Annotated in this window: 45 protein-coding genes and 2 pseudogenes; 20 read left to right on the top strand and 27 right to left on the bottom strand. The window is 45.3% G+C overall.

Annotated elements, in window-relative coordinates; translation table 11 throughout:
* Window positions 1-105: 105 nt before the first annotated feature.
* Window positions 106-213: pseudogene (locus tag RMO79_RS24530) on the top strand (hypothetical protein); the annotation flags it as partial.
* Here RMO79_RS24530 and ftsH read toward each other — a convergent pair.
* Together ftsH and RMO79_RS10525 are read right to left on the bottom strand one after the other, a co-directional pair.
* The gene (ftsH, locus tag RMO79_RS10530) at window positions 207-2117 is read right to left on the bottom strand and encodes an ATP-dependent zinc metalloprotease FtsH (RefSeq protein ID WP_310483103.1); all 1911 of its coding nucleotides are present in this window, start codon (window positions 2115-2117) and stop codon (window positions 207-209) included. The pseudogene RMO79_RS24530 and the gene ftsH sit on opposite strands and share 7 nt — an antisense overlap.
* 240 nt (window positions 2118-2357) lie before the next feature.
* Window positions 2358-2960, bottom strand: a complete 603-nt coding sequence (locus RMO79_RS10525) for a carbonic anhydrase (protein ID WP_310483102.1) — start codon at window positions 2958-2960, stop codon at window positions 2358-2360.
* A 98-nt stretch (window positions 2961-3058) separates the two neighbouring features.
* Here RMO79_RS10525 and RMO79_RS10520 point away from each other — a divergent pair, with 98 nt between their 5' ends.
* The 3 genes from RMO79_RS10520 (at window position 3059) to RMO79_RS10510 (ending at window position 6161) form a co-directional block, all read left to right on the top strand.
* Entirely contained in the window at window positions 3059-3241 is a 183-nt protein-coding gene (locus tag RMO79_RS10520; RefSeq protein WP_310483101.1) for a hypothetical protein, read from the top strand.
* A gap of 118 nt (window positions 3242-3359) precedes the next feature.
* Entirely contained in the window at window positions 3360-3926 is a 567-nt protein-coding gene (locus RMO79_RS10515) for a DUF3038 domain-containing protein (RefSeq protein WP_310483100.1), read from the top strand.
* A gap of 60 nt (window positions 3927-3986) precedes the next feature.
* Window positions 3987-6161 carry a DUF4335 domain-containing protein gene (locus RMO79_RS10510; protein ID WP_310483099.1) on the top strand — a complete coding sequence of 725 codons (2175 nt, stop codon included), beginning with the start codon at window positions 3987-3989 and terminating at the stop codon, window positions 6159-6161.
* A 138-nt stretch (window positions 6162-6299) separates the two neighbouring features.
* Here RMO79_RS10510 and RMO79_RS10505 read toward each other — a convergent pair whose 3' ends face one another.
* A complete protein-coding gene (locus RMO79_RS10505) occupies window positions 6300-7262 on the bottom strand; it encodes a hypothetical protein (protein ID WP_310483098.1) in 963 nt (320 codons plus the stop codon).
* 556 nt (window positions 7263-7818) lie between these two features.
* On the opposite strand from RMO79_RS10505, the gene RMO79_RS10500 reads away from it, so the two are divergent.
* The 4 genes from RMO79_RS10500 to RMO79_RS10485 all read left to right on the top strand — a co-directional run bounded on the left by RMO79_RS10500 (window position 7819) and on the right by RMO79_RS10485 (window position 11365).
* The gene (locus RMO79_RS10500) at window positions 7819-8520 is read left to right on the top strand and encodes a DUF475 domain-containing protein (protein ID WP_310483097.1); all 702 of its coding nucleotides are present in this window, start codon (window positions 7819-7821) and stop codon (window positions 8518-8520) included.
* A gap of 48 nt (window positions 8521-8568) precedes the next feature.
* The gene (locus RMO79_RS10495; RefSeq protein ID WP_310483096.1) at window positions 8569-9396 is read left to right on the top strand and encodes a DUF3598 family protein; all 828 of its coding nucleotides are present in this window, start codon (window positions 8569-8571) and stop codon (window positions 9394-9396) included.
* Window positions 9397-9563: 167 nt separating this feature from the next.
* Window positions 9564-10796, top strand: a complete 1233-nt coding sequence (locus RMO79_RS10490; protein ID WP_310483095.1) for an MFS transporter — start codon at window positions 9564-9566, stop codon at window positions 10794-10796.
* 11 nt (window positions 10797-10807) lie between these two features.
* On the top strand, window positions 10808-11365 hold the full coding sequence (locus RMO79_RS10485; RefSeq protein ID WP_310483094.1) for an NUDIX domain-containing protein: 558 nt from the start codon (window positions 10808-10810) through the stop codon (window positions 11363-11365).
* Window positions 11366-11425: 60 nt separating this feature from the next.
* On the opposite strand, the gene RMO79_RS10480 is transcribed toward RMO79_RS10485, so the two are convergent.
* The 5 genes from RMO79_RS10480 to RMO79_RS10460 form a co-directional block, all read right to left on the bottom strand.
* On the bottom strand, window positions 11426-13600 hold the full coding sequence (locus RMO79_RS10480) for a tetratricopeptide repeat protein (protein WP_310483093.1): 2175 nt from the start codon (window positions 13598-13600) through the stop codon (window positions 11426-11428).
* A 158-nt stretch (window positions 13601-13758) separates the two neighbouring features.
* Complete coding sequence (locus tag RMO79_RS10475) at window positions 13759-15369, bottom strand: 2-isopropylmalate synthase (RefSeq protein ID WP_310483092.1); 1611 nt, start codon at window positions 15367-15369, stop codon at window positions 13759-13761.
* 218 nt (window positions 15370-15587) lie between these two features.
* A complete protein-coding gene (locus RMO79_RS10470) occupies window positions 15588-16109 on the bottom strand; it encodes an NYN domain-containing protein (protein WP_295614688.1) in 522 nt (173 codons plus the stop codon).
* Window positions 16110-16903: 794 nt separating this feature from the next.
* On the bottom strand, window positions 16904-17791 hold the full coding sequence (locus RMO79_RS10465) for a hypothetical protein (protein ID WP_310483091.1): 888 nt from the start codon (window positions 17789-17791) through the stop codon (window positions 16904-16906).
* A 38-nt stretch (window positions 17792-17829) separates the two neighbouring features.
* Entirely contained in the window at window positions 17830-18345 is a 516-nt protein-coding gene (locus RMO79_RS10460; RefSeq protein WP_310483090.1) for a hypothetical protein, read from the bottom strand.
* A gap of 233 nt (window positions 18346-18578) precedes the next feature.
* Between RMO79_RS10460 and hisA the strand changes: the two genes are divergently transcribed.
* A complete protein-coding gene (gene hisA, locus RMO79_RS10455; RefSeq protein ID WP_310483088.1) occupies window positions 18579-19370 on the top strand; it encodes a 1-(5-phosphoribosyl)-5-[(5-phosphoribosylamino)methylideneamino]imidazole-4-carboxamide isomerase in 792 nt (263 codons plus the stop codon).
* Here hisA and RMO79_RS10450 read toward each other — a convergent pair.
* Together RMO79_RS10450 and RMO79_RS10445 are read right to left on the bottom strand one after the other, a co-directional pair.
* Window positions 19357-20355, bottom strand: a complete 999-nt coding sequence (locus tag RMO79_RS10450; RefSeq protein ID WP_310483087.1) for an Hpt domain-containing protein — start codon at window positions 20353-20355, stop codon at window positions 19357-19359. The two genes, hisA and RMO79_RS10450, sit on opposite strands and share 14 nt — an antisense overlap.
* Window positions 20356-20714: 359 nt before the next feature.
* Window positions 20715-20960 carry a hypothetical protein gene (locus RMO79_RS10445; protein WP_310483086.1) on the bottom strand — a complete coding sequence of 82 codons (246 nt, stop codon included), beginning with the start codon at window positions 20958-20960 and terminating at the stop codon, window positions 20715-20717.
* 165 nt (window positions 20961-21125) lie between these two features.
* Between RMO79_RS10445 and RMO79_RS10440 the strand changes: the two genes are divergently transcribed.
* The 5 genes from RMO79_RS10440 (at window position 21126) to RMO79_RS10420 (ending at window position 24826) form a co-directional block, all read left to right on the top strand.
* A complete protein-coding gene (locus RMO79_RS10440) occupies window positions 21126-21662 on the top strand; it encodes a TIGR02652 family protein (RefSeq protein WP_310483085.1) in 537 nt (178 codons plus the stop codon).
* A gap of 144 nt (window positions 21663-21806) precedes the next feature.
* The gene (locus RMO79_RS10435) at window positions 21807-22244 is read left to right on the top strand and encodes a VOC family protein (protein ID WP_310483084.1); all 438 of its coding nucleotides are present in this window, start codon (window positions 21807-21809) and stop codon (window positions 22242-22244) included.
* A gap of 104 nt (window positions 22245-22348) precedes the next feature.
* A complete protein-coding gene (locus tag RMO79_RS10430) occupies window positions 22349-22693 on the top strand; it encodes a hypothetical protein (RefSeq protein ID WP_310483083.1) in 345 nt (114 codons plus the stop codon).
* A gap of 98 nt (window positions 22694-22791) precedes the next feature.
* Window positions 22792-24300, top strand: a complete 1509-nt coding sequence (locus tag RMO79_RS10425; protein WP_310483082.1) for an AAA family ATPase — start codon at window positions 22792-22794, stop codon at window positions 24298-24300.
* Window positions 24301-24472: 172 nt separating this feature from the next.
* A complete protein-coding gene (locus RMO79_RS10420) occupies window positions 24473-24826 on the top strand; it encodes a DUF1257 domain-containing protein (protein WP_310483081.1) in 354 nt (117 codons plus the stop codon).
* A gap of 144 nt (window positions 24827-24970) precedes the next feature.
* Here the strand turns inward: RMO79_RS10420 and RMO79_RS10415 are convergent, their stop codons facing one another.
* From RMO79_RS10415 to RMO79_RS10390, 6 genes are all read right to left on the bottom strand, one after another.
* Window positions 24971-25597, bottom strand: a complete 627-nt coding sequence (locus RMO79_RS10415; protein ID WP_310483080.1) for a pentapeptide repeat-containing protein — start codon at window positions 25595-25597, stop codon at window positions 24971-24973.
* A gap of 26 nt (window positions 25598-25623) precedes the next feature.
* The gene (locus RMO79_RS10410; RefSeq protein ID WP_310483079.1) at window positions 25624-26202 is read right to left on the bottom strand and encodes a hypothetical protein; all 579 of its coding nucleotides are present in this window, start codon (window positions 26200-26202) and stop codon (window positions 25624-25626) included.
* Between the two features lie 116 nt (window positions 26203-26318).
* Window positions 26319-27131, bottom strand: a complete 813-nt coding sequence (locus RMO79_RS10405) for a TPM domain-containing protein (protein ID WP_310483078.1) — start codon at window positions 27129-27131, stop codon at window positions 26319-26321.
* 305 nt (window positions 27132-27436) lie between these two features.
* The gene (locus tag RMO79_RS10400; protein ID WP_310483077.1) at window positions 27437-27736 is read right to left on the bottom strand and encodes a hypothetical protein; all 300 of its coding nucleotides are present in this window, start codon (window positions 27734-27736) and stop codon (window positions 27437-27439) included.
* A gap of 595 nt (window positions 27737-28331) precedes the next feature.
* Window positions 28332-29099 (bottom strand): leucine-rich repeat domain-containing protein, encoded by a 768-nt coding sequence (locus tag RMO79_RS10395; protein WP_310483076.1) that lies wholly within the window; start codon window positions 29097-29099, stop codon window positions 28332-28334.
* A 131-nt stretch (window positions 29100-29230) separates the two neighbouring features.
* Window positions 29231-30856, bottom strand: a complete 1626-nt coding sequence (locus RMO79_RS10390; protein ID WP_310483075.1) for a Ppx/GppA phosphatase family protein — start codon at window positions 30854-30856, stop codon at window positions 29231-29233.
* A 316-nt stretch (window positions 30857-31172) separates the two neighbouring features.
* On the opposite strand from RMO79_RS10390, the gene RMO79_RS10385 reads away from it, so the two are divergent.
* From RMO79_RS10385 to RMO79_RS10370, 4 genes are all read left to right on the top strand, one after another.
* Window positions 31173-33740, top strand: coding sequence for an endonuclease MutS2 (locus tag RMO79_RS10385; RefSeq protein WP_310483074.1), 2568 nt, complete (start codon window positions 31173-31175; stop codon window positions 33738-33740).
* 518 nt (window positions 33741-34258) lie between these two features.
* A complete protein-coding gene (locus RMO79_RS10380; RefSeq protein ID WP_310483073.1) occupies window positions 34259-34849 on the top strand; it encodes a DUF4360 domain-containing protein in 591 nt (196 codons plus the stop codon).
* Between the two features lie 190 nt (window positions 34850-35039).
* Window positions 35040-36038, top strand: coding sequence for a sodium-dependent bicarbonate transport family permease (locus RMO79_RS10375; RefSeq protein WP_310483072.1), 999 nt, complete (start codon window positions 35040-35042; stop codon window positions 36036-36038).
* Window positions 36039-36040: 2 nt separating this feature from the next.
* Window positions 36041-36328 carry a P-II family nitrogen regulator gene (locus RMO79_RS10370; RefSeq protein ID WP_310483071.1) on the top strand — a complete coding sequence of 96 codons (288 nt, stop codon included), beginning with the start codon at window positions 36041-36043 and terminating at the stop codon, window positions 36326-36328.
* A gap of 115 nt (window positions 36329-36443) precedes the next feature.
* Here the strand turns inward: RMO79_RS10370 and RMO79_RS10365 are convergent, their stop codons facing one another.
* Together RMO79_RS10365 and sipA are read right to left on the bottom strand one after the other, a co-directional pair.
* A complete protein-coding gene (locus tag RMO79_RS10365) occupies window positions 36444-36962 on the bottom strand; it encodes a hypothetical protein (protein ID WP_310483070.1) in 519 nt (172 codons plus the stop codon).
* An 88-nt stretch (window positions 36963-37050) separates the two neighbouring features.
* A complete protein-coding gene (sipA, locus tag RMO79_RS10360) occupies window positions 37051-37299 on the bottom strand; it encodes a regulatory protein SipA (protein WP_310483069.1) in 249 nt (82 codons plus the stop codon).
* A 308-nt stretch (window positions 37300-37607) separates the two neighbouring features.
* Between sipA and RMO79_RS10355 the strand changes: the two genes are divergently transcribed.
* Both RMO79_RS10355 and rpsU read left to right on the top strand, forming a co-directional pair.
* Window positions 37608-37904 (top strand): RNA-binding protein, encoded by a 297-nt coding sequence (locus RMO79_RS10355; RefSeq protein ID WP_295616036.1) that lies wholly within the window; start codon window positions 37608-37610, stop codon window positions 37902-37904.
* Window positions 37905-38036: 132 nt separating this feature from the next.
* On the top strand, window positions 38037-38225 hold the full coding sequence (gene rpsU / locus RMO79_RS10350; protein ID WP_015162498.1) for a 30S ribosomal protein S21: 189 nt from the start codon (window positions 38037-38039) through the stop codon (window positions 38223-38225).
* Window positions 38226-38329: 104 nt separating this feature from the next.
* On the opposite strand, the gene RMO79_RS10345 is transcribed toward rpsU, so the two are convergent.
* The 9 genes and pseudogenes from RMO79_RS10345 to RMO79_RS10305 all read right to left on the bottom strand — a co-directional run.
* Window positions 38330-39394: a D-alanine--D-alanine ligase gene (locus tag RMO79_RS10345; RefSeq protein WP_310483068.1), complete on the bottom strand. Its 1065-nt coding sequence runs from the start codon at window positions 39392-39394 to the stop codon at window positions 38330-38332.
* A 3-nt stretch (window positions 39395-39397) separates the two neighbouring features.
* On the bottom strand, window positions 39398-40744 hold the full coding sequence (locus RMO79_RS10340; protein WP_310483067.1) for an ATP-grasp enzyme: 1347 nt from the start codon (window positions 40742-40744) through the stop codon (window positions 39398-39400).
* 208 nt (window positions 40745-40952) lie between these two features.
* Window positions 40953-41780, bottom strand: coding sequence for a class I SAM-dependent methyltransferase (locus tag RMO79_RS10335; protein WP_310483066.1), 828 nt, complete (start codon window positions 41778-41780; stop codon window positions 40953-40955).
* On the bottom strand, window positions 41777-43018 hold the full coding sequence (locus tag RMO79_RS10330) for a sedoheptulose 7-phosphate cyclase (protein ID WP_310483065.1): 1242 nt from the start codon (window positions 43016-43018) through the stop codon (window positions 41777-41779). The genes RMO79_RS10335 and RMO79_RS10330 overlap by 4 nt, the downstream gene beginning before the upstream one ends.
* A gap of 152 nt (window positions 43019-43170) precedes the next feature.
* Window positions 43171-43986: a TauD/TfdA family dioxygenase gene (locus RMO79_RS10325; RefSeq protein ID WP_310483064.1), complete on the bottom strand. Its 816-nt coding sequence runs from the start codon at window positions 43984-43986 to the stop codon at window positions 43171-43173.
* Window positions 43983-44690, bottom strand: a complete 708-nt coding sequence (locus RMO79_RS10320) for an HAD-IA family hydrolase (RefSeq protein WP_310483063.1) — start codon at window positions 44688-44690, stop codon at window positions 43983-43985. Before RMO79_RS10320 ends, RMO79_RS10325 begins: the two co-directional genes overlap by 4 nt.
* 272 nt (window positions 44691-44962) lie before the next feature.
* Window positions 44963-45265: a hypothetical protein gene (locus RMO79_RS10315; RefSeq protein ID WP_310483062.1), complete on the bottom strand. Its 303-nt coding sequence runs from the start codon at window positions 45263-45265 to the stop codon at window positions 44963-44965.
* Between the two features lie 33 nt (window positions 45266-45298).
* A complete protein-coding gene (modA, locus tag RMO79_RS10310) occupies window positions 45299-46105 on the bottom strand; it encodes a molybdate ABC transporter substrate-binding protein (protein WP_310483061.1) in 807 nt (268 codons plus the stop codon).
* A gap of 48 nt (window positions 46106-46153) precedes the next feature.
* A pseudogene (locus RMO79_RS10305) lies at window positions 46154-46242 on the bottom strand (superoxide dismutase [Fe]); the annotation flags it as partial.

Below are 46242 nucleotides of genomic sequence, written 5' to 3'. Positions count from 1 at the left end.
TCAAAAGAGGGTTTGAAAGAAAGTGGTTTGAAAAAATATAAAGAATTTGATTTTGAAGGTGCTATCGAAGACTTCGGAAAAGCCTTGGCGGTTGACAATAATGATATGGCAGTCCACTGGAATTTGTCGTGTTTGTATTCGCTATGCGAACAAAAAGAATTGGCTTTTTACCATTTGCAAAGAACCGTGGAGGTAGGTTTCAAAGATTATGAAAAAATAAAAACCCACGATGCTTTGGCTTTCTTGCGCGTACAACCCGAGTTTGAAGAGTTTGCCAGAGCTGGTTTAGCCTGGTTTGACTCATTGCGACCAGTTTCACGATCGACAATTTTGCGAAACTCATCGCCCTCGATTGTTTCTTTATCGATTAAAATCTCTGCCAAAATATCCATCAAACCCCGATGAGATTGGAGGATATCGAGTGCCTGCTGATGACAGTCTTTGACAATTTTACGGACTTCGCGATCGATTTGAGCGGCAATTGTTTCGGAATATTCTTGACGCTCTGTGTCCATTGCCACTAATCCGAGTTCGGACATGCCCATTTGAGCGACCATCCACCGCGCGATTTGGGTTAAGCTTTGGATGTCGCTACTCGCGCCAGAGTCAACTTCATCTTTACCGAAGACAATTTCTTCAGCAGCACGACCGCCAAGTTTGACTGTAATCATTGCCATGAGTTTGGCACGGCTTTCCAATCCATGTTCTTCGTTGGGCGTAGACCAAGTTAGACCGATAGCTCGACCGCGAGGTAAGACTGTCACTTTTTGCAGCGGGTCATGTTCTTTGAGTAGCGTAATCAGCAAGGCATGACCGACTTCGTGATAGGCAGTCATCCGCTTGAATTTACCATCCATTACCACCTTACCCTCCATTCCGGCCATTACTCGATCGATCGCATCATCCACTTCAGCGATAGTAATTGCTTCTTTGTGCCGACGAGCTGTAAAGATTGCCGCTTCGTTTAATAAGTTTGCCAAGTCAGCACCTGTAAACCCAGTCGTGCGGCGCGCAATGGCTTCTAAAGAGAGTTCTGGATCGACTTTTTTATCGCGAATATGAACTTGTAAAATTGCTAACCGCCCTTTGTAGTCGGGAGGATCGACTTGAACTTGCCGATCGAATCGTCCAGGACGTAAGAGGGCGGTATCGAGTACATCGGGGCGGTTGGTCGCCGCGATGATAATTACGCCGTTATTGCCCTCAAATCCGTCCATCTCGGTCAGGAGTTGGTTGAGGGTCTGTTCGCGCTCGTCGTTGCCGCCACCGATGCCTACGCCCCGCTGACGACCCACTGCGTCGATTTCATCGATGAAGATCAGGCAGGGTGCATTTTCTTTGGCTTTTTTGAATAAATCGCGAACGCGGGAAGCACCTACCCCAACGAACATTTCGACGAATTCCGAACCAGAGATACTAAAAAATGGTACGCCAGCTTCGCCTGCGATCGCTTTTGCCATCAAGGTTTTACCCGTTCCTGGCGATCCGACTAGCAGCACGCCTTTAGGAATTTTGGCACCGACGGAGGTAAACCGTTCGGGTTCTTGCAAGAATGTGACAACTTCTTGGAGTTCTTCTTTGGCTTCTTCAATTCCCGCCACATCATCGAACATTACCCCCGTTTTGGCTTGCATTTGGAAGCGCGCGCGAGATTTACCAAAATTCATCGCCTGTCCGCCAGCATTACCCGATCGGCGGATGATTGCCGATAAAATTGTAATTACGAAGACTAATAATAAAACGTTGCCCAACAGTCCGACGATCGCATTTTTATCAGCCGATTTCTGGACGCTAAATTCGACGTTTTTGTTATTGAGTTTGTTATACAGTTCGGCGTTATCGTCTAGCAACACCGCTTCTTTAATCCGCATTTTGCCCGGTGCGGTGGCATCGGCGACGGTGACTTTGGCAATTTTAGTGACCGGATCGAGTTCCAGTTTCGAGACTACACCCCGATCGACTTCCTTAAATAGTTCTCCGTAGGTAAGCGTGTTGGGATCGTTTTTCGCCAAAACTGGCGTACTCCAGGCAACTCCCAAGACGATCGGCAAGCCAGCCGCTAATCGCCACAATGACTTATAAAATCGCTTCGATTTGACCGGGGAACTATTTTCCATATATTTTTTTGTGTCCTTTATACCTGCACCCGACTATGGGTGTTTGTATTTACTTAGTGAATGCGCGAGCGACTTGCCATTGAGACGTGGATATCTTTTAGTGTAGCTTCAGTTTTAGTATTGCCATATTTGCCGAGGGAATTAACATTTTGGAGATTACCTGTGGCGATCGTCAGAGTATGTTAACATGCGATCTCGTTCCCGACCGATCTCCTGGCACAATTTTGACAAATTACAGACTTAAACTTTGGCTAGGGGCGATATTTGTTTGACATCGGTGTTGAGGTTGACAAAGTAAAGTTCGATATTGAGATCTGGATAGCGATCGCGGATTGCCCAATACGCGCGGCTGAGGTATTCTGTATGGGTGGTGAGTTCTAAGGCGGGGTTGTCGGTGAGGCTGGGGTCAATTTTGTACCGATAGGCATCACAGTCTTGATGGTCGAGAATCAACACTTTTTTAATCTGATGGAGTCGGTAAGAGATATCTAACTGATCCCAAAATGCGTCGGCATCATATTGATGGGGCAATCCACTCAGAGCCAATGAAGCCCCCGCCAGAGCCGTAAAATCATACTGTCCGCTCAAATTTTGGAGTGAGAGAAAATATCGTTCTGCTTCCAAAATTCGATAATCGGTACAACTGAGGACTAGAGCTTTAGGGACTTTTTTTTCGGCTCTAGCCGCCGCCGGAGCGATCGTAATAGCTGTAGTCAGCACTCCCACCCCAACCAGATGGCGTAGAAATTGACGACGATCGACCATAGATGATGCTACCCGATCGTGCTGAAGACACCGACAACTATCCCGCATGTTGATTTGCTCTATTTTAGAAAAAGTCACCTCGATTGTCCACTGGTCGTTGAAACGATGAAGCGATCGCTTCGTGCGGGTCGCTGTTGCTAGTGTTGCAGCGATTTAGTTGGTGGTGGACAGTTTTTATGTATATATTCTACCAAAACCTAGCCGCTGCGTGTATTGTATCCAGCAGGGTTATCCGCACCAGTCCAGCACGAGCGGTGACGATTTCGATCGGGCTTGCGGGGATTTGGAGCGAAGACACTATGGTACAATTATTAACATCTCACCTGAAGTTCGAGCGGTTCCGCATCGAGATCGCCTAGTTCGAGATCTCGCAATATTTACTATCTTTAATTCTTCAGTGTCAGTATCGGGCAATATCTAACGCTGGTTCCCTCCGCTTTTGGCGATCGAACTAGACGATTGTGTGCCTTAAATCCTATGTTTTCTCGCGAAATGATGCCCGCATCAACCCCCAAGTTGGACGATCTATTACTTACCGCCAAACTCGACTCATCTCAACTAGAGCGGATTACCGCTGAGCTGAATGCAATTTCGATGGCGATCGCCGCATTGGCTCCGCTCGATCGAGTCGAGCTACGGAAAATCGCCCAAGATTTACAAGTAGCAGCAATTGTCTCAGACTGGATCGATGACTGGCCGTTAGAGCGAGCTGGGTTGCCAGAACAGTATAACATTCAGCAAATTCGCGCATTAGTATTAATCGTCCATCATTTAGCCCAGCAGCATCAACCGTTAGTGCGGCGCAATATCGATGATTGGCAACAGACCATTCAAGCCGATCGCTTACCGTTACAATCTCCTCAATTAGCCGATTATATTGGTAATTTTATTACAATGTATCAAGATCGCAGCGGGGGAGCGGGCAATCTATCCTTTGAAGAACTGGCAGAAACCGCTTTAAACTTGACGCTCGGATTATTATTTTATGGTAGCCCCAATGGACATCAACGACTTTGGGGGGCATTATTACAAAGATCTCAATAAACCGTCGTTGCTTTACTCCCAATTTGAATTAACCCAGATCGATTATTCTTCAGCATCAACATGGAATCCAACCACTTGACGACTCGTACTTATACGGCCCCTACTTGTACTCTGATTGTTTCTAGCAAAGAAGTACGATCGGTTCGCACCCAAGCACAACAACCCCAGCCTGTTGATTTTATTTTGGAGTTGGAGCGATCGGATCTGGGAGAAATCGATCGGGTGACATTGCAGGGGCAACCGAGTCAACTAGATAGTCTTCAACAAACTCTCGATCGATACATCACCGCGCTCGTCGCCAAATTTCCACATCCGATCGCGCAGACTCACACTGAGACACCAGTAGATGCGATCCAGCTCGACGCAGCCGAAGTACCGCCTCAACCATTGCGAGATCCCCGCGTCGATAATGAGTCATCTTCCAGAGCGGGCATTCTCAAGAATTTACCAGGCTTGCGCGATAGCTTCCCGCCATTGCCCCCGCCAATCGCCGCTGATTCCCCATCCGATGGTGATGAAAAACCGAGTATCTCCCGACTGCTGGGTCGCTGGAACAAGCCCCAACAGCGACCGCAATCGGGATCGATCGACTCAACCTCAGCTACTGGCAAGGGCGCACGGGATAATGAATCTACCCCAGCAGGCGAATCCAAAGCCACCAAACCATATCTGACTGGAGTGGGCGAACGATCGCTAGAACATCAACTACATTTAGGCGATCTAGAAACACCAGCGTCCGGCAGCGTGTTGACCCTTTCCGCCATTCAATTATTCGATCTGGCAGCAGTATTAGATGAATACGCCACCGAACACGCTACCACAATCGATCGCCCTAATGTCCTGAGCCGCAATAGTGTTTACAATCGCGGCGATCGTGCCGCAGATATCGCCAGTGTCGAGTCATCCTCGCGGTTGCCAAATCTACCTGGAGTAACCGCACAACCATTAGAACGTCCCGCCTATTATCCCATTCGTGCGCCTCGCAAATCTTCCTCATTTATGTCGGGAATTCCGTGGGCGATCGCGGCAGCAGTAGCGGTCGGTTTGCCATTGTTATTGCTCGATCCCAACTCTAATCCAGTCAAAGATCTCGCCACTAAGCTCAATATTCCCAATTTGGCAGGTACTAAAAAAGCCACTACCGCCAAGACACCTAAAAATCCCGCCACTACAACCGAAATCAGTGCGCCGATTGCTGGTGCGACACCCACCCCGTGGCAAACGCAACCAGTCGAACCGCCGAAAACAACTGTCAAAGCAACAGATTCCACCAAAGTTCCCACCACTTCAGATCCCACTAAAATCGGCATTGCGGGTATTCCCGATGCCATTTTAACTCCTAGTGGGGCGGTATCGCCGACGATCGGCAGCACCACTGGTACGACGACAGTCGCACCCAACCCCCTCACCACCAATAAGCCGACAGCAACCGAGCCGACGGCAACTAAACCTGTCGCCGCAGCAACTACCAAACCCGCGACGACTACCAAACCCGCCGCAACTACTAAACCTGCGACGACAACGATCGGTCAATTGCCGATCGATGCAGATACTTCGGGCAAAGTGTCGATCTCCAAACAACCGATTTCCGTCCCCCCGGCTTTGTCATCCCCAGTTACCACCCCTACGACCCCCATTCCCTTCGATCGAGCGGGGATCGATGCATCTGGTAAGATCGATCCGGCAACTCGATCGCTAGCTGGCAAAAAAGCCGATCCCAAAATCGCTACCTCCTCTGTCACGACAAAACCCAAACCCAAAACTACCAAACCTAGTGTAGCGACATCGCCCAACAGCTCCGAGCCATTTACGCCAGTCCTCAAAAATCCCAACCTGATCGACCCCAATCAAAATAGCCCAGAACCAACCGAAACCAAGCAACCTGCTGCGACAACTACTACGGCACCCAACCAACCGTTACAGTCCAATGCTGGGGGCTTTGGTGGCGATCCGGTAGAGAATGCCTCCCTTCAGGAAACTAAACGTTACTTCCAAAGCAAATGGAAAGCTAGCACCACTCAAGCCAATGCCCTGCAATATGTTCTGCAAGTCAATGGTAAAAATGGGGTCGTCCGCGCTGTCTCTCCTCAAGGTGAAGCTGCTACCACTTATCTCCAACAGACTAAATTTATTAAACCCGGACAAAAATTGCTTTCGCCAGCGGCTGGTGGCGAACAAAAAATTCGGGTACTACTCCAACCCGATGGTAGTGTCGATACTTTTATCGAACCATAGTTTATTCAGTTGACAGTTGACAGGTAAAATTAGCCAAAAAGCAGGGTATGGATAATCATCGATTACCGCTACCCTGCTTTTTAAAGCATAGTTTTGCTGTGTATAGTAGTCAATTCGATCTCAAAATCGATCGATCGATTAATCTTCTAATTTCTGTTTGCGCTTCATCATTTTGTGCGCTCCAAAGCAAACGCCCAAGAACACGAAACCTGCTGCCGAACTTGGCTCTGGCACTTCTGTTGCTGTCGAAGCCGCACCACCAATATTGAGAGCCTCACCGAATTGTGGACTGAGGACATTGCTTTGTAATGACGTAACAGCAGTGGTGTTCCCAGTTAGTAGATCGAGCTGAACCCGGTTGCGATCGGCAGTGTAACCGAATAAGTTACCGTTTTCAAACGTTAAACCAGCAACTTTGTCTTTGCCAGTATTACCGATAACGCGAGTCGAACCATCTAAACCGATCGAGAATAAAATGCTATCAGCATTTCTGGTGGTTGCAAAGAATCTGCCACCATCGGGATTGCTGGCACTTACAGGATTAGGGTTAAATACAATGTCACTAGCGTCACCACCAAGGGTGAAGGCACTAGGAGTTAAGCTACCCAGAGTACTAATTAGTGTAGCGCGACCAGTTGTAGTATTAAGACGGAAGAATCCATTCGTGGTTCCCACTGTACCAGCACTATTAACCCCACCGATTGCATAGAGGTTATTGTTGTTATCGAAGCCTAATCCGTTGAGCGATATCGACTGAGTGCCATCAGAAAAACTTCCAACGGCTACTTGATTTCCAACTGTTGGGGCAGCAGGGGTGCCGTAGGGAAGTCGATATAACTCAGTATAATTAATCCCAAATAGCTCATTTGTCGCACTCAGCGCAATATCAGTTAATTGCAATTCGCTAGTGTAGATGGTTGAATAATTTCCAGCAGCATCAACAGATCCAACTTCAGTAGTTAGCGGTCTGACTGGCCCTGTAGCTGTAGGTCGAAAAGTGCTAACAAAAGATATTGCTTGTGCGGGGGTAGCAGTCAGAGCCAGCATTGCTACTCCACCACTACATACTAAATACTTGACTTTCTGTGTTAGATTTATCATAGTCATTAACTCAGGGGTAGATTAACAGATCCAATTAGCTAGAAAATTAATTAAGTTCTTGCGACGTGTTTTCTGAAATACGTTTTCTTAAATATACGTTTTTAGACTGATTTATTCATGCGAACAAATACGTATTTGTAGAAGCAAATTTATGAAATAACAGTAAATTCACGTATTGCCATTTCAATTAAAGTACGCATTGATGTGATGTCATTGACAATTTATGGGGGATCGCGATCGCATTCTAATTGTGAATTTTCTGAGTATTTGAGCGCGATCGCGAAGAGATTGGCAGATTGCGGGCAGGAGAAGTCCGATCGAGCTAGTTGCCAAGTTACGAATCGGATACAATGGACTAACATCACCATGATTTTGGTAAGATTTAAGCGATCGATAGCAGTATAAATGTATTGACAAACATTTAGCTATCGATACTAATTAAAAATCATTGCTGTTGTATTGATGTTGTGAGGATATTGCCAAAACTATATAGTGCGAAATCCTTACCATCATCAGATCGCTGATATTTTTGCTCATCACAATATTTCCTTCATCGATGATAGACAAACCGATCGAGTTACCAGTAGATGTAGGAATGTCTACACCAGTTCTGCTATTAGTATTAGTCGCCCTAGAAGCAGTTTTATCCGCCGATAATGCGATCGCGCTGGCATCCATTTCGCAGGGCTTAGTTGACGAAAAACTGCGTCCCAAGGCTCTCAATTTGGGCTTGATTTTTGCTTATATTCTGCGGATGCTGCTGATTGTCGCCGCAACGTGGGTGGTGCGCTACTGGCAATTTCAGGTGCTAGGCGCGGCTTATTTACTGTGGCTGGTATTTAATTATTTTACGGCGGGAAAAGACGAGGATGGCGAACAGATCCGTCCGCAGTACGAGTCTTTATGGCAAGTGATTCCAATGATTGCTATTACCGATCTTGCCTTTTCGTTGGATAGCGTCGCTACAGCGATCGCGGTTTCAACAGATACTTGGTTAGTAATTAGCGGTGCGACGATCGGGATTATTTTACTGCGATTTATGGCAGACTTATTCATCCGCTGGTTGCAAGAATATACTCATCTCGAAGATGCTGGGTATGTAGCCGTAGCATTAGTAGGCATTAAGTTGTTAGTACGTGCGGCCTATCCAGATTTGGAAGTTCCCGAAGCACTTACAGTCGGACTAGTCACAATTATTTTCACTTGGGGATTTTCCGAGCGGAAGGCAGCGAAGAACGAGGAACAAGACGTAAGTTAATATAGGTGCTAGGTTTGCTCGACTACCAGAAATCGATCGTGGGTGTGTATGGATAGTAACTGGGAAAATTTCCTAAAAAATCTTGGCTCGTGGGAAGGAACATTTACTCAAGTTTCGACAGAGGGCAAAATCCTTGGTTCTACGCCGTCGATCTTGACGCTGGAAGGGTTGGAAGATAACCAGTTGGTTAGGTTTAGAATTCGCCGTTTTGCCAACAATCTCAGCGAACAACCGACTGTCGATAATGCTCAAGAATATCGTTCCTTAGGCAAACAAGCAGTATTTTTCGATACTGGAGCTTTTTCTAAAGGTTCGTTGCAAGTGGCTCCATTTGCCGAATTCGGTGCAGAGTATGGCTTTGTGTCGGGAGATCGACGATCGCGATTGGTACAATTATTTGACAAACAGGGTTGTTTTGAAAGCCAGACGTTGATTCGAGAAATTCGGAGCGGTACGGATGCGAAATTGCGCCCAGATTTACGGGTAAAGCAGTTAGTCGGTAAGTGGGAAGGTAACGCACAGACGGTATTTGCCGACTGGAAGGAGCCAGAGACTTACAGCACGAATTTAGAAATTAGTGAAGCTGGCGGTTCGTTGGTGCAACAATTATCTTTTGGTGGCAGAACGATCTCCTCAACTGCAAAAATCGATGGCAATCGGCTGTATTTTGACGAAAGCGCAACACCTCGGCAGGTGTTATTATTACCCGATGGGATATCGAGCAATATTCCCCTCCAAATTAGTCACCGCCAGCCATTTTTTGTAGAGGCGGGGTGGTTATTATCAGATAACGAACGTCAGCGATCGATCCGCAGCTACAATGACAAGGGTGAATGGATTAGTTCGACTCATGTTATCGAATATCGAGTAGGATAAAGCGGCGTTGCTGAATTGAGGTATGAAATCCTCGGTAGGGGCAATTCATGAATTGCCCCTACCGAGGATTTCATCAATATCACATTTAGTGAATCACACATAGATTTAGTAACGCCGATAAAGCTTTTTAAATCATCTGACGATCGAGCACGCCCCTAATTCCCTAAATGAATACTTTGAATCAGCTCGAACCGCAACAGCGGCGAAGTTTGCTCGTGTTATTTTTCACGGGCTTATTATTTTGGATAAGTATCGCAATCTTATTACCGACATTACCTGATTATTTAGATACGGTCGGGTTTAAGCAACAACAGGTTGGCTTAATTATCGGGGCATTTGCGATCGGGCTATTAGCAACGCGTCCAATTGTGGGTAAATTAGTCGATGTTAGAGGACGCAAGTTAGTATTACTCGTCGGTACGGTGGTAGCTGCGATCGCACCATTGGGCTATTTGGCATTTACTTCAATGCCATTACTAATGTTAGTCAGGGCATTTCATGGCATTAGTATCGCCGCGTTTACGACGGCTTACAGTGCCTTAGTTGTCGATTTGGCTCCCCCTAAGCAACGCGGCGAAATCATCGGCTTAATGAGCCTGACAAACCCCGTTGGCGTAGCATTAGGCCCCGCGATCGGCGGTTATTTGCAAGTAAAGAGCATGTATGATGCGATCTTCTGGATTGCGATCGGGTGTGGGACAATTTCATTTATCGCCGCTACTCAATTGCGTAATCCCCGGATCGAGCGCGATTTAGAACAAACTGAGCCAGAGCCAAGTATTTCAATCTGGAAAATTTTGACTAACCCAGCTCTGGGAATTCCCGCTTTAGTACTACTGCTCATTGGATTTCCGTTTGGAGCAATTCATACATTTTTACCTTTATATATCAAAACTCTGCACATCGATTTCAATCCTGGCTTATTTTATACGATCGCGGCAATGGCGAGTTTTAGTTCCAGATCGGTAATTGGTACCAGATCCGATCGTTATGGGCGGGGAATCTTTATTGCGGGGAGTCTGTGCTGTTACACGGCTGGGCTGGCTTGTCTGGCGACGGCAAACAGTCAGACGAGTTTTATCTTTGGGGCAATCTTAGAAGGATTGGGGAGCGGTACTTTAATGCCAATGACAGTCGCGCTAGTATCCGATCGATCTTTACCCCAACAGCGGGGACAGGTGTTATCGATTTGTATTACGGGGCTAGATCTGGGGATTGCCATTGCCGCTCCAGTATTCGGGCTAGTGGCGAAAGATTTGGGTTACCCAGGAATTTTTACGATCGGAACGGCGATGGCTGCGAGTGCGATTGTGGTGTTTATAATTTGGGGCAATCGTAGTTTACGCCATTCGATCGGGTTTAGTTTGGGTCGCGATCGCGATGTTTATCGGCGTAGTTAATACCCTCTATTATGAATATACAATCGATCGATGACGAACTGCTCGATTTAGTAGATCTTAACGATCGTGTCATCGGTAATATCTGGCGTTCTGAAGTATTAACTCGACAACTTACTAATGTTCGAGTAGTCAATCTTTTCCTCAAAAATTCAGCAGGAGAACTGTGGATACCCCGCCGTACAGCCCACAAGCGATTATTTCCCCTGTGTCTGGATTTGAGTATGGGTGGATATGTCGCAAGTGGTGAAACCTACGCACAAGCTCTATTCAGGGAAGCCAGTGAAGAACTAAATTTGGACTTAAATGCGATCGAATTTCAACTGCTAGGATCTTTAACACCTCACGCAGATCGAGTTTCATCGTTTATGGAAGTTTATGAGATCGAAACCGATCTCGAACCTGAATATAACCGCGATGATTTTATCGAGGCGATGTGGATAAATCCCCAAGCATTATTAGATTCGATCGAGCGGGGGGAAGCTGTAAAATCGGATCTAGAGCAACTGGTGAAAAGATTTTATGGCGTTGCGGGATTGAGGGATGAAACCCTCAGTAAGGGTAATTCATGAATTACCCCTATCGAGGGTTTTAGCGATCGCATATTCAAAGTGGTGCAAGCTGTGAGTTTATTAAATTCCGGCTAGCTGTACTGTCACTCCGAGAGCTTTTAACTCTGCTAAAGTTCGATCGAATCCTGCTAGATCTCGTTCTTTGTGATGAAATTTTAGTGCTGCACGATAATCGGCAATCGCTCCGGTTTTATCTTGTAAGCGCGTAGCTTTAAATTTTCCGCGCTGGGAGTAGAATTCAGAATAATCGGGACTGAGTTCAACAGCTCGATCGAAGTCTGCTAAAGCACCCCGATTGTCATTGAGTTTTTCGGCTTTAAATGCGGCACGTTCGGCATAAAAATCGGTACGATTTTGCTCGCTAGCAATTGCTAAATTGTAGTCAGCCGCAGCACCTTTAAAATCTTGTAAAAATTCAGATTTAAATTGAGCGCGGAGAATGTATAATGCTCCACGTTCGGTATCGATCGAGATCGCGCGGTTATAGTCTGCTAGGGCAGCTTTTAAATCCTTCACGTACTTGGCTGTGAATTTACCACGGTTAATGTATGGAAAAGCATTTTTTGGGTTAACGGCGATTGCCAAATTATAATCGGCTAAAGCACCCCGATTATCTTTAAGCTGCTCTGCTTTAAATGTCGCTCTTTTAAAATAGGATCCAGTCGATTCTGGATCTAAACTAATCGCCCGACCAAAATCTACTAGGGCACCTTTATTATCTTTAAGTTTAGCTGCTTTAAATTCTGCTCGTCGGGAGTAGAGATAGCTGTCCTTAGGTTGGAGTGCGATCGCCCGATCGTAATCTAATAAAGCGGCAGGGTAGTCCTTTAATTTTTCTGACTTAATATCGGCACGCGCGATATAGCTGGAGGCTTCTGGTTGAATGGCAATCGATCGATCGAGATCTACCAATGCGCCTGCATAGTCTTTTTTATAAGATTTAAACTCAGCGCGATTGTTATATGAAGTGATATTTTTAGGATCGAGGGCAATTGCCTTATCGATGGTTGCGAAGAATCCGGCTTCATCTGTCAGAGCTAATTCCCTTGCTAGCCTCAGATAATCGGCAATAGTAACTGAAGACTTTGCCGCAGACATAAACGACAGATGAGCCACGAAATACAGCTCTAATTCGCCCCGATTCCGATAGATTTTACTAGCGGTAAGTACATCTTTAACCGCACTTTTAGAATCGAGTTTAGAGACTCTGTTAAATAGCGATCTGAGTAAATAAATATCTACCATTTTCGGATTAGCGGCGATCGAGCGATCGAAGCTTGCCTGATTCTTCTGGCTGGCTAAAGCACGACCGCCGCCTTCTATTTCTGCCGATGCATATAATCTTACCATTGATAAGTTACTATCGTTCGGATCTAACTCGATCGCACGATCTAGATCTACTAAGACTTGAGTTTTATTTTCTGCTGCTATGTAAGCGATAAAACCGCGATAAAAATGTGCCTTGGGGTATTTAGCATCGAGCGCGATCGTTCGATCCAAATCTAGAATAGCTCCTTTAAAATTTAGACTATCGAATTTATCGATCGCGCGATCGAAGTAAGCTTTTGCCGTCGTTAATTGAGAATTATCACCGCCTTTATCTCTGAGACTATCGTTGGTTTGATACATTCCCAATGGGATAAATATTAAACCTAACAGACCTGGTTGCTGGCGAGAAATTGCCATCAGCTTTTTGATTTCTGGGGCTGATAAACTTTCCGCAGTCTCTTTTTTATCTAGATAGGCTATGAATTTAATGAAGTAGGGAATGGGAGAATTGGGTGCTAGGGCAATAGCTTTATTTAAATCTTTATTGCCCGATCGATCTCCCGCTATTAATTTAGCATAACCCCGATAGGCATGAGCGCGAACGTGTTTGGCATCTAAGGCAATAATCCGATCGAAATCTGCAATAGCCGCCTGCGGATTAGTCTTCCTGCTTCTAAAATTAGGTTGGCTTAAATCTTCTGGTTCTCCCAATCCCAGCAATGCACCTCGATAGAGATATGCATCGATATACTTATTATCTAAGGCGATCGCGCTATTTAATTCCTGAATCGCTCCTTTAAAATCTCCTGCTTCGTATTTAGTCAATGCTGAATTTAATGCACTTTGAGCCGGATTAGCAGTGGGAGTAACGGCAATCGGCGCGGTTTGGCTATAGCTGGGAGTTGGATTTAGCAAAGCTGTAGTTAAACTACAGGCAAGCACGATTGCAATTGGTAGTTTGAGCATATATCTTTAACTGAATAATATCTAGTTAATTTCAATATGCCCAAATACTCGATCGAAAACTAACTGTAAAAATACAATGACTTTTCGACATTACGACAAGATCCCCGACTTTTTGAAAAAGTCAGGGATCTAAACCCACCAGTATTCTAGTCCGGCTTTCAACTATTAACCGCCAACTGACTAGCGGCTTCTTCTAACTTTGTTTTGGCTGCATACAAACGGTTGAGAGCGTTAATATACGCTTGCGCCGAGGCGACAATAATATCGGTATTCGCTGCATAACCAGAATAAGTATAATCTTGATACTTGAGCCGAATTGTCACCTCTCCGATGGCATCAATACCCGCTGTGACCGATTGTACCGAAAATTCGATTAATTGGTTGGGAACGTCAATAACGCGGTTAATCGCCTTATAGATGGCATCTACGGGGCCAGTCCCGATCGCGGCATCGGTTAATTCTTCGCCGTTGGGCATTCTGATGGTAACAGTTGCGGTGGGTTGAGCGCGATCGCCGCAAGCAACCTGAACGCGATCGAGAATAAAGATTTCGGGAGATTGTTTGATCTCGTCATTAACGATCGCTTCTAAATCGCGATCGGTAATTTCTTTTTTCTTATCAGCGACATCTTTAAAGCGCAGGAAGGCTTTGTTAAGATCGTTTTCGGATAAATCGATCCCCAGTTCTGATAAGCGCGTTCGGAAGGCATTGCGACCGGATAATTTACCCAGTGTAATTAGATTATCAGTCAACCCGATCGATCGGGCATCCATAATCTCGTAGGTGAGTTTATTTTTCAAAACACCATCTTGATGGATTCCCGATTCGTGGGCAAAAGCATTAGCACCAACGATCGCTTTATTGGGTTGAACGATCATTCCAGTTAGACTCGATACTAAGCGGGAAGTTTTGTAAATCTGACGGGTATCGACGTTAGTTAATGACGCAGCCGAATCGACGGGACGACCTAAGAACGGGTTAAAGTACTGACGGCGCACATGCAAAGCCATCACCAGTTCTTCTAATGAGGCATTGCCAGCGCGTTCGCCGATGCCATTAATCGTACATTCTAATTGTCGCGCGCCATTTTTAACTGCTTCTAAAAAGTTAGCAACAGCTAAACCTAAATCGTCGTGTCCGTGGACAGAAATAATCGCCCGATCGATATTTGGAACATGCTCTTTAATCCCTTTAATTAGGGCACCAAATTCGGCTGGAGTTGTATAACCGACGGTATCAGGAATATTCACTGTCGTTGCACCATTGGCGATCGCCCGTTCTAATACTTCATACAAAAATTCTGGTTCGCTGCGTCCGGCATCTTCAGGCGAAAATTCAACATCATTAACGAAAGTTTTGGCATAAGCCACCATTTCACCTGCAATTTGCAAGACTTCTTTGCGAGTCTTTTTGAGTTTATATTCTAGGTGAATATCAGAGGTGGCGATAAATGTATGAATGCGAGGTTTAGCCGCAGGCTTGAGCGCGTCTGCTGCTGCTTTGATATCCTTCTCGCTGGCGCGTGCCAAGCCGCAAATAATCGGCCCCGATGGCGTACCGACGAGATCGGCAATCTGGTGGACTGCTTCAAAATCGCCCCGGCTAGAGTAGGGAAAACCAGCCTCAATTACATCGACACCCAAACGGGCTAATTGTCGAGCAATGGTCAGTTTTTCATCGGCGTTAAGGGTTGCGCCTGGTGATTGTTCGCCATCGCGCAAGGTGGTATCGAAAATAATTACGCGATCTGTTTCTGGCTGCTGAGTCATGATGCTAGATACCTAAAAATAATAATGTCAGGAATTACTAATCGAGCTACTAGATCCCCGACTTCTTTGAATAATTCGGGGATACTTAACGATATTTTTAAGGTGAAAGATTTACTAATGAGAATTTTCTGTCACCTAAATAAGCACTAATAGCTGTAATAAATTAGACTGCATTATTATTTTTGGTTGTTGTCTTGCTAACACTTTAATTGGTTCTCCTATAAAGAATCAACTTTTTCAATTCGATCGCGAATATCATTGAGATCGATATACCGATCGGTTACATTTCGCAGCTCTCTAGCAATCATCCCCTCTGTAGAAATGACGGTGATGTGAGTATTTTTCGATCGCAGTAATTCGATCGCTCGCTCGAAGTCGCCATCACCACTAAACAGTACGACTCGATTATACTGATCTACAGTATTAAACATATCGACCACAATTTCAATATCCAAATTCGCTTTTTGGGAATAGCGACCGGAAGTATCATCATAATACTCCTTGAGAATCTTGGTGCGAACGGTATAACCCAGGCTGATCAGTGCATCGCGAAACCCACGTTGATCTTGGGAGTCCTTGAGTCCAGTATACCAAAAAGCGTTAATAAGCATTAACTCTGGTTCTTTCGTGAAATACTCTAGCACGCGCCGAGGATCGAAAAACCACCCATTTTTTTGTTGGGCATAAAACATATTATTACCGTCCACAAAAATGGAAAGACGGTTGGCGGCAGAAAACATTATAAATAGTACCTATATTATTTTTTATAAAAAGTAAGTCGATTTTCGATTTTCTGGATCGAGCCAAATTTAGATTGACACAATTATCTAGGGTTAGGAATTACCCAACCATAGATCCACAGCTATCGAAAACACGACATTAGGAATAAGTTTAGCTAATTAATTAAAGATATAGATTTTAACTATCTGGCTGTAAATTAGATCGCACTAGGCTAACCACATCGCACAACCATCAATAAATAGAGCAGCGATTGACAAGATCGAAAGTATGAGTTTCAGCCAAATTCGATCGCGAAAGATTGGACAGTTAACATAATAATTTACGAGAATAATGTATATATGGGTTCTATCTTACCAAACTTCGAGTATTTCAGCTAATGTTATTTGAGAGTGCCCAAATTCTGCCATGAATTTACGCGTTTTTTGGTAGTTGCTGGCGATTGACACCACAGCACCAATAACTTTAGCGTACCCACTCTTGCGCCCGAACTCACGTTAAATAATCAAACTTGCTACCCATGACTTACCTGCGACTCAAGTCGCGGCTGATAATGCGAAGTCCGCCTACGCGGACTGAATTTATTAGTCCGCCTACGCGGACTATGCACTCCGAGCAGCGGTTTCTAACCGCTGAGGTTATAGGTAGCAACTCACGTTGAAAAATCGAATGCGCCCCGTTCGGCAGATTTTTACCGAGCGGAGCGCAAATCAAGTAGCTGGAGACAGCACTCAAAATTAAGATCTATAGACAGCCAGCCAACAGCCCAACTAGAACCGTCAGCAAGCGAATCCACTTACATTTCGGCAGCAGCACGCTCGATTAAGCGTCTGGCAAGCGTCTGGGTGCCAGTATGCTCGTAATAATTGGTACTTACATCGAGAAACGCGCCCAAGTAATCGAGCTTATCATCGCTGATTTCTACAAAGTTGCGGAGATTACCAACAACCGTCTCTGGGGTTAACCCGCGCGAGGTCACAAAATCGCTCATCCAACCGCTGACAGAGCCAAAACTCTCGGTAATGAAGCCGAGTTGTCCGCCTGTATCGCCACCAGGAATTTGGTCTTTGATGCCTTTGAAAGTTTGATTACCTTCTAGCTCACCAGTACTCATTCCGCCCATTTTATCCATCACCATGCCAATAAAATCTGGCCCTAATGGAATCAAACCATCGAAGCAAATCAAAGCAGCCATCCGCATCAGCGACTCGCCACCATAATCGCCCAAAGCCGCGAGGAAATCGCCAACGCTATCGCCAGGAATGCCGTTAATCTGACAGAAAGCCACGATTTCTGCTACTAACTTGACGCTGAGGTCGATTGTTTGGGCTGTTTCAGCTTTAGGGGTAATATTGCCCAAAAAGCCGAGCATTGAGAAACTTTCGCCGACTTTATTTGCCATCGCTGCTGCACCGAGCAACCGCGAACCAGAATCTACCGTATTGTAAAGCCACATGGCAGTTTGGTAGCCTTCGCCTTTGTCATTATATAAAGCTACCGCGCGTTCGCCGATCGCTTGTACATAATCTGGGTCGTCGGTACCAGTGACTATTTTAATGGTATTGTCGAAGCCAACGATATTTTGCCATTGCCCAGGAATGACGAAATCTAGGGCATTCAATGACATGACGGTCAATCCCCCGGTGGGCAACTCGTCTACTAATTCAAAAATTGCTTTGCTCACAGATGACTCCTGAAGATAATTACAATATTGCTAAACTACTACTTGAGTTTAGATAGTCCATCGAGATTAAACTTGGATAACCAAGCTTTACGATCGGTAGCGGTAAAGGAAGGATCTCGAGAAGCGACTTTGACTTGATAGCGATTGTTGACTAATACCCCGGTGCTTTTAAGTGGGGCTTCATCTAGCAGCGGATAACTAGCAATTTTGCTGGTACTTTTTTCATATTTTTTTGCTGCCGCAGGTAGACTAATCGTGTCGCTAATTGATAAGACTGCGACATTTTTGCCACCTTTATTTAGCTTGGCTTCAGCAAAACCTTTCTTCTCTTGGGAAAATACGCGGGCAAAACCAGCATCACCTTGCGGGAAAAATTTATTAAAATCGCCACCAGCATCGGCATTTTTAGCAACTGCGGCGGGTGCGCTTCTACCCGAAGTCTCTTTTTGAGTAGCAGCGTATTTAGATGGTTCTTTACTCGCACAAGCTGAGAATAGTAAAGCTACCGATAGGACGATCGGCACTAATGCCTTGCGCCAATTAGAAACAATCATATTTGCTCCAATAGTATAGAGTCGAACAATTATATTGTCACCGATCGGCATTCGGGTTTGTGGTAGGAAAACCGATCTCTATTGTTTAATATTTATAAATTATTATTAAATATATGCTCGGATCTATGACCCTTTTTCAGTCGTTCGGATATCTAAATAGTCACCGATCGTGCAGCGTTCCAGCTTTTTCCGTATAATTCGATCGAGCTACTTTCTAATTCCCGTGCAAAACTATGGATATTTTTCCAGCGATCGATCTGTTAGATGGTAAATGCGTGCGATTATATCAGGGCGATTACGATCGATCGCAGGTATTTAACGACAATCCCACAGATATGGCGCGCGATTGGCTGACACAAGGGGCAAATAAACTACATTTGGTAGATTTAGATGGTGCCAAAGCCGGACAGCCTGTAAATGTTGCCGCGATCGCGAGTATTGTCGAAATGGTCAAAACAACAGCCACCCAACCAGTACAAATTCAGGTTGGGGGCGGACTGCGAACTGAAGCGAGCGTTCGACAGCTATTGACATTGGGAGTCGATCGAATTATTTTAGGAACGGTCGCCGTCGAGCAGCCCGAACTAGTCCGAGAGTTATGTCAACAATACCCAAATCGGATCGCGATCGGGATCGATGCGCGAGCTGGTAAAGTTGCCACTAAAGGCTGGCTGGAAACTTCCGAGGTGTTAGCAATAGATTTGGCGAAACAAATGGCTCAAATGGGTGTCGCTGCAATTATCTACACAGATATCCACCGCGATGGCACGCTCGCGGGACCAAACTTGGCAGCATTAAGGGAACTAGCCAGCGGCATCGAAATCCCCGTCATTGCCTCTGGTGGGGTCAGTTCGCTGCGAGATTTACTCGATTTGTTATCGCTGGGTGGCGTGGGGGTAACTGGCGCGATTGTCGGTCGCGCCCTCTACACTGGAGAAGTCAATCTCACTGAGGCAATTCGCGCTGTCGGCGATGGCCGCTGGCAAGATGTTCCCCCCGATCTGGGCGCGACTAATTTTGCTTAGAATTAGAAATTACCCGATGAAGTAAGACTACCAATTCGGTAACTTGCTGACGGTTGAAGTTCTGGAGGATGCCTTGCGCCGCACCGCGAACATCGACTGGAATCGTAATTTGGGCAACTGCTGGTGCTGTTGGAGTTGGCACGGCAGGAGCAATTGGCGCGACAGGTGCAACAGTCGCAGTTGCCTGTTGAAGAGCCACTGAAACCACGATCTCTCGATCGCGCTCTGCGGCGAGTAAATCGCCCGCTTGCTTCAACTCACGAATGACCAGCGGCGCGACGGCATTGTAAGTATTATTGGGATTGGCGATTGCCTGTGCGGTAGTTCTAATTAAAGCTTGCCAGTTGCCAGCATCTGGGCGGATACTTGACAATGACTGCGCGATACCGACCAATTGTTGGCGATTGGCAGGGCTGTCGCCTTGCTTGAATAAGCCCAACATTTGCTGAAGTGTCGTCGTTACGGTCGCGACGATATTAATCGGCGGTGCCATTACTGCGGTACCACCACCAAGAGTCGCTGCAACAGCGGATTCTCTATTCGCAGTATCATGAGTATTGATATTGAGCATCTCTTCGAGATATTCTTCCAACGCTACAAAATTTGCAGCGGAGCCAGACAAGACACTAGCAACTACTTCTGGACGCATACTCAAAGTTGGCGAATTTGCCAATTCTTCTACTAATGCTTTGAGTGCGTCATAGCCTCCCAAAAAAAGCGTTTCCAATTTTTGGTCGATCGGGACGGGATGATCGCGTAAAATCTTGAAGCACTCTTCTAATTTGTGTGCGGTTGCTTGAATGCCTTCAAACCCTAGCATCGCTGCACCACCCTTAATCGAGTGGGCGGCGCGGAACATTTCATTTACGCGTTCTGCGTCGGAGATCACTTCCGCGAGATCTAGTAAACCTTGTTCTACGGTCACTAGATGTTCTTGCGCTTCTTCAATAAAGTAGTGAATAATCTGCTGCTTGTTATCGTCCATTTTCCTGTTCCTAAACAGATATTTTTATATCTAGATTTTAGCCAAAACTAACATCAACTATTTAAAATTTAATTGAGTGCTAATTTAGCCTAAGTTTGGTTGAGTTTCGATCGCGTTCGCGTAGCGTCTCTGGAAGAGAATCGTCACGGTGGCATCGTCCGCAGTGGCGGAGGCTCTCGATTCGAGAAACATTCGCAGCCAGCCGTGTGAGATGTTTTAATCGGACATTATAGTTTTAAAACTTATCTGAGGTAGACGCAATTATGAATAATGATTTACTACAGCTCAAATAGACGTAACTATCCCAGTCTTATCTTACCCACAATCTTCGACAGAGGTATCAATTTGTAAATTTATTGCTACCAATAACGATCTCCGATCGAGTCGGTTGTGAAGATCGTTGAGATATCTTCACTGCTGAAGATCGATCGATGCATATTTTTTAGAGCCATAAATATAGGGTTAGATGTCGTCACTGGTGGTGCGACGCTTCGATTGCTTTCGCTACAGACGAGGTTAATTTCAACGGCAAGTTGCGCGTTGACATCACTACTCCGATCGAGAAACACACTCAGGATAAAATTATCATTCCCACAAATCCTCAAAAACGATCGATTGTGTCATGAAGATCTCACCAGCACCGATCGAATCTCCACTACAAAGGCTCCACCAACGGGAAGGTCTAAAGTATAATGCAATAAACACAACTCAAAGCTCGACACCTTTGTTTACTCATCCCGCACGGGCTACTCACCTGCCGCGCTCCTGACATGAACTTTGCTCTTCAATACCCCATTTTCGGCCCAGAGATTCAGTGTCCCCATTGTCGGCAAACTATTTCGGCTCTGACGCTCACAGATACTTATTTATGCTCTCGACATGGGGCTTTTGAAGCCGATCCAAATACGGGCGAATTGGTTCATCTGCAATCGAGCCGACACTGGTGCCTGTGGGAGGGCGAATGGTACCGCCAGCATACTCATCCCGATGGGATTCGATTTGAGATTCACGATGCGCTCGATCGACTCTACACTCAAGGCTACCGCGCTACTAAAGTAATTATTGCCGAGCGTTACCGCGATTTAATCGGCGGCTATCTCGTCGGCGACAATGCCAGCAAGGAAAATCGTCATCATCCCTGGAATACTAATAATACCGAACAACCGACAATCCCCCGCCTATTCGGTCTACCTGTCGAGTTTAGCTCCGTATCTAACGATCGACCCTGTTGGAAGGTAATTAATTTCGATCTCGAAAAAGAACCTGGTATTCCCATTCAATATCCTTATTTTCGGATGTCTCCTTAATTAGGTGTTAGGTATTAGGCTTTAGGTTTTAGGGTAGATCTTAAAGTTAGGCTTTAGGCTTTAGAGTAGATCTTAATAGGTAGCCAACATGGGTAACACGATACCCAATACCTAATACCTAATACCTAAAGCCTAAAGCCTTCCATGCATCACGTTTCCATCCGCACGGCAGATATCCATCGATCGATTGCCTTTTATGAGTGTTTGGGATTTACAATTAGCGAACGATTTACGACTGGCTACACGCTGGCTTGTTGGATGGAAGGACTCAGCGGACGCATCGAACTGATCCAAATTCCCGAACCTAAGCCAGCTCCCGATGCTTTTAACGACGAGCATTATGTCGGCTATTATCATCTTTCCTTCGATCTCACAGAACTGACTCCAGATTTAACTAGCTGGCTGGCAGATTTTAGCACCCGTTTACAGTCGATCGAGCTGTCAGCACCAACAATTTTACTCGCTCCCAGCCAACAAATTATTGGCGCGCAAGTCTATGAAGTGGCTTTCCTTGCCGATCCTGACTGCCTACCGCTAGAATTAATCCGCCGCAGTACCGCGCCTGCTGCTGCCCCTTTGTAAACAAATATTAAGATATGCCGTCAAAACTCTTTACCAGCTTGACAGTCAATTTTTAACCAATTAGAGTAGATACATACCCGGGTAAAGCAGCAGTTGAGAATCGTATGGAAGACAAGCAAAAGGTCACTTTGTACCTGCCGCAACAACTACATCGTCAGTTGAAGATTCGATCGGCTGTAGATGCTGATTCAATGTCCAACATCGTGGAAAAAGCTGTGGAATTCTATCTCAGTCACTCAGATGTGGTTGATGGGGTTGAATTACACGGTTCGACGTACCAAGTTTACAACTGTCCCGAATGCGAGCATCCAGCCGTAATTAGGAATGGTGAAATGGTAGCCCTCGGTCAAGAACCAGGACTGCTAAACGAAGAGCGATCGACCCGGACGGAAAAAGTAGAAGTCTCTCCTCTGGCTCAAACGCAACCGGATCTGGCGATCGTTGTTTAAATAGCGATGAAATCTAGATAAATCGAGACTTCTTTAACTACTGTGATGGTAGTGGAATGAGGGCAGTGTAGTCACCATCTTTACGAGGATAGATAGACATGCAAGAAGAGCTAAACATTCTAATTCAAGCTCAATATCCCTTAATCTATCTTGTGACGGCTGAGGAAGATCGTGCCGAAAAAGAAATCGCCACGATCGCACAGTCGAAACAGCAACCCCGCAAATTGTATGTGTGGACGTTGACTCATGGGATGGTGGAGTACGGACAAGCCCGCACGACACAGCACAACACGACATCGCCGGAAGCCGCGATCGAGTGGACGACCAGACACAAGGAGCCAGCTATCTTTGTCTTCAAAGATTTGCACCCATTCAAGGACTCGGCAGGAGTAACCAGGTGGTTGCGAGATGCGATCGCTAGCTTCAATGGTACGCAGAAGGCAATTATCCTGATGTCGCCAGTCCAGCAAATCCCGATCGAATTAGAAAAAGAAGTTGTAGTGTTAGATTTTGCCCTGCCCAGCCTGAGCGCGCTCGATCGAGTTCTCTCTGTGCAACTAGAGCAAACCCGCCAAAATCGGCTCCCTAATGATGCCCGTGAAAAGCTACTTAAAGCTTCACTCGGTCTGACTAAAGACGAAGCCGAAAAGGTTTATCGCAAAGCTTATGTCAAACGCGGCAAAATTACCGAAGCCGAAGTTGACATCGTATTATCAGAGAAAAAGCAACTAATCCGCCGGAATGGGATTCTCGAATTTATCGAAGAAGACGAAACCATCGACTCTGTAGGCGGATTAGACGAACTTAAAGGCTGGTTGGTTCAACGCTCTGACGCTTTCACCGAACGGGCGCGGACTTATGGATTGCCACAACCTAAAGGGATGTTGATTCTTGGAGTGCCGGGCTGCGGTAAATCGTTAATTGCCAAAACCACTTCTAGACTGTGGGGTTTACCCTTACTCAGACTAGATATGGGTCGCGTCTACGATGGCTCTACTGTCGGACGCTCTGAAGCTAATCTCCGCAGTGCCCTCAAAACTGCCGAATCAATTTCTCCAGCAATCTTATTTATCGACGAACTCGATAAAGCCTTTGCCGGGACGGCGGGTTCTGGCGACTCCGATGGCGGTACTTCCAGCCGGATCTTTGGATCTTTCCTGACTTGGATGCAGGAAAAAACCTCGCCCATCTTCGTGATGGCAACAGCTAACCGTGTCGAACGACTGCCAGGGGAATTTTTACGCAAAGGACGATTTGATGAAATTTTCTTTGTCGATTTACCCATTCAGTCCGAACGGGAAGCCGTATTTAGTATTCACTTGAGTAAGCGCAACCGAGATGTAGAACGTTTCGATCTGCCGCAACTTGCTAAAGTTGCCGATGGATTCTCTGGTGCTGAAATAGAACAAGCCTTAATCGCCGCTATGTATGATGCTTTTGCCCAAAACCGAGAGTTTACGCAACTAGACATTATCGCCGCCATTAAGGCTACTCTGCCCCTCTCGCGGACAATGACAGAGCAGGTAACTGCTTTGCGAGATTGGGCAAGACAGCGAGCGCGTCCCGCCGCTGCCTCAGTCGCTGAATATCACCGACTGGAGTTTTAACAAGCTTGCTCCGATTTACCGGAGTCAAGGTGCTAGTTGCTTCGATTGGGGAATAATTAACCTATCGACACTAGCAAGGAGACCAAACCCGATCGACTGACAAACCCGATCGTGTGCCCTGACAGTTCAAGTTGTCGTTTCGCCTAACTCAATCTTATTCGAGGAAACCGATATGTCTCACTTTAGCACTCTCCGTACCAAAATCACCGACGCTGAAATCCTCAAAAATTCTTTGCGCGATCTCGGTATCAACGTCAAAACTGAAACCGATTTACGCGGCTACCAAGGTCAACGCGTCCGCGCGGATATCGTCGCCATCTTAGAAGGCGAATACGATCTAGGTTGGTCTCGCAACGCTGATGGTTCTTTCGACCTTATCGCCGATCTCTGGGGCGTTGCGAAAAAGCACAACCAAACCGAGTTAATTAACTCGATCAACCAAAAGTACGCAGTCAACAAAACTTTATCTGAAGTTCAACAACGTGGTGGTCTCCAAAACGCCAATGTTACTCTGGTTCTTCAGTAGTAATTGTCTTGCTCATCCCAAATTGAAGGGGTCGATTCTAAACAGAATCGACCCCTTTTTATCGATCGAATATTTCAAAGATTGACAATTAACCCTGGTTGCAAATCTGGCACAGTACTTTAATTGATTTGTGTTCGATCGCATTTAGCAAGAAACTAAAGTTTTAGATTTAGATCTGTCTCCTGAAGAATCATCAAAAATAGCTCCTCTATCTCTCAAATCCTGCTCCATAGATTTGGATATCCCTGAGCTATCTATAAATCGAGCATCCTTTACATTAGTATCACTTAAATCAGCACCAATCAAGTTCGCATTATTTAGATTTGCGCCACTTAGGTTTGCATCTTTTAGATTAGCAAAGCTTAGGTTTGCACTAAATAAATTGGCATTAATCAAACTGGCACCTCTTAGATTGGCAGAACTTAGGTTCGCACGAAACATATCAGCATTATCTAGATTAGCAACGCTCATTTCAACATGATTCAGATTAGCATCATAGAGGCTAGCACCAAATAAACTGGCACCAGTCAGATCTGCACCTCTCAGATTGGCATCATTCAAGTTAGTACCACTTAGGTCAACACCTTGTAGCTTTCGATATTCGATTGGCTGTTTAATAATGTCTCTGACTAATCTATGTTTAAAATTTTCTCGATTTAGGTCTTCTTTTCGATCTGCACTATGAAGATCGAGATTTTCAATTATTTTTGCAGTCGGAGTATTGGTAAAGTAACTATCGATGGATTCTTCAATTTTTTTGTGGTCTATCATGTGGTTAACCCGTGTCGATATATATTTTAAAAATCTTTTTCGGTCAACAACATAGATTCAGAAATCAAGCTTGTCTCTCTCACAGCCACTTGAATATGAGATTTATTATAAATTGCCGAACCTGGATATATCTCTTCACCCTCTTGAAAACAGGCACGGACAGCAAGGATATTTATATTCATTGGTTTTAAAATATCTTCAACTAAAGTATCTACAACCAATCTATCCAAGGCATGATATCCAATCGATATTTTATTCGGGGGGAGTATGGAGCTAGTTTGTTTCTGTAAATACTGGTGTGTTCTTCTAAGATGGTTAGCCCAGTTAGGATCTTGACTATAGTCTAGTAAATCCATCAACTCTACTCTCCTTATCCTAACAAGAGATCGGATGACCGCAGGATCTCCTCCCTTTGTTTCGCTGTATTCACGCGCCCAATCCCAAGCACGATAGGGCGCATCTTGCCAAAAATAAACACCTTTTCCCAACCAATCGTAACGGTTGCGACTAGGAAGAAACCCTATTTGCAGTATTCGTCTCGCTGACTCTATGTTAGTACCATGATATCCGACTAATTCAATAGGGTCGAGGATGGAATCGGACATTTAGATCGGGTGACTAATTATTTAGATTGATGCTGGCTAGCCTAGTATGCCACAAAAATAAGGGGAAGGGCAATTTATAAATTGCCCCTCCCCAGGTTGATTATACTAAAACTAAATTACGTTTCTTCTGATGGGTTGGATTGACCGATGACTGGTGCTAAGAAAGCAACTAGAACGCCGATCGCAAACCCGGCACAATTGCGGAATAATGGTAACCATTCAGCAGTCCGTGTGATTACAGGTGCAACCCCAAACGCGAAGAACAGAATGCCCCATAATGGTGAGAAAATCAACGCCCACTGCCAAGCAAAACCGTCACCAGGTTTGCGATATTGTCCGGCAAATCCACAAATTATGCCGCCGAGAATCGAGCTAGTAAGCGTCAAGATCCATTGTTCTTTGGGCAAACCGGGGACGACATTACAACCGCCTCTGACTAGGCAAGTTTTTACGGCTTCTAGAGAGTCGGTAATGGCACTATCTTCGCCATTTTCACGGACATAGTACATATTGCCAAATCTGGTTTGCAGTTCGATCCAGAAGGTTCTAGGCATGAGTTTGTAAACATCATCGCCGACTCGGAAGTTAAGGGTATTCCCGCCGCGAGAATCGGAGACAACGAGGACGCTTTTCTCATCTAGCCCCCAATATCTACTCACCGCGCGTCCGGGTGTACGATCGTACTGAGTTAAGATTCGCAGTTTCCAGCCAGTGTCGGCTTCAAATTTGTCGATATCTTTGACTAAGTTCTCTTCTTGGATGGGGGTGAAGGTTTTTGCCAAGTCGATAATCGGGGTTTGCTCTGTGGGTAAGAGTTCGGGGTTATCAACGGCTTGGGCGGATGGTGCGATCGACCACACGGATATACTTAAAAGAATGGCAAGCGCAGATCCGAGCAGGCGGCGTAATATCATTGGGGATGAAGGCATGTGCTATTAAAGTCAGTAATATCGATCGGGTAAGAATTGGCGATCGGCATTCATCACTGCCAACCTTGCAACTATCTCGACCTGTAAAAATTAATCTATTATTAATTTACTTTACAATACTTTACGACGAAATGGGGCAATTTGCTCGATGCCGATTCCGCAAGGCGGAGGCTACGCCAAAGCCGGATCGTTAATTCGATCGAAGGGGCTGTTTGACAAGTATAAAATCTGATGATAAGAACTACAACTAAAATTAAATGAGAATTATATTGGCTCTCCCCCTAATATGGGGCAAAGTCATCTAATTAAGATTGGAGTGATTCTACGTCCAGGTTGAGAATTTGCGATCGATTATATTCTAGTAAAGCTTTGGCAAATGTAGCCGCAGTAGGGGTAATTCGTCCTTCAGGGATGCGATCGAACAGATCGATGATATGTTCGGCAGTAATCAGTCTGAGCTTATTTTGCCAGATTTTGGCAGCTTGAGGATATAGTTTGGCAGATCGAATAAATGCATCGAATGTAGACAAGTAGGTTCCTCGATCTTTTTCTACAAAAGGACAGCGATTAATTCGATCGATACTATCTGCGATGGATAAAATCATCTTTCTCTTTTGAAGATCGGAACCTATACTACCCAAACTTGTACCATGGTCATAAGTAGGTAATAGCTTTAGCTTACCATCGACTCTAATCGACTCCCAATTTCCTACATGTCGATCGGTATTGTTTGTCAGACAGTCTAAAAGCAGATATCCAACAAAAGTCTCTGCCCCACTTGTTATTCCATCTATTTGATAATTGCTAGGAGATTTTACTTCAGCTAGATTTAGAGCATACAATACATTTTCGACGGTATACTTATAATCCGATCCTAATATTTCCATCAGAAATCGTTTACCGCTCTGTTGATTTCTCCCATTAATAGGGACGCAATTGACAGATATTATTCCTTCTTGAAATTCAGGAGGATCGCCTAAATGACCAGTTCCAAACTCGTACCTCGATCGAACCAATCCATAAAAAATCCAGTAATCATATTCTTAGTCACAAGTACTTTACTCTTATAATATTTATGATAAAAATATTGAGATCGAGCTTACATTCTACACATCTAAAAAAGGTCAGGGATAAGGGAGATTAACCTACACCTAAAAAGTGAGCTGCTCCCGTTGGTATTTACTATCTATTGGGTTACTTCTAAATATCAAATCGACAAGATTCTGGTTTAACTGGACATTCTCGTTCGCCGATTTGATTGTGGCGGAGATAGAGATCTGTTAAATTATTAGCTAATTTAGCAAGTGGTTTGACATTACTGATTTTATTTTTTGAGAGTCTCAAATCGGTTAATTTAGTCAGATTAGCCAACGGTCTGATATCGCTAATTTGATTGGAGTTAAGATCTAGAGATTTCAAATTAGTCAATCTGCCTAATGGTTTTACATCGCTAATTTGATTGTTAAAAATTTCGAGGTAAGCCAGATTAGCCAATCCACCTAAAGGTTTGACATTGCTAACCTGATTAGAATTAAGGAAAAGTGTATTTAAATTAGTCAAATCGGCTAGTGGTGAGATATCGCTAATTTGATTGGCATTGAGATCGAGTCCTTTTAAATTAGTTAAACTCGCTAGTGGTGAAATATCGCTAATTTGATTAGAATTGAGAAAAAGTGCTTTTAAATTAGTTAAGCTTGCTAAAGGTCGAACATCGCTGATGTGGCGATCGCTCAAATAGAGTTCGGAAAGACTACTAAGTTTAGCATCTGCCTGTTGACAATTCTGAGTACCAGCTCTTTCGAGCAGTGCATCGATCGTTTGCTTGGTAGCTGTCGGGACAGAACTTTTTTGTTGACACCACTGTGCGAAACTTTTTTTGGTATTTGTCTGTTGTGCCGAAACTGTCGTTAGGGAGAGTAATTGGCAGCATATTCCGAACAGGCTTGCCAGTATAAAATTTTTCTTCATAACTTTAGATATCCAAAAGGTACGGCTCTTAACCAAACATTGGAACCTACACGCGTAAATATGCAATTTCCGGAAATTCTCCCGATCGACAAATCGACAACCGCGCAAATACACCGACTGAAATCGCGCTATTAGCCTCTAGTCGTTAATAGTTTGAGATCGAACTCGGTTTCAAAAATGGGTTTTTTATAATCCAAGCTCCAACATTCGAGCACGCACGCATCTGCGGGATCGGTAGGGAAAAATGTGAGATGACACTCACGAGTGGTAAGATCGCAATTGAGGCTGACATCTTTAATAGCACCGATTCTGCGCCTGTCGAGAGCGACGGCGACGCGGAGGATCGCGCTGAGTTGAGAAACAATCGATCTTTGGTCTTTGGTGAGATTTTGAAGATTTTGATGTTTTTTCTTAGGCGGACTTTTGCGATGGTAACGAGCGACATTGGCAATCAGATCGATTTCAGATTCGGTGAAGCCTAGCAACTCGCCGTAGCGAATGAGGTAATAAGAATGCTTGTGATGGGCATCGTGACTGACGAAGTGCCCGCTATTATGTAAAATTGCCGCACTCCAGAGCAACTGTCGGATCGATTTATCCCAGTTATGGATCTGCCCGTGAGTTTGATCTAACAGGCTCAATGCTAGTTCGGCGACGCGTTGGGAATGGGGGAGATCGACACCGTATTTACCCGCGATTTTGAGGGTGCTGCGTTCGCGAATCGAACCTTGATATTTAAGCCGATCTTCGATCAATCCCTGCGTGAGCATCCAATCGACAACTACACCCTCGCGGAGGCTGCGTTCGCAGACAGAGAGAGATTTCATCCCCAACATCGACATGGCTTCTTGGAGAATTACCGCACCTGCGACGATAATTTCCGATCGGCGATCGGAGATACCTTCGATTGTAGTGCGTTCGGCGACGGTCATTTTCCGCAACCGATCGATCAGGTTGCGTAATTCGGATAGCTGAATTTTAAAGCCATGAATCCGATCGGGGACTTGACCATTTTTATCGATATTGAGTACGGCCGCAAGGGTTTCGATCGTGCCAGAAGTACCGACCATTTTGGGCAGTTCTCCCGGTTGGAGATTGGCTTTAATCTCGTCGATCGCCCGTTCTAATTGACCGCGCACGAAGGCTCTGAGATAATTTAAGGATAGATCGCTAATGGGATTTGTAGGCAGAAATTCGGTGGTTAGCCTCACCGCACCGATTTTAGTACTGCTGAGGGTGCGGGGTTCGTGGCTGTCGCCCAAAATTAATTCGGTCGAACCGCCACCGATATCGATAATCATGTGGGGCGTATTATTAAATTCGACTCCCGATAGTACCCCCAAGTAAATCCGCCGCGCTTCTTCTTGTCCAGAAATAATATTGACTGATAAGCCTAATTCTGACTCGATCGATCTGACAAAATCGTGTCCGTTGGGTGCCTCGCGGACTGCACTAGTCGCCACCGCATAAATTTGCTGGACATTGAGACTTTTGGCAACTTCCTGACACCGTTTTAGCGCGCCTAAGGCACGAAGAATCGCCTCTGGCGTGAGATTGCCCGTCTGGGGGTCGCGATCGCCCAACCGGACTGTTTCCTTCTCACGGGCGATAATACTAAAGGCTGGTAAATCGGCAACAATTCGCACGATCACCATATGCACTGAATTGGTACCGATATCGATCGCAGCAATAATCGGATCGGTGGAGATACGATCGCGATCGACCGTGGCTGAAGATTCTGCTACTACATTTACCATCGAAATTTCCAGCCAGGTGAGAGGTTTGGTGTCATTACCGCCATCGATTCTCCACAGGAGAGGCTACGCCAACGGGGAGTGTCTATGATTTGCAAATTAGAGACAATAATACTATTTAGCTCTAATGTACAGCTTGGCTGCGTTCTAACACAAGCAGTTGGGAGGGGGAGACGAGGGGACTGGGGGACTAGGGGACTGGGGGAAAGATACTTTCGTCGTCTCCCCGTCTCCCCGTCTCCCCGTCTCCTCGTCTCCTCGTCTCCCATCTCCCATCCAGACCCTTTATAATAATTAAAATTGCAACACTAAGTTCAGCGTGACGATCCAGAAAGAGACATTAGAGTTATTAGAGTGGTCTCGGTTATGTCAGCAGGTAGCGACATTTGCGGCGACAAAGCTGGGCGCGATTGCCGCCAGAAATTTGGTAATTCCCCAACAGCTTAGTATTAGCCTCAATTTACTCGCACAAACCAAGGAAGTATATGATTTAGAAACCCGCTTGACTGGTGGGTTGTCATTCGATGGCATCGAAGATTTTGGTGATGCACTCGAACGCGCCGCAGTACAGGGGATGCTATCGGGGCAAGAGTTACACGAGATCGCCACTACCCTGGCGGGAATGCGGAAGTTACGCCGAACTCTCGATAGTGAAGAAAAAATTCCCGTTCTACAAGCATTAATCGCCGATGTGCGGACTTATCCAGAATTAGAGCAAGAGATTTATCATTGCATCGACGATCGCGGTGATGTCACGGATCGATCGAGTGACAAATTAGCCCAGGTACGGGTGCAGCTTAAAGGATTGCGCGATCGGATTTATAAGTCGCTCAATAGCCTGATTCAACGTCAATCGAATGCAATCCAACAGCCGTTAATTACCCAGCGGGGCGATCGCTTTGTCATTCCCATAAAAGCTTCTCATAAGGATGCAATTCCTGGTGTAGTTCACGATACATCGGGGAGCGGATCGACTTTATATGTCGAACCCCAACAGATTATCAATTTGGGCAATCAACTGCGCCAACTCCAACGCCAGGAGCAACGAGAAATCGAACTAGTACTAACGGCATTAACCGCCAAGGTAACGGCAGTCGTCGAAGATCTCGAACATCTGCTTGTCATTGCCACGACGATCGATTTAGCCACAGCTAGAGCTAGATACAGCCTCTGGTTATCAGCCAATCCACCCCGGATTATCGATCGAGCCGCTAATGAATATATTACCCTCCGCCAACTTCGCCATCCCCTGCTAATCTGGCAACATCAACACGAGCAAGGCTGCGCCGTCGTCCCGATCGATCTATCGATTCGCCCAGATATCCGCGTTGTCACCATTACTGGCCCTAATACGGGCGGAAAAACCGTTACCCTCAAAACCCTCGCGATCGTTGCTTTGATGGCGAAGGTGGGGCTATTTATCCCCGCCCGCGAGCCAGTTGAGATTCCCTGGTTCGACCTAATTCTTGCCGATATCGGCGACGAACAATCTCTTCAGCAAAGTCTCTCGACTTTTTCGGGACATATTCGCCGGATTAGTCGGATTTTAGATGCGGTGGGAGCGGGGACGGAGATGGGAGATGGGAGTGGGGAGATGGGAGACGGGGAGACGGGGGGACGAGGGGACGGGGAGACTGGGGGACTGGGAGAGGGGGAAATTTCAATCCAAAATCCAAAATCTAAAATCCTGCTTGGTGAAACGCACGCTGAGGGAACCTCAGCGCGATTTCATCCGCAAAATCTCTCAGCTCTCATCCTCCTGGATGAAGTTGGTGCTGGAACCGATCCTGCTGAGGGGAGTGCTTTGGCGATCGCGTTGTTGCAACATTTAGCCGATCGCGCAATGCTGACGATCGCGTCTACTCACTATGGCGAATTAAAAGCCCTCAAATATCAAGACAGTAGATTTGAGAATGCTTCGGTAGAATTCGATGATGTCAGCCTATCGCCGACTTATCGATTATTATGGGGCATCCCCGGTCGATCGAATGCCTTGTCGATCGCGCAAAGATTGGGTTTGAATGCCCAAGTTGTCGATAATGCCCGATCTCAGGTAGTTTTGGGTGCGACTCAAGAAGTCAATGAAGTAATTGCCGGATTGGAAGCACAACGCCGCAGTCAGGAAACCAAGGCAAATGAAGCGGCTAATATCTTAAAACAGGCAGAAGCATTCTATCTGGAAGTTTCCCAAAAAGCCGCCCAACTGCAAGCACGGGAACAAGAACTTAAAGTCAACCAAGAACGCGCGATTCAAGCCGCCATTGCCGAAGCCAAAGGCGAAATCGCTCAAGTCATCCGCCAACTTCAACAAGGCCCCCAGACCGCCCAGGCTGCCCAGCAAGCCACTTCAAATCTAGAGGGACTCACAAATCGGCATATTCAAGCCAAATCGACCCCCAAGCCGCCACCAGGGTTCAATCCGCAGGTAGGCGATCGCATCCGCATTCCCAAATTAGGACAAACTGCTGAAGTCCTCAGTAAAGTGGACGATAATGGCAATCTTAATGTCAAGTTTGGCATCATGAAAATGAATGTCGCCCTCGTTGATATCGAGTCGCTAACTGGCGAAAAAGCCGCTCCACCGCCTAAAAAGTCTGGTGCCAAAGTTCCCGGTACGGTAACAAAGCCACCCGTCGTTGCCATTCGGACATCCCAAAATACTGTAGACGTGCGGGGACAACGCGTAATGAATGCCACCGTCGAGATCGATCGGGCACTCGATCGAGCCTATCAATCGGGCATTATGTGGATAATTCATGGCAAAGGTACGGGCAAACTCCGCGAAGGCATTCACGAGTTTTTAGCCGATCGTGCTTATGTCGATCGCCTTGAAATGGCTGGCGAAAAAGATGGTGGCGGCGGCGTGACGATCGTCTATCTCAAGTAATCGGCGTTAAATAATCCTATCTGGCGCGGATTGAACCTATTTTTGTCAGCGGCTGTCTAAACACTAAGAATAGATAATTGTCACGCATCTTCACGATCTCATAGTGGCATAAACCTCCTGCTTTCAACCTCAATTGAAGCAATTTTTCCGCTGTATTTACAAATATTATAGAGATCGATACTAGCTTGTTACTGAAAGTTAATTAGCTTGCAAATCTGGTGATGCCATTAATTTAGGTTATTTTATCTAAATTAATAATCGGGAACTTTCTTTGAAACAAACCGACATTTAAACTTAACCGATTCGAGATGTATCGATTGAAAATTTTCTGAATTTAATTTGGAATTGTTTTTAAAAATCACTCAATCGTCCCCCATCCCGATCGAACTTATAATTGCCGTCAAATTGCCATCAGGCTCAAAGATCGGTTAACTATAAATTCGATCCTACTTGAAAAATCTCCAGTTCTCAGTACGGGTGGGGTTCAACTCCCAATTATTACTCAATTTAGGACATTTATGAAAAAACTCATTCAAGCTCTGCTCGGTACGGCAACACTCATCGCCGCTAGTATGGCTCCTGCTTTTGCTAATATCGATCGCAAGGTCGAAATTTTAGATGCTAAATATGGTGGAAATGGCTGTCCGGCTAATTCTGCTAGCGTCACAGTCAGTCCCGACGGACAAGAACTCAGCATTTTATTCGATAAATTTATTGCGGAAGGCAACAATCCCAGCCAAAGCCGTAAAAGCTGTAATTTAAGCATTCCCATTCAAGTACCTCAAGGTGTACAAATTTCCCTCTACGATGCTGATTATCGCGGCTATGTCGCACCTGCAACTTCGGCTAATTTACGTGCTGAATACTTTTTTGCAGGCAATCGCGGCTCTGTCTTTAGTCGTAAATTTAATGGAGAAACAAACTATAATGTTCGCGATCGATTGGCAACTGTCGCTAATGTTTGGTCGGCTTGCGGTAAAAGTGTAAATATGCGCGTTAATGCCGCCATGTCCGCTCAAGGAAAAGGCATGGCAACAGTTGACTCTTTCGATTTAGCAAATCGAGGGCTAGTTTATCACATCCAGTATCGGACTTGTTCGGCACGCTAATAGTTTGTAGCTACCGATCTTGCATAATTTATCAACCAAGGGATTAAACCCCTTGGTTTTTTACTGCCAATTCTGTATTCTCGATCTTTATTAAAATTTGCACGTTGTTGACAAATCTAAATAATTGACCACTCTTGTCACCAACCACCGGATAATGAACGAACGTTGATAACTAAATTTTAATGATGCGATGGATACTAGTTTAATTCTGTCAAATATCTTGAATCCGCCAGTACTATTCTTTTTTTTAGGAATGCTGGCAGTTTTCGTCCAGTCCGATTTAGAAATACCCAACCCCTTACCCAAGCTGTTTTCGCTTTATCTATTAGTGGCAATCGGCTTTAAAGGCGGGCATGAATTGTATGAGAGTGGTTTGAATCCGCTAATTATCAGCACTTTATTAGCAGCAGTATGGATGGCATCGATCGTGCCACTCTACTCCTTCTTTATTCTACGACTGAAGTTGGACAATAATAATGCTGCGGCGATCGCCGCTACATATGGCTCGATTAGCGCAGTTACCTTCATTACGGCTAGTTCCCTCCTCGACAAGATTGCCATCCCCTACGGCGGGCACATGGTGGCAGCTCTGGCATTAATGGAGTCACCCGCGATTGTCGTTGGTTTGATCTTAGTGCGGGTGTTTAACAAAAAAGCAGCAAATGAATCTAAAGACGAGGAAGAAAGTGCGGAAACTTCTTGGACTGAAGTGTTACGCGAGGCTTTTTTGAATGGCTCGGTCTTGCTGTTAATCGGTAGCCTGGTTATTGGCGTACTTACAGGCGGCGATGGCTGGGCAAAAGTACACTTATTTGTCGAAAAAGATCTTTTTTACGGCGCATTAATGTTTTTCCTGTTGGACATGGGACTAGTCGCCGCTAGGCGGATTCAAGATCTCCAGAAGACCGGAATGTTTCTAATTAGCTTTGCGATCTTGATGCCAGTTGCGAATGCTTTAATCGGGATACTTTTAGCCAAGGTAATTGGCATGGGTGAAGGTAACGCACTATTATTTGCCGTTCTTTGTGCGAGTGCTTCTTACATCGCCGTGCCAGCAGCAATGCGGATGACTGTACCCGAAGCTAATCCCAGTTTGTATGTATCGATGGCTTTAGCGATTACATTTCCGTTCAACATTATTGTTGGTATTCCGCTTTATCTACAAACTATTAAATTAATGGGAATTTAAATATGCTACAGTCTGTTAAAAAAGTGGAAATTATTGTCAGTTATCTCGAAGTCCCTGCCGTTTTAAAAATTCTCAAAAAGAATTTAGTTCAAGGCTATACTGTGATTAATAATGTTTCTGGCAGTGGCGAACATGGCTATTCTGGTGACGATCTAATTACCAATAGCTATATTATGATTATTTGTACCGAGCTTGCAATGGCGGAGCAATTATCAAATGCCCTGCAACCCCTACTCAAGAAGCTAGGGGGAATTTTTATCGTTACCGACGCTCAGTGGATCGCTCATTAATTATAGATGGGAGCTGGGAGATGGGAGATGGAAGTAAAAAGTAAGGAGTGCTATTACTCCTTACTCCTAAAATCCAAAACCTAATACCTAATACCCAAAACCCAATACCTAATACTTATTCAGCTTTCATGCTCCAAGCTAATAACATGCCTGCGATTCCTAATTTGCTAGCTTCTAATACCCAGTAGATCGAGTGCAGTTGGTTCATTTCGACAGGAATGGATTTTGTCGTTGCGAAAATATCCAAATCGATACCCAAGCCACTCATATAAGGAGTGAGGATAAAAGTATAGCTCATCGCGATCGCCAGCAGCATTCCCGCACCGACAAACATCTCCGTCTGCCGATCCAGCTTCGATACTTGGCTTGATGCCCACACACAGCTCAGTGCTGCCGCCGCACACAATAATTCTACGCGGTTGAAAATCCAGAAAATGCTATAACTAGCTGAAGCAAATCCACTACCTTCCATCATGCCAGTCATCCATAAAGTTGGCATGATGACTAGATCTAAAATTAAGCTACCGCTCAACCAAAATCCCAAGCTACCAACGATGAGATTCTGCCATCGCGTTGCAACCATCCGTTCGACTGAGAATCTATTATTGCCGCCACTGTTATATGCTTGTGTCATGTTATCCACCTCAGATCGATTGCTGCTTACTATTCAGGATAACTTATGAGACTGATAAGGAATACTAATTTTTGTATCGACCTAGCTCTTACTTATCGGTGGATTCGAGCGTTATGCAGTCATCGATCGCTTCTAAATACTGTTCCTCTAGTAAAAAAGCATGGCGATCGAATTTTACCACCCAATAATTACCCGGTTTGCGATCGATAATGCACCCGATCGTCCCAAGCTCTAACAAGTTGGGAGAGCGCAATGTCGGCATCGGATCGGCTGTTTTTAAATAAGTTGGTAACGCAACTACCCGCACAGTGGTACCAATGTTAAATTTTTGAGACATAAGTTATTACTTGTCAACGATCGGTTATTAATTATCAACGATAAATATTTTTTGAGATCGATCGCCAATTAGTGCCGCACCATACTATACTCAGATTCAGCGCATCTAGTCAGATCGGATAATTTTATCAAGTACCCACTGCTAAGTAATTAAATTAAACTACAGCAATCTAGATTGTGTCAGTCGATCGATTTTGAAGATCCTGTGCTACCATTATAGATGAAGATTATTTTCGGCTGTATGGTTCTTTTTACAAGCTTTTCTCCGAATCTAACTCTCTACACCTACAGGATTCTGGAGACAGCGATATGTCAATTTACGTCGGCAATTTATCCTACGAAGTAACGCAGGACGATTTGAACCAGACTTTTGCCGAATACGGTAAAGTAAAACGGGTTCAGTTGCCTACCGACCGGGAAACTGGTCGTCTACGCGGTTTCGCTTTCGTTGAAATGGAAACAGACGCAGAAGAATCTGCTGCTATCGAAGCTCTCGATGGTGCTGAATGGATGGGTCGCGACCTCAAAGTCAATAAAGCGAAGCCTCGTGAAGAAAAAGGTTCATTTGGTGGTGGTGGTGGCGGTGGCGGCAACCGTCGTTACTAAACTCAACCCTTAAAGTTCGAGTCTAAAAAAGTGAAAGGGCATACTCTAAGTTTGTCCTTTTTTGGTCGATAAATAGCTGAATGGAAATACATCCTTCAGCCTTAAAATAAGTAAGTTTGTGGATGGGTTAGGATGTCTCAAGTAATTCCCGGTGAAAGTGAAGGCATTGAGTCAGTGCTACGCCGATTCAAGCGAGAAGTCTCCAAAGCGGGGATTTTTCCTGATATGCGGAAGCACAGGCACTTTGAAACTCCAATTGAAAAACGCAAGCGCAAAGCGATTGCCAGACACAGACAAAATAAGCGTCGGTTCCGCACTTAATTCGCTCTCTGTCTGAAATAATTACCACTAGCAATCTGTTCGGAGAGTTATCTAACTCGATCGAGCAGATTTTTAGTATGGATGTATCTTCACCCGATCGGGATTTATTTAATTGCAACCGCTGTCGATCGAAGTGAATTATTTAAAGCGATCGAGAACAGCTTGTCCAAAGGCATACTTGATGCTTTTGCCATCATCGAAATCACACTTTTGCTCGCAAAAGAGCAGTACAGTCCTGCTTCTAGAAACCACGGTTGCCCATTGGGATCGATGCGGAAATCAAACAGACTGTAATGGCGGCAACCTAAAGCGATATGGCATTTTTTGGCGGCATCCCACACCCTAGCTGTAATTGGGTCGGCAGGATCGACAATCCAGGATTTGGTACTACCCTTGGCAACCATATATAAATCACCATTTTGGTTTTCACCGAGCTTATCGTCGTAGCGGCGAATAGGCTGGAGATCCCGATCCATGCGGTACTCTTCTAAAGGCAAACAGACAAGCTCCCCATCCCGAACCAGAATACCGCAGCGAACTTCTCGACCGAGTTCGATAAATGTCTCGACTAGCACTTCATCAGCATAAGTAAAAGCTGTCTTTAAAGCAGGCTCGTATTCATCGCGATTTCTGACTAAAGCTACCCCTAGAGAATTGTCTGCATTTACAGGCTTGATCACTGCTGGTGGTTCGATTGTCATTCTGACAGGCTCTGCCAACGAAGGTCGATCTCCGAGGCGCAGTAGTTCTCCTGACGGGATGTTCACACCTGCTGCGGCAACGATCGATCTAGTTTTAGCTTTATTCGCAGTTAATGCCATCACATCGGGAGTATTGCCCAAGTAGGGAATATCGAGCAGATCGAATAGAGCGCGGTAGTACGTCATGCCAGGGATACAAAACATCTGGGGCACCATGACATCGATTTTGAGTGCCGTTAGAGCTTGAACTGCCTCAACCACAGATACAGGGCTGGCTGCATCGATCGCTTCCCGACTCAGATCGGATGGAAACCGCCATTGACGATCGGGTGTAATATAAGCAATATAAAATTCATAGAGTGCGGGATTGGCGGTAGACTCCAGACAATCTTGAGCATACAGACGAGACAAATTGCCGTAAAACTCACTAACCGCAGACCCAACCAAGTGTAGAACGCGCATTACCATAAATTAATCTCCCGCAGGCTCGACAAGTTTACCAATATTAAAATCAATCCGCATCCAGCCTTTAAGCTGCCGCAAATTTTCTAGCAACAGCCAGGGAATCTGGGCGTGATGCACCATCAAAAACGGCAGTGGATCTGCCCAGTCAAAAATTGCATCTTTGCCACTTACAATAATTTTTAGCCGCTGCCCGATCTGCGTGGGCTGCGTCACCAATCGCCAAATTTCATGGTAAATCCAGTAAGTTGGACGACTGGATTTGAGGGGTTGAATGACGGGAACATCGCTCTCTAAATAAGCCCTAGCGACATCAGGATGGTTGTAGAACATCGTAATTGCTGAATGGGTGCGCGGATTACACTCGATCGCATACACACCTCCATCCTGTGTCTGAATGAAATCAAAGGAAACTTGCCCTGTCAGCTTCAGACCGCTGACAAACTTGCTCACCCATGCTTCGATCTCCGGTTTATCCACCATTTCATAGTTGATCTGGAAGGCTGACGATTCACAGCAACAATGCAGTTGCAATTCTCCATTCCGCACGGTGCTGTGGGTGCAATATTCTTGTCCCGAAATAAACGCTTGCATAATCCACGGATTATGCTCGGAAATCGGCAATTCGTCTACAAATGCTGCTGTCGCTAGCGGTGTCTCGCATGGCAATTGAGTCAGATTTAACCGCCGCACCGAGTCATAGGGAATGCTTTTGACAATGTATGCGTGTGCTTGCTTAGAAAAATCGAAGTCTAGGATTTGCTGAGGATCGGTGATGCAATAGGAATCAGGGACAGCCAAACCTAGCGATGTGGCAATCGCCGAAAATTTAGATTTATCATCCAGTTTTTGCACCAGTTCTGGATCGAAGTGCATCACTTCACAATACTTGGAGAGTACCTGTTTGGCTTCAGCATCATAATAACTGGCAACCGGACTACAGACGGGGATATAGACATCTACGCCTTCTTTTTGGACGATCTCTAACAGCGCATCGAGGTAGTCCTTTGCTTGAGGCTTGGGAACGGTGTAAAAGCGATCGACTGCCCAAGAGAATCGATGCCCTGTCAGCCAATATTTGTGCGATTCGACTAGGATGACTCGATGACCTGCTCGATCGAACGATCGAGCTAGCTGTAACGCTTTGGTCATTTTGCCGCCACTAATCAGAATCGTTTTCGGGTTGGATGCGATCGTTCTCGGTGGTTGAAATATAGCCGATCTGAGTAATGCGATCGCGGTGAGCGTAAGGTTAAATGGTAAGACTAACAGCAGCAATATCAAAGTTGCGACTGTTTTGACGGTCGTTGTCATTACCTCCTGTGGCTGTTTGAGATCTGTTTTTTCAAAACCCATGATGGAATGTAATTTGGGAAAATAATTCGGACTATCTCAATCGAAATTTTAGCCATGTTAGACAGCTACCGCGATCTTTAAATCGCGGTAGAAATGCAAAACTCGACAGATATTGGTGGGGAGGGCGGGTTTGTTGAGATTTGGTAGTGCTAGGCGGGAATTTCTAGCATAAACCCGCCCTCCCCCACCAAAAAATCTCGAATGGGTTCTACACTCGGCGAATCAATGTCAGACCATCTCGCAACGGCAACAATACCCGATCGATCCTCGGATCTTCCGCGATTGTCTGATTAAACGTGGCGATCGCCAGCCCATTCGCGGTAGACTCACCCGCTAGGTAGGGTTGCCCCTGCATCAGCGTATTATCCACACAGATCGAGCCGTGTGGTGCCAGCAAGTCATTGTCTAGCAAGAAGTTCACATAGTTTACATAACCCCCCTTATCGGCATCGATAAAGACCAAATCGAACTTCTCATTCGCCGCAGCTAACTGCTGAAGTGTCGCCATTGCTGGAGCTACCTTGACCGATATCTTATGCCCGTTTGGAGATTCGTTAAAACATTCCTGAGCAAATTTCGCCACATAAGCATCGACCTCACAGGCAACCACTTCGCCATCATCGGGTAGAGCTTCAGCCATCGCTAGAGCAGAGTAGCCTGTAAACATGCCGATTTCTAATACTCGCCGCGCTTGGGTGACGTGGATGAGAAATTTGAGAAATTGACCTTCGACATGCCCTGAGAGCATTTCCTGCTCTAGCTGATGTCCGGTTTCGCGATCGACAAACCGCTGGCTCCAGTCTTCGGATTGAGTCCGGCGCACCAGTGCTGCTAGAGCGGGAGACTCTGGTGTCGTACAGTGACTCAGGTAAGGATCTAAGCCACTTGCCAACTCGCAAGCTTGGCGCAGTTCAGACTTCAACTTGGCATCGATGTCTGCGGCTGCTAGCTGTTGACTGACAAATTCAAGTTTTGCGGCTAAGATTCCCAGCGGTGTCACTGGTCTGGATGATGGCAATGTCGAGACTACTGTCATGCTTCCACCCCGACAGAAGCAGGAGCAACCGAGTTTAATGAAATGAACATGTCTTCACCATCGCCACCGCGAGGATAGTCCTGACAGATTTCTTTGTGAATCGCCAGATACTCGTCTAACTCAGCTCTGGTCAGATCGTTGAGGAAAGAACAACTGCCGATCGGGTGAGGTACTGCGGCTCTGAGCAAGCCATCTCGCGTCCTGCCGATCGATTCTGTGGCTTTCCACAATAGTTCGGGCGTTAGATAAGAGCTATCGATCGCCAAACCGATCCGGCTCATCAATCCTAAAATCCGGTTGCGTTCGCCGACCGAAATATAACCCCGCTGCTGAGCAATGGTCGCCGAGAATGCCATATCGATATTCACGCTATGACCGTGAAACATTGGAATTGATGGCGTTAGTTCCAAGGTTGGACTCCAGGTATGACCGTAAGCAATTACCCGATCGAGGTCTAGCTCGTGTAAATTGGGTACCTCTAGACCGAGCATGGTATTAATCGCATCATACGTCACCTTGTGCGCGACATTGCGTAGCTCAGACGTACCATCTAAGTAGCCAAAGTGTGTGTGTAACAGGTCTTCACCATATTTTTCTAACAGCTCAAAGATGCCATTATTCGCGACCACAGCGATTTTGATCAGCTCCGCCATGCCGTTTCGTACCTGATCTACAGGTAGGGTCTTGAGGAAGGAGAAGTCTAGAATCACCTTTTGCGAAGCATGATAAGCACCAAGCCTGTTTTTTAATTTACCGTGGTTGACGGCTACTTTGATCGCCACACTGGCATCAATCAGCCCAATCAGTGTCGTGGGCACTCTGATATAATTCGTGCGACGGCGATAAGTTGCACAAGCAAAGCCCGCTACATCTGTGGTTAAACCACCGCCAACGACTAAAACGGGTTCTTTGCGTACCAAACCAAAATCTGCAAACGCATCGACAATTCGCTCGACCGACTGTAGCGTTTTATCTGTCTCTTTAATTGAAACGGGAAAGACCGTTAGGTCGATTTGATAATGCTGGAAATATGCTTGGATCTGCTCGCCATAAAAACCGTACACAGTTTCATCTACAACCATTAGACAGCGACCAAATTGACTATAGCTGTCGGCAATCTCCGCGTTCTCAATTGCAAAAGCTCCATTTACATAAAGCAAACTGAAGTCAATTTTTTCGTATCCCTCAACATGAAAAGCTGTTTCTGTAGCCTGGAAAGTTGCTTGAACGTTAGTCATTATATTTTCCTAATGTCTTTGATACATGCCACTTATATAGCTCTTTATAGAACTTAACAATCTTTCTAAGAATTATCAAGTCGATTACCTACGGTACGCTACGCGAACGAGCCTCCATCGTCGCAGAATTCAGGCTAGGAGGGTGAGCTAGTTTATACAATTGGTTCGCCCAACACCAGCCCCCGATGCAATACTCGATCGCCGATAACCTCTGAGTGGTCGGCACGATGCATCGTGCAACGGTTATCCCAGATCGCGATGTCGCCGATTTGCCATCTGTGACGGTAAAGTCGGTAGTGGCGAATTGAATGCTGATACAGCAGCCGCACGAGCCGTTGCGCTCGTTCGCACCGCGTCGGCTCTGCCGAATCGATTGGCATACCAGAGATCGCCTGACAGCGTTCTGGTGTCGATAAAAATAAGGCTAATCGATCGGAAAGAGGATGCCGTAGAAATAGAGGATGCCAACTTTGGTTTTCTTGATGCTCGTCAAGTTTTAGCCCAGACATGACGTGGAGCACCCGCGCCTCGGCAAGCTGCTCTTTCACAGTGCTGGGCAATGTCTCATAAGCACGGTATTGATCCGAGAATAGGGTTGCCCCACCAGATGCCGGAATAGTTACAGCACGCAATGCTGTGAAAGCGGGCGGTCTGGCAACATAGCTGGTATCTGTATGAAAAACGCTCCTCGGTGGTCGATCTCGCCCAACATTGCTGACAACATTTAGATCGGGTTGATGTGCTACTGGGATCTCACCCGCTGTAAAAGTCATCACTCCCAATCGACTCAAGAAAGCTACAAAGTCGGCATCACTCACGGCTTGCCTGCGGAAGACGAGCAAGCCATTACTTGCAATGATATGCTTTAAAGAAACTAGATCTCGATCGTCGATCTCTGTGATGTTAATCTCGTTCACCTCAATTCCAAATGGCGATAGTTCGCGAAAGTTCATATTTGCTTGAATCATAATTTATTGCTGTACAGCTTGCTCGATCTCTTATTTGAATTACTCGCAAGAAACTTTTGCAGATCGTCAAAATCTAATCGATCGACCAAATGCTTTGCTCGATTAAAGTCGTGATGAGCGGTGTTTTGATTTGGAAATGCGATACAATCTAAGCCCGCTGAAATCGCAGATTCTAGCCCTCCTAAGTTATCTTCAATTGCAATGCAATTATCTGGCTTTTCACCCAGCTTTTCTAGGGCAAAAGTGTAAGCGGCTTTATCTGGCTTTGGGCGATCTATGCGATCGGCATTTGTGATGAGATCGAAATCATTAACCTGGATAATTGGGTGCAGAGCTGCCATCAGTAAAGAAATATTTTCCTGAGCAGTTGTTGTTACAAAAGCAATTTTCAAACCTTTGATTTTTGCACTCTGAATTGTTTCAACTACGCCTGAGCGAGGTTGTAACTGAGATTCGGTTAAGCTGTTTTGAAAAAATTCGGACTTCGATCGATGAATTGTCTCAGCATCAACTGTTTGCCCGATCGAATCAGCATAATCGGCAATCCGATTTTGACCGCCGCTGTTTTCTAGCATTGTCAGATACTCTTCTCGATGCCAATCCCAGTCGAGTCCATGAGCCTTGAAAGCTTGATTGAAAGCCTGTCTTTGCAGTTCGGATGTATCTGCGATCGTACTAATAGAGCCAAAGAGAATAGCTGGCATAGAATTCCTCAATTATTTATAATTTCTAATTATCTGTACCCAACCGCAAGTTACATTATGTTGTGCTTGCCATTCCAATATCTTAAATTTATTACAATTCGCTGGCATCTATCAATAGGAATATAGAATAGATGCCAAAAGCTAAATTGAATATTCTTTGTCGAAATTTGCAAGGAATCGCTTGCTGCTATTACTTATTTTGACTGGGATAACTTCCTAAGATGTGGTTCGGCAAGCTGATGATTCTTTGAGCAGCAATGTCATAGGTTAAGTCATACTTTCCACGCATTCACGATCGTTAAACCTACCAACGCAAAACACACAACAATTATCGTCCAAAACCAACCTTCTTCGATCGCACCATTTTTACCTAGCAATACTAGTAAGCTAAAACCCACGACAGTCGGCGGTAAAATTAGCGGTGCGATTAGAACTGCTTCAATTAAAGATCGCGCTCGGCCTCGGTAATAGTACATTCTATAAGCGACGCTCGTTTCCAACCCAAATGTAAAAAATGTTGCCAGTAGAGATACTTTAAGAGAAATCCATAATGGTGAAAGATCGGGCATTAACATGCGATCGCGATGCAATTTCCTAGAAGATCGATGCTAAGATTCAGCAACCCCAAATCCATATTTTATAAATATAGCTCGTGCCGATTTACTTTGTAAAAAATCGATGTATTGTTTCGAGGCGGCTGGCAATTTACTAGACTTTAAAACTGCGATCGAATATTTAATTGGAGCGTGTAATTTAGGATTTGCTATTGCCACGATCTCGATTTTATCCGAACTTCTCGCGTCGGTAAGATAAACTATTCCGGCATCGACATCGCCAGTTTCTACCGCCGTCAACACCGCGCGGACATTACTCGCTAATATAAATTTAGATTTTACCCGATTGAATATTCCTAAACTCTTAAATACTTCAGTTGCATATTGTCCCGCCGGAACAGTGCGAGGTTCGCCAATAGCAATGCGTTGAATTTGAGATCGATCGAGTTGCTGAAAATTTGTTATTTTTAAGGTAGATTGTTTGGGAACGATTAGCACCAATTTATTTGTTAATAAATTGAGATAAGTTCCTGCTACTAATAATTCCTTTGCTTTCAGCTCATTCATTTGCTTGTCAGCCGCTGAAATAAATACATCTACAGGCGCGCCGCGTTCGATTTGTTGTTGCAAGGCACCAGAAGCCGCAAAATTATAATTGACTGGCTGGGTGGCATTTGCATTAGTGTAGAGTGGGGTAATTTCTTGCAGTGCCTTCTGGAGGCTGGCTGCTGCTGCGACTAAAATTGTCGATGTCGAAGCTGGAGATCTAAATGCACGGTGCTGTATTTGGAGCGTAAAAAAGATCGCCAAGATCGTTGCCAGTAGACTCAAAAGTCCTAATTGCCAAGACTTTATACGCATAAAATTAATGAGGTAAAAATGGACGCTTGCGCGTCCACTTGCTAAAGCTTATTTTAAATTAGCAGCAGCAAAATCCCAGTTTACCAAGCTATCTAAGTAGGTACTGATAAAATCAGGGCGGCGATTTTGGAAATCGA

The sequence above is a fragment of the Chamaesiphon sp. VAR_48_metabat_403 genome (assembly GCF_031422475.1).
Taxonomy (GTDB): domain Bacteria; phylum Cyanobacteriota; class Cyanobacteriia; order Cyanobacteriales; family Chamaesiphonaceae; genus Chamaesiphon.
This window is presented reverse-complemented; position numbering and strand designations above follow the sequence as displayed.

What these genes read in the sequence shown, in the direction of transcription:
- ftsH (WP_310483103.1), bottom strand. Translation starts at nt 2,117, where the DNA reads ATGGAAAATAGTTCCCCGGTCAAATCGAAGCGATTTTATAAGTCATTG.
- RMO79_RS10520 (WP_310483101.1), top strand. Translation starts at nt 3,059, where the DNA reads ATGTATATATTCTACCAAAACCTAGCCGCTGCGTGTATTGTATCCAGC.
- RMO79_RS10515 (WP_310483100.1), top strand. Translation starts at nt 3,360, where the DNA reads ATGTTTTCTCGCGAAATGATGCCCGCATCAACCCCCAAGTTGGACGAT.
- RMO79_RS10510 (WP_310483099.1), top strand. Translation starts at nt 3,987, where the DNA reads ATGGAATCCAACCACTTGACGACTCGTACTTATACGGCCCCTACTTGT.
- RMO79_RS10505 (WP_310483098.1), bottom strand. Translation starts at nt 7,262, where the DNA reads ATGATAAATCTAACACAGAAAGTCAAGTATTTAGTATGTAGTGGTGGA.
- RMO79_RS10500 (WP_310483097.1), top strand. Translation starts at nt 7,819, where the DNA reads ATGATAGACAAACCGATCGAGTTACCAGTAGATGTAGGAATGTCTACA.
- RMO79_RS10495 (WP_310483096.1), top strand. Translation starts at nt 8,569, where the DNA reads ATGGATAGTAACTGGGAAAATTTCCTAAAAAATCTTGGCTCGTGGGAA.
- RMO79_RS10490 (WP_310483095.1), top strand. Translation starts at nt 9,564, where the DNA reads ATGAATACTTTGAATCAGCTCGAACCGCAACAGCGGCGAAGTTTGCTC.
- RMO79_RS10485 (WP_310483094.1), top strand. Translation starts at nt 10,808, where the DNA reads ATGAATATACAATCGATCGATGACGAACTGCTCGATTTAGTAGATCTT.
- RMO79_RS10480 (WP_310483093.1), bottom strand. Translation starts at nt 13,600, where the DNA reads ATGCTCAAACTACCAATTGCAATCGTGCTTGCCTGTAGTTTAACTACA.
- RMO79_RS10475 (WP_310483092.1), bottom strand. Translation starts at nt 15,369, where the DNA reads ATGACTCAGCAGCCAGAAACAGATCGCGTAATTATTTTCGATACCACC.
- RMO79_RS10470 (WP_295614688.1), bottom strand. Translation starts at nt 16,109, where the DNA reads ATGTTTTCTGCCGCCAACCGTCTTTCCATTTTTGTGGACGGTAATAAT.
- RMO79_RS10460 (WP_310483090.1), bottom strand. Translation starts at nt 18,345, where the DNA reads ATGATTGTTTCTAATTGGCGCAAGGCATTAGTGCCGATCGTCCTATCG.
- hisA (WP_310483088.1), top strand. Translation starts at nt 18,579, where the DNA reads ATGGATATTTTTCCAGCGATCGATCTGTTAGATGGTAAATGCGTGCGA.
- RMO79_RS10450 (WP_310483087.1), bottom strand. Translation starts at nt 20,355, where the DNA reads ATGGACGATAACAAGCAGCAGATTATTCACTACTTTATTGAAGAAGCG.
- RMO79_RS10440 (WP_310483085.1), top strand. Translation starts at nt 21,126, where the DNA reads ATGAACTTTGCTCTTCAATACCCCATTTTCGGCCCAGAGATTCAGTGT.
- RMO79_RS10435 (WP_310483084.1), top strand. Translation starts at nt 21,807, where the DNA reads ATGCATCACGTTTCCATCCGCACGGCAGATATCCATCGATCGATTGCC.
- RMO79_RS10430 (WP_310483083.1), top strand. Translation starts at nt 22,349, where the DNA reads ATGGAAGACAAGCAAAAGGTCACTTTGTACCTGCCGCAACAACTACAT.
- RMO79_RS10425 (WP_310483082.1), top strand. Translation starts at nt 22,792, where the DNA reads ATGCAAGAAGAGCTAAACATTCTAATTCAAGCTCAATATCCCTTAATC.
- RMO79_RS10420 (WP_310483081.1), top strand. Translation starts at nt 24,473, where the DNA reads ATGTCTCACTTTAGCACTCTCCGTACCAAAATCACCGACGCTGAAATC.
- RMO79_RS10415 (WP_310483080.1), bottom strand. Translation starts at nt 25,597, where the DNA reads ATGATAGACCACAAAAAAATTGAAGAATCCATCGATAGTTACTTTACC.
- RMO79_RS10410 (WP_310483079.1), bottom strand. Translation starts at nt 26,202, where the DNA reads ATGTCCGATTCCATCCTCGACCCTATTGAATTAGTCGGATATCATGGT.
- RMO79_RS10405 (WP_310483078.1), bottom strand. Translation starts at nt 27,131, where the DNA reads ATGCCTTCATCCCCAATGATATTACGCCGCCTGCTCGGATCTGCGCTT.
- RMO79_RS10400 (WP_310483077.1), bottom strand. Translation starts at nt 27,736, where the DNA reads ATGATTTTATCCATCGCAGATAGTATCGATCGAATTAATCGCTGTCCT.
- RMO79_RS10395 (WP_310483076.1), bottom strand. Translation starts at nt 29,099, where the DNA reads ATGAAGAAAAATTTTATACTGGCAAGCCTGTTCGGAATATGCTGCCAA.
- RMO79_RS10390 (WP_310483075.1), bottom strand. Translation starts at nt 30,856, where the DNA reads ATGGTAAATGTAGTAGCAGAATCTTCAGCCACGGTCGATCGCGATCGT.
- RMO79_RS10380 (WP_310483073.1), top strand. Translation starts at nt 34,259, where the DNA reads ATGAAAAAACTCATTCAAGCTCTGCTCGGTACGGCAACACTCATCGCC.
- RMO79_RS10375 (WP_310483072.1), top strand. Translation starts at nt 35,040, where the DNA reads ATGGATACTAGTTTAATTCTGTCAAATATCTTGAATCCGCCAGTACTA.
- RMO79_RS10370 (WP_310483071.1), top strand. Translation starts at nt 36,041, where the DNA reads ATGCTACAGTCTGTTAAAAAAGTGGAAATTATTGTCAGTTATCTCGAA.
- RMO79_RS10365 (WP_310483070.1), bottom strand. Translation starts at nt 36,962, where the DNA reads ATGACACAAGCATATAACAGTGGCGGCAATAATAGATTCTCAGTCGAA.
- sipA (WP_310483069.1), bottom strand. Translation starts at nt 37,299, where the DNA reads ATGTCTCAAAAATTTAACATTGGTACCACTGTGCGGGTAGTTGCGTTA.
- RMO79_RS10355 (WP_295616036.1), top strand. Translation starts at nt 37,608, where the DNA reads ATGTCAATTTACGTCGGCAATTTATCCTACGAAGTAACGCAGGACGAT.
- rpsU (WP_015162498.1), top strand. Translation starts at nt 38,037, where the DNA reads ATGTCTCAAGTAATTCCCGGTGAAAGTGAAGGCATTGAGTCAGTGCTA.
- RMO79_RS10345 (WP_310483068.1), bottom strand. Translation starts at nt 39,394, where the DNA reads ATGGTAATGCGCGTTCTACACTTGGTTGGGTCTGCGGTTAGTGAGTTT.
- RMO79_RS10340 (WP_310483067.1), bottom strand. Translation starts at nt 40,744, where the DNA reads ATGGGTTTTGAAAAAACAGATCTCAAACAGCCACAGGAGGTAATGACA.
- RMO79_RS10335 (WP_310483066.1), bottom strand. Translation starts at nt 41,780, where the DNA reads ATGACAGTAGTCTCGACATTGCCATCATCCAGACCAGTGACACCGCTG.
- RMO79_RS10330 (WP_310483065.1), bottom strand. Translation starts at nt 43,018, where the DNA reads ATGACTAACGTTCAAGCAACTTTCCAGGCTACAGAAACAGCTTTTCAT.
- RMO79_RS10325 (WP_310483064.1), bottom strand. Translation starts at nt 43,986, where the DNA reads ATGATTCAAGCAAATATGAACTTTCGCGAACTATCGCCATTTGGAATT.
- RMO79_RS10320 (WP_310483063.1), bottom strand. Translation starts at nt 44,690, where the DNA reads ATGCCAGCTATTCTCTTTGGCTCTATTAGTACGATCGCAGATACATCC.
- RMO79_RS10315 (WP_310483062.1), bottom strand. Translation starts at nt 45,265, where the DNA reads ATGTTAATGCCCGATCTTTCACCATTATGGATTTCTCTTAAAGTATCT.
- modA (WP_310483061.1), bottom strand. Translation starts at nt 46,105, where the DNA reads ATGCGTATAAAGTCTTGGCAATTAGGACTTTTGAGTCTACTGGCAACG.